At 38.2% G+C, this 55,927-nt stretch carries 66 protein-coding genes (1 of these 66 cut by a window edge); 17 read left to right on the top strand and 49 right to left on the bottom strand.

All coding sequences use genetic code 11. The features are described from left to right. Both pheT and pheS read right to left on the bottom strand, forming a co-directional pair. Positions 1-1,488, bottom strand: the 5' portion of a protein-coding gene (gene pheT / locus RBR61_RS06360; RefSeq protein WP_320342893.1) for a phenylalanine--tRNA ligase subunit beta. 852 nt of this gene lie to the left of the window's left edge; 1,488 of the gene's 2,340 nt are visible here — the first part of the coding sequence; its start codon is at positions 1,486-1,488; its stop codon lies off the left edge, out of view. After that, positions 1,485-2,477 (bottom strand): phenylalanine--tRNA ligase subunit alpha, encoded by a 993-nt coding sequence (gene pheS / locus RBR61_RS06355; protein ID WP_320342891.1) that lies wholly within the window; start codon positions 2,475-2,477, stop codon positions 1,485-1,487. The genes pheT and pheS overlap by 4 nt, the downstream gene beginning before the upstream one ends. Positions 2,478-2,602: 125 nt before the next feature. Between pheS and RBR61_RS06350 the strand changes: the two genes are divergently transcribed. Together RBR61_RS06350 and RBR61_RS06345 are read left to right on the top strand one after the other, a co-directional pair. Next, positions 2,603-2,959: a histidine triad nucleotide-binding protein gene (locus tag RBR61_RS06350; RefSeq protein ID WP_320342889.1), complete on the top strand. Its 357-nt coding sequence runs from the start codon at positions 2,603-2,605 to the stop codon at positions 2,957-2,959. A 6-nt stretch (positions 2,960-2,965) separates the two neighbouring features. After that, positions 2,966-4,150 carry a murein transglycosylase domain-containing protein gene (locus RBR61_RS06345; protein WP_320342887.1) on the top strand — a complete coding sequence of 395 codons (1,185 nt, stop codon included), beginning with the start codon at positions 2,966-2,968 and terminating at the stop codon, positions 4,148-4,150. Here RBR61_RS06345 and RBR61_RS06340 read toward each other — a convergent pair whose 3' ends face one another. The 12 genes from RBR61_RS06340 to RBR61_RS06285 all read right to left on the bottom strand — a co-directional run bounded on the left by RBR61_RS06340 (position 4,151) and on the right by RBR61_RS06285 (position 14,764). Beyond that, positions 4,151-4,615 (bottom strand): OsmC family protein, encoded by a 465-nt coding sequence (locus RBR61_RS06340; protein ID WP_320342885.1) that lies wholly within the window; start codon positions 4,613-4,615, stop codon positions 4,151-4,153. It lies immediately after the preceding gene. After that, entirely contained in the window at positions 4,615-5,997 is a 1,383-nt protein-coding gene (gene argH, locus RBR61_RS06335; protein ID WP_320342883.1) for an argininosuccinate lyase, read from the bottom strand. The genes RBR61_RS06340 and argH overlap by 1 nt, the downstream gene beginning before the upstream one ends. A gap of 156 nt (positions 5,998-6,153) precedes the next feature. Further along, entirely contained in the window at positions 6,154-6,489 is a 336-nt protein-coding gene (locus RBR61_RS06330; RefSeq protein WP_320342881.1) for a cytochrome C, read from the bottom strand. An 84-nt stretch (positions 6,490-6,573) separates the two neighbouring features. Further along, complete coding sequence (locus RBR61_RS06325) at positions 6,574-8,388, bottom strand: menaquinone biosynthesis decarboxylase (RefSeq protein ID WP_320342880.1); 1,815 nt, start codon at positions 8,386-8,388, stop codon at positions 6,574-6,576. Between the two features lies 1 nt (position 8,389). Further along, positions 8,390-9,331: a hydroxymethylbilane synthase gene (gene hemC / locus RBR61_RS06320; RefSeq protein ID WP_320342879.1), complete on the bottom strand. Its 942-nt coding sequence runs from the start codon at positions 9,329-9,331 to the stop codon at positions 8,390-8,392. After that, a complete protein-coding gene (locus tag RBR61_RS06315) occupies positions 9,331-10,152 on the bottom strand; it encodes a thioredoxin domain-containing protein (RefSeq protein WP_320342878.1) in 822 nt (273 codons plus the stop codon). The genes hemC and RBR61_RS06315 overlap by 1 nt, the downstream gene beginning before the upstream one ends. After that, a complete protein-coding gene (locus RBR61_RS06310; RefSeq protein ID WP_320342877.1) occupies positions 10,115-10,543 on the bottom strand; it encodes an FxsA family protein in 429 nt (142 codons plus the stop codon). Before RBR61_RS06310 ends, RBR61_RS06315 begins: the two co-directional genes overlap by 38 nt. After that, complete coding sequence (gene proS / locus RBR61_RS06305) at positions 10,543-11,850, bottom strand: proline--tRNA ligase (protein ID WP_320342875.1); 1,308 nt, start codon at positions 11,848-11,850, stop codon at positions 10,543-10,545. The genes RBR61_RS06310 and proS overlap by 1 nt, the downstream gene beginning before the upstream one ends. Beyond that, positions 11,851-13,149, bottom strand: coding sequence for a glutamyl-tRNA reductase (hemA, locus tag RBR61_RS06300; protein WP_320342874.1), 1,299 nt, complete (start codon positions 13,147-13,149; stop codon positions 11,851-11,853). Beyond that, a complete protein-coding gene (locus RBR61_RS06295) occupies positions 13,149-14,036 on the bottom strand; it encodes a polyprenyl synthetase family protein (protein ID WP_320342925.1) in 888 nt (295 codons plus the stop codon). The genes hemA and RBR61_RS06295 overlap by 1 nt, the downstream gene beginning before the upstream one ends. Then, positions 14,036-14,377, bottom strand: coding sequence for a hypothetical protein (locus RBR61_RS06290; RefSeq protein ID WP_320342873.1), 342 nt, complete (start codon positions 14,375-14,377; stop codon positions 14,036-14,038). Before RBR61_RS06290 ends, RBR61_RS06295 begins: the two co-directional genes overlap by 1 nt. An 84-nt stretch (positions 14,378-14,461) precedes the next feature. After that, positions 14,462-14,764 carry a DUF2018 family protein gene (locus tag RBR61_RS06285; RefSeq protein WP_320342872.1) on the bottom strand — a complete coding sequence of 101 codons (303 nt, stop codon included), beginning with the start codon at positions 14,762-14,764 and terminating at the stop codon, positions 14,462-14,464. Positions 14,765-14,844: 80 nt separating this feature from the next. Here RBR61_RS06285 and RBR61_RS06280 point away from each other — a divergent pair, with 80 nt between their 5' ends. Then, positions 14,845-15,987 carry an FAD-dependent oxidoreductase gene (locus RBR61_RS06280; RefSeq protein WP_320342871.1) on the top strand — a complete coding sequence of 381 codons (1,143 nt, stop codon included), beginning with the start codon at positions 14,845-14,847 and terminating at the stop codon, positions 15,985-15,987. Here the strand turns inward: RBR61_RS06280 and argB are convergent. Genes argB through RBR61_RS06260 form a run of 4 tightly spaced genes read right to left on the bottom strand, consistent with a single transcriptional unit; the run spans position 15,984 to position 19,691 of the window. Continuing rightward, positions 15,984-16,835, bottom strand: a complete 852-nt coding sequence (argB, locus tag RBR61_RS06275; RefSeq protein WP_320342870.1) for an acetylglutamate kinase — start codon at positions 16,833-16,835, stop codon at positions 15,984-15,986. The two genes, RBR61_RS06280 and argB, sit on opposite strands and share 4 nt — an antisense overlap. Continuing rightward, on the bottom strand, positions 16,819-17,742 hold the full coding sequence (locus RBR61_RS06270; protein ID WP_320342868.1) for a tetraacyldisaccharide 4'-kinase: 924 nt from the start codon (positions 17,740-17,742) through the stop codon (positions 16,819-16,821). The genes argB and RBR61_RS06270 overlap by 17 nt, the downstream gene beginning before the upstream one ends. A 9-nt stretch (positions 17,743-17,751) precedes the next feature. Beyond that, positions 17,752-18,873: a DegT/DnrJ/EryC1/StrS family aminotransferase gene (locus RBR61_RS06265; RefSeq protein WP_320342866.1), complete on the bottom strand. Its 1,122-nt coding sequence runs from the start codon at positions 18,871-18,873 to the stop codon at positions 17,752-17,754. 11 nt (positions 18,874-18,884) lie between these two features. Next, entirely contained in the window at positions 18,885-19,691 is an 807-nt protein-coding gene (locus RBR61_RS06260; protein ID WP_320342865.1) for an NAD+ synthase, read from the bottom strand. A 111-nt stretch (positions 19,692-19,802) separates the two neighbouring features. On the opposite strand from RBR61_RS06260, the gene RBR61_RS06255 reads away from it, so the two are divergent. Further along, the gene (locus RBR61_RS06255) at positions 19,803-20,396 is read left to right on the top strand and encodes an MBL fold metallo-hydrolase (protein ID WP_320342863.1); all 594 of its coding nucleotides are present in this window, start codon (positions 19,803-19,805) and stop codon (positions 20,394-20,396) included. A gap of 6 nt (positions 20,397-20,402) precedes the next feature. On the opposite strand, the gene RBR61_RS06250 is transcribed toward RBR61_RS06255, so the two are convergent. After that, on the bottom strand, positions 20,403-20,918 hold the full coding sequence (locus RBR61_RS06250; protein WP_320342862.1) for a PaaI family thioesterase: 516 nt from the start codon (positions 20,916-20,918) through the stop codon (positions 20,403-20,405). Next, positions 20,915-21,811, bottom strand: a complete 897-nt coding sequence (gene cmoB / locus RBR61_RS06245) for a tRNA 5-methoxyuridine(34)/uridine 5-oxyacetic acid(34) synthase CmoB (protein WP_320342861.1) — start codon at positions 21,809-21,811, stop codon at positions 20,915-20,917. Before cmoB ends, RBR61_RS06250 begins: the two co-directional genes overlap by 4 nt. Before the next feature lie 63 nt (positions 21,812-21,874). Here cmoB and RBR61_RS06240 point away from each other — a divergent pair, with 63 nt between their 5' ends. Next, positions 21,875-22,768, top strand: coding sequence for a cation diffusion facilitator family transporter (locus RBR61_RS06240; protein ID WP_320342860.1), 894 nt, complete (start codon positions 21,875-21,877; stop codon positions 22,766-22,768). Here the strand turns inward: RBR61_RS06240 and RBR61_RS06235 are convergent. Genes RBR61_RS06235 through RBR61_RS06220 form a run of 4 tightly spaced genes read right to left on the bottom strand, consistent with a single transcriptional unit; the run spans position 22,765 to position 26,531 of the window. Further along, the gene (locus RBR61_RS06235) at positions 22,765-23,916 is read right to left on the bottom strand and encodes a DcaP family trimeric outer membrane transporter (protein WP_320342858.1); all 1,152 of its coding nucleotides are present in this window, start codon (positions 23,914-23,916) and stop codon (positions 22,765-22,767) included. The genes RBR61_RS06240 and RBR61_RS06235 overlap by 4 nt on opposite strands. Positions 23,917-23,922: 6 nt before the next feature. Beyond that, positions 23,923-24,390 (bottom strand): hypothetical protein, encoded by a 468-nt coding sequence (locus tag RBR61_RS06230; RefSeq protein ID WP_320342857.1) that lies wholly within the window; start codon positions 24,388-24,390, stop codon positions 23,923-23,925. Continuing rightward, a complete protein-coding gene (gene rny, locus RBR61_RS06225) occupies positions 24,380-25,948 on the bottom strand; it encodes a ribonuclease Y (RefSeq protein WP_320342854.1) in 1,569 nt (522 codons plus the stop codon). The genes RBR61_RS06230 and rny overlap by 11 nt, the downstream gene beginning before the upstream one ends. 1 nt (position 25,949) lies before the next feature. Next, a complete protein-coding gene (locus RBR61_RS06220) occupies positions 25,950-26,531 on the bottom strand; it encodes a 5-formyltetrahydrofolate cyclo-ligase (protein WP_320342853.1) in 582 nt (193 codons plus the stop codon). Between the two features lie 54 nt (positions 26,532-26,585). Between RBR61_RS06220 and RBR61_RS06215 the strand changes: the two genes are divergently transcribed. Next, complete coding sequence (locus tag RBR61_RS06215; protein ID WP_320342852.1) at positions 26,586-27,146, top strand: TlpA disulfide reductase family protein; 561 nt, start codon at positions 26,586-26,588, stop codon at positions 27,144-27,146. Then, positions 27,147-28,028 carry a signal recognition particle-docking protein FtsY gene (gene ftsY / locus RBR61_RS06210; RefSeq protein WP_320342851.1) on the top strand — a complete coding sequence of 294 codons (882 nt, stop codon included), beginning with the start codon at positions 27,147-27,149 and terminating at the stop codon, positions 28,026-28,028. 2 nt (positions 28,029-28,030) lie between these two features. Here ftsY and RBR61_RS06205 read toward each other — a convergent pair whose 3' ends face one another. Then, the gene (locus RBR61_RS06205; protein ID WP_320342850.1) at positions 28,031-30,076 is read right to left on the bottom strand and encodes a methyl-accepting chemotaxis protein; all 2,046 of its coding nucleotides are present in this window, start codon (positions 30,074-30,076) and stop codon (positions 28,031-28,033) included. Positions 30,077-30,088: 12 nt separating this feature from the next. Further along, positions 30,089-30,211, bottom strand: a complete 123-nt coding sequence (locus tag RBR61_RS06200; RefSeq protein ID WP_320342849.1) for a hypothetical protein — start codon at positions 30,209-30,211, stop codon at positions 30,089-30,091. Positions 30,212-30,360: 149 nt separating this feature from the next. On the opposite strand from RBR61_RS06200, the gene radA reads away from it, so the two are divergent. From radA to acpS, 4 genes are all read left to right on the top strand, one after another. Beyond that, positions 30,361-31,707, top strand: coding sequence for a DNA repair protein RadA (radA, locus tag RBR61_RS06195; protein WP_320342848.1), 1,347 nt, complete (start codon positions 30,361-30,363; stop codon positions 31,705-31,707). Between the two features lie 77 nt (positions 31,708-31,784). Further along, a complete protein-coding gene (locus RBR61_RS06190) occupies positions 31,785-32,042 on the top strand; it encodes a hypothetical protein (RefSeq protein WP_320342846.1) in 258 nt (85 codons plus the stop codon). Between the two features lie 66 nt (positions 32,043-32,108). Continuing rightward, on the top strand, positions 32,109-32,660 hold the full coding sequence (gene fliL, locus RBR61_RS06185; protein ID WP_320342845.1) for a flagellar basal body-associated protein FliL: 552 nt from the start codon (positions 32,109-32,111) through the stop codon (positions 32,658-32,660). Then, positions 32,661-33,035, top strand: coding sequence for a holo-ACP synthase (gene acpS / locus RBR61_RS06180; protein WP_320342844.1), 375 nt, complete (start codon positions 32,661-32,663; stop codon positions 33,033-33,035). It abuts the gene before it with no gap. Here the strand turns inward: acpS and thiS are convergent. Further along, entirely contained in the window at positions 33,003-33,203 is a 201-nt protein-coding gene (gene thiS / locus RBR61_RS06175) for a sulfur carrier protein ThiS (protein WP_320342842.1), read from the bottom strand. The genes acpS and thiS overlap by 33 nt on opposite strands. Before the next feature lie 97 nt (positions 33,204-33,300). Here thiS and RBR61_RS06170 point away from each other — a divergent pair, with 97 nt between their 5' ends. After that, entirely contained in the window at positions 33,301-34,050 is a 750-nt protein-coding gene (locus tag RBR61_RS06170) for a response regulator transcription factor (RefSeq protein ID WP_320342840.1), read from the top strand. Here the strand turns inward: RBR61_RS06170 and RBR61_RS06165 are convergent. Then, positions 34,047-34,838: an inositol monophosphatase family protein gene (locus tag RBR61_RS06165; RefSeq protein ID WP_320342838.1), complete on the bottom strand. Its 792-nt coding sequence runs from the start codon at positions 34,836-34,838 to the stop codon at positions 34,047-34,049. The genes RBR61_RS06170 and RBR61_RS06165 overlap by 4 nt on opposite strands. A gap of 114 nt (positions 34,839-34,952) precedes the next feature. Here RBR61_RS06165 and RBR61_RS06160 point away from each other — a divergent pair, with 114 nt between their 5' ends. Beyond that, entirely contained in the window at positions 34,953-35,246 is a 294-nt protein-coding gene (locus RBR61_RS06160; protein ID WP_320342837.1) for a hypothetical protein, read from the top strand. A gap of 590 nt (positions 35,247-35,836) precedes the next feature. On the opposite strand, the gene RBR61_RS06155 is transcribed toward RBR61_RS06160, so the two are convergent. The 7 genes from RBR61_RS06155 to RBR61_RS06125 form a co-directional block, all read right to left on the bottom strand. Then, complete coding sequence (locus tag RBR61_RS06155; protein WP_320342836.1) at positions 35,837-37,057, bottom strand: AAA family ATPase; 1,221 nt, start codon at positions 37,055-37,057, stop codon at positions 35,837-35,839. 165 nt (positions 37,058-37,222) lie between these two features. After that, positions 37,223-38,356, bottom strand: a complete 1,134-nt coding sequence (locus RBR61_RS06150) for a Fic family protein (protein ID WP_320342835.1) — start codon at positions 38,354-38,356, stop codon at positions 37,223-37,225. Between the two features lie 69 nt (positions 38,357-38,425). Continuing rightward, positions 38,426-38,947, bottom strand: a complete 522-nt coding sequence (locus RBR61_RS06145) for a hypothetical protein (RefSeq protein ID WP_320342834.1) — start codon at positions 38,945-38,947, stop codon at positions 38,426-38,428. A gap of 15 nt (positions 38,948-38,962) precedes the next feature. Further along, positions 38,963-39,601, bottom strand: coding sequence for a complement resistance protein TraT (gene traT, locus RBR61_RS06140; RefSeq protein ID WP_320342832.1), 639 nt, complete (start codon positions 39,599-39,601; stop codon positions 38,963-38,965). A 28-nt stretch (positions 39,602-39,629) separates the two neighbouring features. Then, positions 39,630-40,133 (bottom strand): outer membrane beta-barrel protein, encoded by a 504-nt coding sequence (locus RBR61_RS06135; RefSeq protein ID WP_320342831.1) that lies wholly within the window; start codon positions 40,131-40,133, stop codon positions 39,630-39,632. 96 nt (positions 40,134-40,229) lie between these two features. Beyond that, positions 40,230-40,898 carry a hypothetical protein gene (locus RBR61_RS06130; RefSeq protein ID WP_320342830.1) on the bottom strand — a complete coding sequence of 223 codons (669 nt, stop codon included), beginning with the start codon at positions 40,896-40,898 and terminating at the stop codon, positions 40,230-40,232. Then, positions 40,895-41,281: a hypothetical protein gene (locus RBR61_RS06125; protein WP_320342828.1), complete on the bottom strand. Its 387-nt coding sequence runs from the start codon at positions 41,279-41,281 to the stop codon at positions 40,895-40,897. The genes RBR61_RS06130 and RBR61_RS06125 overlap by 4 nt, the downstream gene beginning before the upstream one ends. A gap of 617 nt (positions 41,282-41,898) precedes the next feature. Here RBR61_RS06125 and RBR61_RS06120 point away from each other — a divergent pair. After that, positions 41,899-42,519 (top strand): hypothetical protein, encoded by a 621-nt coding sequence (locus RBR61_RS06120; protein WP_320342827.1) that lies wholly within the window; start codon positions 41,899-41,901, stop codon positions 42,517-42,519. 17 nt (positions 42,520-42,536) lie between these two features. Then, the gene (locus tag RBR61_RS06115) at positions 42,537-43,202 is read left to right on the top strand and encodes a hypothetical protein (RefSeq protein WP_320342825.1); all 666 of its coding nucleotides are present in this window, start codon (positions 42,537-42,539) and stop codon (positions 43,200-43,202) included. A 66-nt stretch (positions 43,203-43,268) separates the two neighbouring features. Here the strand turns inward: RBR61_RS06115 and RBR61_RS06110 are convergent, their stop codons facing one another. From RBR61_RS06110 to RBR61_RS06060, 11 genes are all read right to left on the bottom strand, one after another. Further along, on the bottom strand, positions 43,269-44,258 hold the full coding sequence (locus RBR61_RS06110; RefSeq protein ID WP_320342824.1) for an SAVED domain-containing protein: 990 nt from the start codon (positions 44,256-44,258) through the stop codon (positions 43,269-43,271). After that, positions 44,255-44,944 (bottom strand): OmpA family protein, encoded by a 690-nt coding sequence (locus RBR61_RS06105; protein WP_320342822.1) that lies wholly within the window; start codon positions 44,942-44,944, stop codon positions 44,255-44,257. Before RBR61_RS06105 ends, RBR61_RS06110 begins: the two co-directional genes overlap by 4 nt. Beyond that, positions 44,928-45,734, bottom strand: a complete 807-nt coding sequence (locus tag RBR61_RS06100; protein WP_320342821.1) for a MotA/TolQ/ExbB proton channel family protein — start codon at positions 45,732-45,734, stop codon at positions 44,928-44,930. The genes RBR61_RS06105 and RBR61_RS06100 overlap by 17 nt, the downstream gene beginning before the upstream one ends. Before the next feature lie 21 nt (positions 45,735-45,755). Continuing rightward, positions 45,756-46,331, bottom strand: a complete 576-nt coding sequence (locus RBR61_RS06095) for a hypothetical protein (RefSeq protein WP_320342820.1) — start codon at positions 46,329-46,331, stop codon at positions 45,756-45,758. Further along, the gene (locus RBR61_RS06090) at positions 46,324-48,126 is read right to left on the bottom strand and encodes a hypothetical protein (protein WP_320342819.1); all 1,803 of its coding nucleotides are present in this window, start codon (positions 48,124-48,126) and stop codon (positions 46,324-46,326) included. Before RBR61_RS06090 ends, RBR61_RS06095 begins: the two co-directional genes overlap by 8 nt. Positions 48,127-48,194: 68 nt before the next feature. Next, positions 48,195-49,124 (bottom strand): WYL domain-containing protein, encoded by a 930-nt coding sequence (locus RBR61_RS06085; protein WP_320342818.1) that lies wholly within the window; start codon positions 49,122-49,124, stop codon positions 48,195-48,197. Between the two features lie 126 nt (positions 49,125-49,250). Then, positions 49,251-50,588: a DUF1887 family CARF protein gene (locus RBR61_RS06080; RefSeq protein WP_320342817.1), complete on the bottom strand. Its 1,338-nt coding sequence runs from the start codon at positions 50,586-50,588 to the stop codon at positions 49,251-49,253. A 74-nt stretch (positions 50,589-50,662) separates the two neighbouring features. Further along, positions 50,663-50,947 carry a hypothetical protein gene (locus RBR61_RS06075; protein ID WP_320342816.1) on the bottom strand — a complete coding sequence of 95 codons (285 nt, stop codon included), beginning with the start codon at positions 50,945-50,947 and terminating at the stop codon, positions 50,663-50,665. A 59-nt stretch (positions 50,948-51,006) separates the two neighbouring features. Then, the gene (locus RBR61_RS06070; protein ID WP_320342815.1) at positions 51,007-51,207 is read right to left on the bottom strand and encodes a hypothetical protein; all 201 of its coding nucleotides are present in this window, start codon (positions 51,205-51,207) and stop codon (positions 51,007-51,009) included. A 249-nt stretch (positions 51,208-51,456) separates the two neighbouring features. Then, positions 51,457-51,828 (bottom strand): DNA-binding protein, encoded by a 372-nt coding sequence (locus RBR61_RS06065; protein ID WP_320342814.1) that lies wholly within the window; start codon positions 51,826-51,828, stop codon positions 51,457-51,459. A 1-nt stretch (position 51,829) separates the two neighbouring features. Next, positions 51,830-52,123, bottom strand: coding sequence for a type II toxin-antitoxin system HigB family toxin (locus tag RBR61_RS06060; protein ID WP_320342813.1), 294 nt, complete (start codon positions 52,121-52,123; stop codon positions 51,830-51,832). Between the two features lie 357 nt (positions 52,124-52,480). Between RBR61_RS06060 and RBR61_RS06055 the strand changes: the two genes are divergently transcribed. Next, on the top strand, positions 52,481-53,533 hold the full coding sequence (locus tag RBR61_RS06055; protein ID WP_320342812.1) for a tyrosine-type recombinase/integrase: 1,053 nt from the start codon (positions 52,481-52,483) through the stop codon (positions 53,531-53,533). A gap of 224 nt (positions 53,534-53,757) precedes the next feature. On the opposite strand, the gene RBR61_RS06050 is transcribed toward RBR61_RS06055, so the two are convergent. Further along, positions 53,758-54,894, bottom strand: coding sequence for a hypothetical protein (locus RBR61_RS06050; protein ID WP_320342810.1), 1,137 nt, complete (start codon positions 54,892-54,894; stop codon positions 53,758-53,760). 32 nt (positions 54,895-54,926) lie between these two features. Beyond that, positions 54,927-55,223, bottom strand: coding sequence for a hypothetical protein (locus RBR61_RS06045; RefSeq protein WP_320342808.1), 297 nt, complete (start codon positions 55,221-55,223; stop codon positions 54,927-54,929). A gap of 122 nt (positions 55,224-55,345) precedes the next feature. On the opposite strand from RBR61_RS06045, the gene RBR61_RS06040 reads away from it, so the two are divergent. Beyond that, positions 55,346-55,597 (top strand): helix-turn-helix transcriptional regulator, encoded by a 252-nt coding sequence (locus RBR61_RS06040; protein WP_294931755.1) that lies wholly within the window; start codon positions 55,346-55,348, stop codon positions 55,595-55,597. A 27-nt stretch (positions 55,598-55,624) separates the two neighbouring features. On the opposite strand, the gene RBR61_RS06035 is transcribed toward RBR61_RS06040, so the two are convergent. Continuing rightward, on the bottom strand, positions 55,625-55,927 hold a 303-nt coding region (locus tag RBR61_RS06035), incomplete at its 5' end, for a hypothetical protein (protein ID WP_320342806.1).

Raw genomic sequence — 55,927 nt, 5'->3', positions numbered from 1 at the left:
AGCTTTATGTCTATAATCACGCTTCTTTTTATAGGTAAAATAGTCATCTTTGAGCCTATTCTCCTCAGTAAAACTAAAAGGTTTTGAAGGGATGTTGTCGATCCCTACAAGGCGTACGATCTCCTCAACTATATCCTGCTTATTGGATATATCGTGTCTAAATCTGGGAACACTTACTACAAAGTTGTTCGCAGAAGATTTTGTCGTGTCAAAACCGAGGTTTTTGAGTATCTTGGTAATTTTGGCCTTGTCTATATTTGCGCCTATGATCTCGTCGATCTCTTTTTTGCTTACACTGATTATCTTATCTTCATGAGAATCGCCAAGCTCAATAGTACCGCCAAATACCGATGAAGCCGAATTTGACTCCAGTATACCGACACAGTAGCACAGCCCAATGTCCAGATCCGGTTCGCTTCCTCTTGAGGTTCTGTAGTACATCGGACCTGCGATCATCTTTGACTCTTGCATCTTTTTAGAGATTATATCAGGCGGGATGTAGCTTGCCTCTATTAGGACAATGCCCTTCTCATCTTTTGCCTTTGACTCATCCTCTTGAATGATTCCGACAGTAGAGGCCTTTTTGTTCTCTTTTGTCATTATCGAAGCGTAGCCGTTTTCATCTTGAGCAAGCGATAATTTTGCAAGCATCTCATTTTTAGAGCAGAAAAAATTATGATCGTATGCTCTTAGGATTACACCGCTGCTGTGAGTCGCATAGTGCATTAGAGACTCTATATCGCTCTCTCTTGAATTCTCTATCTGTGCCAATCTCAATCTTACGATAAAAGGGAGGTTCAACTCTTTTAGATCAACAGCTTTGTAACGAAGATTTACGTTTAGGTTATTTTCGTGTGAAAGAGCCAATATCCTTCCGATCCCTACCCTTTTATCGTCGTTCTCATCTTTTTTCTCCTCTTTTAGAGACTTGTCATACGCCGCACAGAGATCTCTGGCAATACCTCTTATGCTTAGACAGTCACCGCGGTTTGCTGTCAGCTCGATCTCGATTATATCGTCGCCAAATATAGGATTCTCAGAGACCTCTTCACCAAGGGTATAGCTCCCGATACTGCCATCAAGCTCTATTATTCCGTCATAAATATCTTCAAGCCCGATCTCTTTAGCAGAACAGATCATACCCTCAGACTCTACTCCGCGAAGTTTTACCGGCTTAATCGTAAGGCCGCTTGGCATAACTGCACCGATAGTTGCCACGACAACGTCAAGCCCTGCTCTTACATTTGAAGCCCCGCAGACGATCTGACGCACGCTTGTGCCTATATCTACCTGACACACATTGAGCTTGTCGGCATCGGGATGCTTTTTGCAATCCAAGACCTTTCCAAAAAGTATCTTCTTAGGGACATTGTATGTTGAGACGCTGTCTACTTCAAGACCTATCGAGTTAAATGTTTTTACAAGTTCATCTGTGGAGATATTGTTCAGATCCACCCACTCGTTTAACCAACTTCTAGTAACTATCATTGAAACTGCTCCAACAACTTAATATCTCCTTCAAAGAGCGAACGCAGGTCACCTATGTGGTGGATAAGCATTGCAAATCTCTCCACACCGAGCCCAAAAGCGTATCCGCTTACATTTTCATATTTTACCGCTTCAAAAACATTCGGATCAACTATGCCACACCCAAGGACTTCTAGCCATCCTGTCTTGGAACATACCCTGCACCCTTTGCCCTTGCAGAACACACATGATATATCAACCTCCGCAGAAGGTTCCGTAAAAGGGAAGAAACTAGGGCGAAAGCGGACATCTACATCACCGAACATATACTTCAAGAAATCTTCTAAAATAAATTTCAGGTTTGCAAAAGATACCTTGCCCTCTTCATCCACCAAAAGCCCCTCGACCTGATGGAACATTGGAGTATGCGTGATATCATAATCTCTTCTAAAAACAGCGCCCGGCGCTATCATTCGGATAGGAGGCTTGGAGCTCATCATCGTTCTTATCTGAACAGGAGACGTGTGCGTACGAAGCAGCATCTCGTCTCTGAAATAGAATGTGTCCTGCATATCACGCGCAGGGTGATACTTTGGAAGATTGAGAGCTTCAAAATTGTTAAAATCATCTTCTACCATATTACCTGTTTTAACGGCAAAATTCATGGACGAAAAGTACTCCACTATTCTATCCATAGTCTCCATTACCGGATGCAGAGCACCTGACTCAGGTTTAGTGCCGTACATAGAAACATCAATTGCTTCAGCCTTCATATGCGCTTCTAACTCCAGCGTCTGAAGGATAGTCTTTCTCTGCTGCAGCTCGTTCATCAAAGCACTTTTATGAGTATTTAGCTCCTGTGCTATTTTTGATTTCTCTTCGTCCGGTGCGCTTTTCATTTTTGCAAATTCAGCTGCTAAAACACCCTTTTTTCCAAACACGGCTATACGGATCTCTTCAATCCGCTCAACGCTCTGTGCTTCTTTTATTGCGTCATACCACTCTTTCAATAGACTCACCCATATTTGAGGGAATTCCCCCTCTTAAATTTTGAAGTAGATTATAGTCAAATATAATTTATATATAGCTTCATTTGCGATTTTATATGTTACAATAAATAAAAAAAGGAGCACGTATGTGCATATTTTGCAAGATTGTAAACAGTGAGATTCCTTCAAATATCGTATTGGAAAATGATGAGTTTATGGCGTTTCACGATATTAATCCAAAAGCGCCTATTCATGTTCTTGCAATCCCAAAAACTCATGTGGACAGCTTTAACGAAGTAAGCCCTCAGACCATGAAAGGGATGACAAAATTTATGCAAGATGTCGCAAAAGAGATGGGCATAGACAAAAGCGGCTACAGGGTAATAACAAATGTCGGCGACAACGGCGGACAAGAGGTAAAACACCTCCACTTTCATATAGTAGGCGGCGCAAAGCTTGCATGGTCACACTTAAGCGATGCCGACCCTATGGGGAAATTTTAATAGACCATGTTTGCTAAAACCCTGCTCTTTGTATCTCTCTCTTCGCTGCTCTTGGCACAAAGCTCAAGTGATTTCAAAGATGCTCAGATGGAAGCATTTGAAGCTCAAAAAGATCAGTTTAGCTCCTACAAAAGCGATGTAGAAGATGAGTTTGACTCCTATCAGAATTTGATGCAAAAAGAGTACGACAACTATACAAAAGAGCTAAGCATCTTTTGGGAAGAGCCGCTATTGTCGAGTAAAAAAAAATGGGTGGCTTACAGTGAAGACAAAAAGACAAGAACGGACGTTGATTTTGAAAATGAGACCATAGTAGTAGAGACTATAGCAGCGTCTGAGCAGGAGGCAAAAGAGAGGCTTAAAAAAGCTCTTGCTAACGTTGTCACCGTAGATACAAAAAAAGCGCATGAGAGCGATCCTCTTGAACAGAGGCTCTCGAAGATAAAAAAACCCTCTTTTGTAGCAGATGATGAAGTGATTTCAGAACCCATTTTATCAACCGTTATATTTGACAAGGAACCATCAAAAGAGGCTCTTATATCTTATGTGGATGAAAAAGCAAAAGAAGAGAATATCAGATCAAGCAGTTCAAAAAAAGTAAAAGGCGAGAGGGTCTATACGCTTAATGTCTCAATGCCCTCGAACGCGATGCTAAAGAGATCTAAGATATACTATGAAGAGGTTAAAAGGCAGTCATTAAAACATAATATTCCCGTGCCGCTCATATTTGCCGTTATCCACTCAGAGAGCAGTTTCAACCCAAGGGCAATATCTCATATACCTGCTTACGGATTAATGCAGATAGTCCCTAAAACAGCAGGGATCGACAGTTATCTTTTTTTGTATAATGAGAAAAAACTGGTCTCCGGCACTTATCTCTACAACAGCAAGAACAACATCACCATGGGAAGTGCTTATCTGCACATTCTTTACTATAAATACCTTAGCAAAATCAAAGACCCGCAAAGCCGCCTATACTGTGCCATAGCGGCTTATAATACCGGAGCCGGAAACGTGGCAAGAACCTTTACCGGAACCAATGACACGACCAAAGCCGCGCTCGTTATAAACAGAATGTCGCCTGATGAAGTCTATGAAAAACTTATAAATGATCTGAAGTACAATGAGACCAGAGAGTACCTGAAGAAAGTCTCAAGGAGAATGCTCTCTTATCATAAAGCTTATCAATAATTATGAGGGACAGCTCTCGATCTCACCCATATCTATCTTGCTTCCGCCGCCAGAGATCATCTTCTCGTTTTTTCTGATCTTATTTCCGTTGTGAGTTATGGAGTATGAGATAACGACAGAGTCTCTGATGGTGTTTATCGTAGAGCAGTATGTCTCCAAAGATGCCATTACCCAGCGAGCCGCCATAGTGTCATCGCCGTCAGAATTAAAGCTATAATCCAGATGCAGAGTGTTGAACTTTCTTGGATGGTCATCGTTTCTTATTGCATCACCGTCTATTACAAGGTTCGTAACCGTTTTACCTTGATTTTTAGGCAGTAAAACGATATCCGTTGCGCTGCAGGTGATAATACCGGCTAAAAAATACTCTACAGGCGTTATCTGAGGGCAGTCTATTACAAAACTGCTCTTCTCGGTTTTAGCCTCAAATTTCATACCCTCTTGATGAGAAACTGTAACCTTCATTACTTCTCCTTTAAAAAATCTCTAAAATATTCCAACTGCTCTTTTGTTCTTTGCGTTGATGTTCCGCCTGCGGAGGTTCTTGCATTCATAGAGTTGTCAATTGAGAGAAACTCTAAAACATCCTCGCCGATTCTCTCATCTATCTCTTGAAGATATTTCAGCTCTATATCGCTTAGATCAATTTTCAGCTCTTCGCTTTTTGCAACGGCCTTACCCGTAATGAAGTGTGCCTCTCTAAATGGGATGTCGCACTTTTGAACCAGATAGTCCGCTAGGTCGGTAGCGCTCAAGTGCCCTATTTTACAGGCACTGTTCATATTTTTCTCTTTTACCTGCATCGTCTTGATAGCCTCTTTTAATATCTCTAATGATATTTCAGCTGTCTCAACCGCGTCAAAAACGCCCTCTTTGTCCTCTTGCGTATCTTTGTTATATGCCAGAGGAAGAGCTTTCATAACAGTCAGAAGCCCCATTAAAGAGCCGTAGACACGACCCGTCTTGCCGCGAAGAAGTTCAGGAACGTCAGGGTTTTTCTTCTGCGGCATAATTGAAGAACCGGTAGAGTACTCATCGCTGAGCTCTATAAACTTGAACTCATAGCTGGACCACATGACCAGCTCTTCGCTAAGGCGTGAGATGTGCATCATCATTGTAGATATGTTAAACAATATCTCCAGTGCAAAATCTCTGTCACTTACGGTATCAAGGCAGTTAACGCTCACACTCTCAAAGCCCAGAAGCTGAGCCGTCATATCTCTGTCTATTTTATGCGGTGTTCCTGCAAGTGCAGCACATCCAAGAGGAGAGACGTTGTTTCTTTTATGTGAGCTCTCAAATCTCTCGATATCTCTTTTAAACATTGAGAGGTACGCTCCAAGATGAAAAGCAAAATTGATGGGCTGTGCATGCTGAAGATGTGTCATCCCCGGTATAAGAGTCTCTGTGTGCTTGGATGCAACGACCAATATCTCCTGCATTAACAGCTTAATGGCATCCACAAGTTCCAAATTTTTACGAAGAACATAACGGCGGAAATCTACAGCGACCTGATCGTTTCTGCTTCTTGCGGTATGGAGTTTTTTTCCTGCATCACCGATGATTGCCGTTAGACGCTTCTCTATCCCCATATGAAGATCTTCATCCGATATTTTCCACTCAAATGAGCCGGACTCTATCTCATCTTTGACCTGAGATAGTCCCTGTGTGATCTGCAAGAGTTCATCGGCAGTTAAAATGCCCTGCTTTGCAAGCATCTGGGCATGTGCCAAAGAACCTTCTATGTCCTCACGGTATAGTTTTCTATCAAACATGATGGATGCGTTAAACTGATCTAAAAGATTTGATGTGCCCGTAGAGAAACGACCTGACCACATTTTTTCCATAATTATTCCTTGATATACCAAATGTAGTTAACTATAGCTACATTTGGTATTAAATTAAAAAGTTCGGTATTTTAGCTAAATTAAGTGATTTTTACAAAGTGAAGAGACTTTGCAAAGAGGCGAAGTGGCACTCCTTCTCTCTGCTGAAGTTATATTTTAATTACAAGCCGGTACGTTGCCGCTGTCTTTTGCGTATTCGAGTAAAAAATCCTCTAAATGTCTTACATTTTTTGAAAACTTTTTGCTCTCGAAGTATTTATGAGACTTTTTGGCTTCTTCACTATTTAAGTGAATATCCTGCAGTCTCTTTCCTTTAGCCCTGGTATAGCTCTTCCACTCTATCTTTCTTTTTGTTGCAATGTAGCTTTGCCCTGCTTTGTGGCACTTGACACAATTTCTTACAAACTCTCTTTGCCCCTTGTATATTGCAGCACTCGCAGTTATTGAAGTAAAAATTGATACAGACAGGACAAACATTAAAAACTTATTCATGCGTCAAACCCCTATAATGATTGACTATGTTACATCACTATTTATTATATTAACCTTATAACAAATAAAAAAGAGATTAAATAATCACAATTGAAACTTTTCATACATTTTATCGCTCAAATCCCACACGCCTTTTTGCTTTAGAGCATCTACAACACTCTGCGTACACTCAACATCATCAGGCCACTCTCTGCTAAATCCGTCGAGAAGATTTTTGTTTGTTCCATCTATCCCGACCATCAAAGCAGATATGTAAACATCTCTCATGGCGTCCATATTGTTTGTAACTCTCCAGATGAGCATATATGGATTGAAAATATCATTTTTTGCTTCATCGACAAATACAACAATTCTCATGTGCATGCTCAATTCTACCAAAGCGTCAAAATAGTTTTTTGCATTTTTTGTTTTTTTAACGGAGATAACGGTTATAGGATTCTTTGTTCTTCTCATAAACTGATGAAGGTTAACAGCATCCGGAACAAGCTCTTTTACCCTTCTTAACAACTCGTCATCGCCAAGAAGCTGAGGCGCTTCAATCTTATTTGCGGATGTAGCATCGATCCCTAGTTTTCCTCCGACTAACGCTTCAGGCGAGGAGTGGTCAAGAGCGTCTAAAATACCCTCTGTTATAAAGAGAGATTTAGGCGCGAACCTATCGAGTATATATGTGGCAACTGCCTCGTAGTTCTCAAGTGTAGGAGCCTTTTCATCCAAAAATATAGCATGTTTTACAAAACTCATCTGCCCAGCGCCCCAAAAAGCGTGCATAAACTGCTTTGCGTGGCCTTTATAGAGCGGTTTCATCTTAGCTAATATAAGATTGTGAAAACCTGCGTTCTCAGGCATGTGATAATCAATAAGATCTGGAGCGGTCGTTTTTAGAAGAGGAAAAAATATTTTCCCTGTTGCCCAGCCCATATATTTATCTTCAAGCGGCGGCTTACCCACAACTGTAGCCAAAAAGACTGGCTCTTTCTTAGTGGTAATCGCGCTTACTTCCATAACTGGATACGGCTCTTTTAGCGTATAGTAACCGGTATGGTCCCCAAAAGGACCCTCAACTTTCAGATCATGAGTATCAACCCACCCCTCAATGACATAATCAACATCTTGCGGAATATATAGAGGCGTTGTAAGAGATTTCACAAGTCTTGCAGGCTCTTTTTTTATAAGTCCGTACATCAACAGCTCGTTTACGCCGTAAGGAAGCGGAGCCGTTGCGCACCAGGTATATAGCGGGTCTCCACCGATAGCAATTGAGACAGGCATCTTTTTGCCGGCTTTTTGGTATTGATCGAAGAAGTGCGAAGAGTCTTTATGTATCTGCCAGTGCATCCCGAGATGATTTTTGTCATAGACCTGAAGTCTGTACATTCCAAGATTTACCATCTCGCCGTCAAGACTCTGAGTATAGACCTGACCCATTGTTATAAAAGGACCGCCGTCTTGCTCCCATGTGGTAAGTACCGGAAGCTTGTAGAGGTCTATATTTTCATTTAAATATTTCACCTGCTGACAAGCACCGCTGCCCTTTAGCTTTTTTGGAAATATATTTTTAAGAGCGAAGAGTTCGCCCGCCATTGAGAGCTTGTTAAAAAAACCTTCGGGGGGCTTCATATGAAGTAGTTTTGTGATCTCATCCGCGACAGATTCTATTGTTCTTCCAAAGAGCAGTTCACAACGTCTGTATGAACCAAAAACGTTCATAAAAACGCTCTCTTGAAATTTTTTGCCACTTTTCTTATCGACTACGTTTGTAAAGAGAAGTGCCTTGCCGCCATCTTTTTTCTTTACCTCTGCATAAGCCAGGTGAGGTATCTCAAGATATATATCAAGCTCTTCTTCTATTACTCTTAACTCATCATTTTTTCTAAGAAGCTCGATAGTTCTCTTCATTCTATTTGTTTTCCATCATGGCTTCAGCACGTGCAAGCAGCTCTTTAGCACCTTTTGCTATAAACTCCGATGCCATCTCTCTGCCTACGCTTTGGTAATCTTTTTTAGATGTTATTTTTGAATCACTCAGCATCTCAGTTCCATCAGGAAGACCAAGAACTGCTTTAATGCTTACGTTTCCATCCTCTAAAACAGATGCATTTACACCGATAGGCACCTGACATCCGCCTTCAAGCTCATCAACAAAACTTCTCTCGATAGTAGTCTCTATTCTGCTGTACTCATCTTCAAGTCCCGCAACTATCTTTAAGACCTCTGCATCGTTTACAGCTTCAATTCCGAGTGCTCCCTGCCCCATAGACGGAACCATCTCCTCTAAAGAGATCGGGTATACATATTTTACGGCATCAAGCAAAGAGAGTCTGTTTATACCAGCAGCCGCCAGAATAATAGCGTCAAACTCCCCCTCTTTTAGCTTTCTTATTCTTGTATCTACATTGCCTCTTAGATCTTTTATGACCAGATCCGGACGAAGTTTCTCTATCTGCATACGGCGGCGGAGAGAAGATGTTCCCACTACTGCACCCTGCGGAAGAGAATCAATATTTGCATACTTTTGGGAAAGAAGTGCATCTCTGCAATCCTCTCTCTCCGTAATAGCAGCCAACAAAAGCCCGTCAGGCATAACCGTAGGAACATCCTTAAGAGAGTGAACCGCGATCTGAGCCTCGCCTCTTAACATCGCTTCCTCAAGCTCTTTTAAAAATAGTCCCTTGCCTCCTATTTTTGAAAGCGCTTTATCTTGAATCCTGTCCCCCGTAGTCACGATCACGTTAAGCTCTACCTCTAAACCGGGATTTTGCTCCTCCAATACAGCCTTTATATGGTTTGACTGCCAAAGTGCAAGCTGTGAACCCCTTGTTGCTATTACTAATTTTTTCATTATTTTGCCTCTTTATATTTCATTTTTGTTTTATCTAACTTCCCGTCAAAAAAGACCATCGGCGTACCGTTGACCATCATCTTCTCAGCTATCTCAAGATCACTCTTAAAATGAGCTGTCACCTCTTTTGAGAGTAGTTCAAACGGCTTGATGTTTGACTTCATGGTCTTGTTGAACTCAGCTAGTATCTTCTCATGAGATCTCTCTTTTGGATCTACCTTGACCTTGTAAAGGTCAAGCACTACATTTTTTCTCCCCTTGAGCTCAAGGGCTATTGCGGCTTTTACGAGCTCGACAGCGGCAGGGTGAAGCGTCTCTAGTGGAAAATGATAATAATACACTGCATATTTGTTCGGCTCTTTTTTCATATAGTTGATCGCTTCAGGAACGTAAGATTTACAAAACGGACATAGCGGGTCGGAAAATATCGCAACTCTATATTTTGCATTTGGATTCCCTGAGATCAGGTTCTCTCTTTTGTAGTACTCGTCTTTAAAAGGGATAGTGACAAAATCACCCATCTCTTTGGCACTTTCTATGTCAAAAAGCTCTTTGGTCAGAACTTTTCCATCAGAGAACCAGAGCATCTTTTGAGTCACCTGTCGCCCGTCTTTTTTTAAGATCGCATCCAGCTCGACAATATATGCACTCCAGTTTTCATGCCCTTCAACGCTGTTTTTGCCTAAAACTTTGACATTCATAGATTTTATGTTTGGATTATTATCAAAACTGTTCTCTATAAAGGTCTCTATTTTCTGTTCTAGATCTTGCGCATTTGCAAAACTACTTATTAGAACTATTGTCGCTAATAATTTCAACATCAATGACATCACTATCCTTTTTTAAACTGTTGTATTCATCTTCTTTTTTACACTTGTCTGATTTTACATTATAACGATTAACAAGCATAGTAGTAAATATGCTAAACTGCAGCAGAGCCCCTATTATGTCCGTTAAAAAGCCAGGAACTATTAAAAGTATCGCACCTATGATGGTAAAAAGATTGAGGCTTTGAAACTGCTGCAGATCGATACAGTTGTATGATACGGCCATAAAATTTTCTCTAAGGGTAGATCTGAAATTCGCAAGTATCATAAGACCGATAAATGCGCTCAGAAGTATCTCAAAAAATGTTGCCAAACCGCCGATGGCAGATGATATGTTTACCGAGATAATCACTTCTAAAAAGAGGTAGAGTATAAAATATATCATTATTTTAGAAGTTCCATGATTTTTTCATAAACAACATCAGTTTTTACGGAGATGTTCTCTTTTGTTCTTCTCTCAAATATCTGAACAAGACCGTTTTCAAGCTCTTTACCTATGACGACCGTGTACGGAAAACCTATAAGCTCCGCATCTTTCATCTTAAAGCCGAATCTCTCTTTGGAATCATCAAGCATAACATCCACATTTGATTCTTGAAGTTTTTTATAAAGCTCTTCGCCAAGGCTTACCTGAGCGCTGTCTTTAATATTTGAGATCATAATATTGACCACATATGGAGCGGTCGCTTTTGTCCAGATACATCCGCTCTCATCATGGTTCTGCTCAATAATAGCCGCCACAAGTCTGCTCACGCCTATGCCGAACGTAGCCATCTCAAAAGGTTTCGATCTGCCGTTTTCGTCGTTAAAATGCGCTTCAAGCGCTGCAGAGTATTTGGTGCCGAGCTGAAAAATATGCCCGACTTCGATCCCTTTTTTGAAATGAAGCTCAGATCCGCAAGAGCAGCGCTTCTCAATGGTTAGCTCTTGAAGCTCCTCATAAGATTTCGCTTTTAGTGCGTCGATCTCCTCTTCACTCTCATAGATGGTCTCTATATTTGCGCCGTAATCACAAGCTTCACAAACTACAAGAGTATCTTCGCCGCTGTTTGCCAAAACGTGAAACTCTTTGCTTCCCTCTCCGCCGATAGCACCGCTGTCGGCAGCAACTACTCTAAAATCAAGCCCTAGTCTGGTAAATATCTTTTTATAGGTCTCTTCCATAAGATCGAACTCTCTTACCATATCCTCTACAGAGGAGTGAAAAGAGTATCCGTCTTTCATCAAAAACTCACGACCGCGCATAAGCCCGTATCTAGGTCTTGCTTCATCGCGAAACTTCGTGTTTATCTGGTAGAGGTTAAGAGGCAGGTCTTTATAGCTGGTAATTCTGTTCTTTACGAGCTCTACCATTGCTTCCTCGTTTGTAGGACTAAGCACAAACTCGTTTTCGTGTCTGTCCTTTATGCGAAGCATCTCTTTTCCCATAGCCTCGGATCTGCCGCTTCTCTCCCACAAACCGATCGGTGTCACAAAACTAAGCTGTACCTCTTGGCACCCCGAGCGATCAAGCTCCTCTTTTACAATAGCTCTTATTTTTTCTAACACAATCTTGCCCAGAGGCATAAAGTTATAAAGACCTGCACCCTGTTGATTTATAAAACCACCTCTGATTAAAAATTTATGGCTAGGTAGTGTTGCATCGGATGGCGCCTCTTTTGTTGTCGGAACAAACGCTCTGCTTCTTCTCAATTATCTTCCTTCTATAATGTTTAAGGCATGCTCGCACTTGTATTTATCAGGCATGTCGTTTTTATCTTTTTGTATCAAAAACTGCAGAGCACTTGTCACCATATCCGCTTTTGACTCTTCTGATACGCTTCGCATTTTAGAGGTCATCTCATGAAGGAATCTCTTCATTACCTGCTCGCTCATCTTAGCGATCTGTTCTTCATACTCTTTTGGAATAAAACCTTTGTTGATGACTCTTTGTGTCTCTACTCTTGCAGCTTCAAAAGCCTTTTGATATATCTCTTTGATCATTGGCTCTATGTTTAGAGTGTTCAGCCACTCAAAGAACTCCACCGTGCTTCTTCCCACTATACCGTGAGCTTTTCTAGCACTATCTTCGCGAAGAGAGATATTTTCATCTACGATATTTTTCAGATCATCTATTACATAGAGGTTGATTCGCTCACCTTTATGGTAGTTTATATCACGCGGAAGCGCCATATCAAACCAGTATCTCTCAAAGTCGCACGGCTGTATGATCTCATCTGTTATTATAGGCTCAGAAGCCGAAGTCGCCGTAAAAAGGATCTCAAAATCATTTACCGCTTTTGGCAGTTGGCACATATCCAGAGTTTTAGCTCCGCAATCCTCTGCCAATTTTTTAGCTTTGCTTGATGTTCTGTTCATAATATATACGTCAGCCCCGCTGGAGACCAGATGTTTGGCGGTGATCTCAGACATCTCTCCGACACCTATGACCAACGCTTTTTTACCCTCGACACTATCTAGAACAGATTTTAGTTTTGCAACTGCCACGCTTGCTATGGAGACAGGTTTTGAAGAGATGTCGGTCGCATTTCTGACTTTTGCAGCACACTTAAAGGCATGGTGCATCGCACGGGCAAGTTTTTGACCGCAAAAGCCCTTGTCGTATGAGAATCTAAATGCATCTTTTAGCTGACCTGCGATCTGTGTCTCTCCTACGACCATGGAATCAAGCGAAGAGGCTACCGAAAATATATGATGAATTGCACTGCTGTCATCAAATATGCTCGCTCTTCCCTCAAGCTCATCGATCGAGATGCCCGACCTTGCCGTTAACATATCAAATATATGCTGTGTCGCTTCTGCCACGTCGCTGCAGCTGCAGAACACTTCCATGCGATTACAGGTAGAGATCAATATAGATTCGTTTATCGCAGGGCTTGAGTTTAACTTAGCCAAACATCCCATCTTGGCTTGTTCATCTTTGTAAGAGAGCTTCTCTCTTACTTCCATAGTCGAATTTTTATGTGAAAAACTTATATTTAAATAGTGCATCAGTAACTTCTTTTTATCATGGTCTGTAAAATATTTATGAGCTCTTCGTCATCTCTCATCGCATTCATCGCCTCATCCGATAATTTTTGTGCCAACTCAAAAGATCTCTCTATAGTTTTGTGCTCTTGCATCTTAGTTCTGATCCATGCGCTCTCATCTTCGCTCAAGACCTTTGCATGCAGACTCTTTAGCCTCTCTTTTTCATCACCGCTCAAGAGTTTGTAAAGATAAATATACGGCAGTGTACATTTACCTTCAACAAAATCGTTCATTGCTGGCTTTCCAAGAGTTGCCTCATCACTTGTGATGTCGAGTATATCGTCTATTATCTGAAAAGAGAGACCGAGATTTCTTCCGTAGAGGGCGTGAGAGAGAGGGTCTTTGCCTGCTAGAAGAGCGGCTGAGCGAGCTGCGGCTTCAATAAGAGTAGCAGTTTTTAGATATAGCATCTCAAGATACTTCTCTTCATCGTCGTTAAAACTCTGCGCCATTTTTACATCCATCATCTCACCCTTGCTTAGAGCGGTAACGCTTGATGATATTGTCTTGGCGATATCCCTCTCAAAAGAAACAAGTTCACTAAAAGCTTTTGAGTATAAAATATCTCCCAGCATAACGGCATTTTTGCTCCCCTCGGTAGCATTTACGGAAGCTACGCCGCGTCTTAGGGTTGCTTCGTCTATTACATCATCATGAAGCAGGCTCGCAGCGTGGATAAGTTCTACGATCGCTGCTAAAAGAGGGGCTTTCTGGCTTGATGGCGCGATCTTTAAAATCAGCTTTGCTCTAAGTCTCTTGCCACCTGATAGCGTGTTGAAAAGTTGTGTTACTTCATCATACTCTATCTCTTTAATTAATCTTGCTATTTCACTCTCAACTCTGTGCATCATCCCTCTTTAGCCGTTATTGGATCTTCAAGCACTATCTGTCCCTTATCATCCGATAAAAAGATCTCAAACAGTGCCTCTTTTGACTTTTGGTCAAACTCTTTAAATTTAACAAACATATAGGGCGTATTGTAAAAATCCGCGCCCCTCGTCTTTAGCTCAACCCTGAAACTTTGGTTTTTGTGTCTTAAATAGAGTATATTTTGAGCGACAATTCTGTCGTATTCTCTAAAAACTACCAATCCGCCGTTTTTATAGAGCGTCCATCTAAATTTAAAGATTTTCTCTTTGTTGTCATATTTTACAAGAATTTTCTTTTGCTCATCTTTTTTTAGTGACATTTCTCTGCTTTGTGCAAAATTATTTGCAAAAATGAAACTAAAACTAAAGAGCAGAAGAGCAAATAGTCGTAAAACCGTTTTCAACTATTCGCTCTTTGATAAAATTGAACCCATCATTTCGATATATAAGTTTTTTGCAAAATCATCGACTTCGTCTCTTCTTGAGAGAATGAAAGAGCGTATCTCTTTTTCTATCTCATCGCCGTCATCGCTGAATTTATCGCCGCACTTCTCTCTTATCATCATCTCCATAGCAGCTGCTCTGTCGATAAAATTCTCTAACTCGTATCTTACAACATCATTGTTCGCATTAAAAACAATATCCATCAACTTGCTCTTTGGCGAGCCTGTTAATAGATCATCTTCATCATCAAAAAGTCCATACATTATTTTACATCCTAATTTTATTTCCGCGATTATAACATCACAAAAACAATATAAACTTGAATGTTAAGTATAATACCGAAATGAAAATATATGACTTCTTAATAATCGGGGCCGGAAGTGCGGGATGCAGCATGGCTTATTTTTTACAAAAAGAGAACAAAAGCGTCGCACTCATAGACAGGGAGGGCATCGCAGGAGGAGCAAGCGGTGCTGCAGGAGCATTTTTATCACCCCTGCCCGGCAAAAAAAATCCCTACAACTCTTTGGTAAACGCGGCACTTGAGTACTCCTTGGATTTTTATGAAAAACTGCTGAGCAAAGCAGTAGATAAAAAAGGGGTTCTTAGAGTAGCGGATAGTAATTTTGATGAAAAAAAGCTCTCTCAAAACAGCATTAAACATAAGTATCTTGATTCAAAAAAACTGCACGAAATATCAAAAAATTTTATGAATATAGATGGCTTCTTCTATGAGAATGCGGCAGTCATAGACCCTCTGCAGATATGCCTAGAACTTACAAAGAAGTGTGATTTTTACAAAAGAGATGTAAAGGAGCTCTGTTTTAAGGATGGCTTCTACACCATAGATGATATAAAAGCCAGAAGCATCATCTTGGCTCAAGGAGTTGGCAGCTCTTTAGTAGAGATACCATATATGAAGATATCGCCTATTTTCGGGCTTAGAGTAGATGTAAAGACAACGACGAAAGTTCCTTTTAACATCCATAAATCCATATCCGTCTCAACTAACAAACAAGACGGCACCATATCCATCGGAGCAACACAGCAGAGGCATGACGATGAGAAGATGGAGTGTCTAACGACCTGTGACAAATGTGCTTATTATATAAACAGCGACGAAGTGCAGATAGCGACTCTTCTAAAGCAGGCGGAAGAACTTATAAAACTTGAAGACCTTGAAGTTGTAAAAACATACAAGGGAGCAAGAGCTACTATTAAAAGCTATTTCCCTGTAATCGGAAAAGTAGTTGATTATGAGAGAAGCCTTAAAAAACATCCCTCTATTAAAAACGGGACAAAGATCCCGCCCGAGATGCTGGAGTATTATCCAAATATGTACCTAATTAATGCACTTGGTTCAAGAGGATTTGTTTACGGTCCATATCTGGCAAAGATACTGACCAAGAGTATTCTGCATAACGAGACTATGCCAAAAGAGGTCTCTACCGAGAAACTCTTCTATAAAGCGGCCAGAAAAAACTAAAGAACTATCTGCGTTCCGACACCTGCGGATGTAAACAGTTCTAAGAGCAGAGAGTGCTCTATTCTTCCGTCAATTATATGTGCTTTATGAACACCGCCCTCTACTGCTTCAAGACAGGCATCTACTTTTGGTACCATGCCGCCGTGAATCGTCCCGTCAGTCTTTAGAGCCTCTACTTCATCTCTTGTAAGCGTGCTGAAGAGCTCTTTGTCATTGTTTAAAACACCTGCAGTATCTGTTAAAAATATGATCTTATTTGCGCCGATCGACTTAGCGACATAAGATGCGCAGAGATCTGCGTTGATATTAAAGCCCGGATGCCCCATCTCTCCTCCGTCGGCTATCGGAGCGATCACAGGTATGAACTTCTCGGCTATCAGATTTGAGATCACTTCAGATTTAACTTCTGTAATATTTCCCGTAAGTCCCCACTTTGCAAAATCTTTTGCCTTTGCAGTGATAAACTTCGCATCTTTTCCGCTGATACCTATAGCTTTTGCGCCGTGGGAGTTAAGAAGCGAGACTATCTCTTTGTTTATCTCTCCGCTTAGAACCATCTCAACGATGCGCATAACCTCTTTTGAAGTCACGCGCTGACCGTCTATAAACTTCGGAGCAATGCTTAGCGCATCAAGCATCTCGTTTATCTGTCTGCCGCCGCCATGAACTATAACAGGCTTGATCCCCACCAGATACATAAGCAAAATGTCCTGTGCGAACCTCTCTTTTAATTGTGGGGACTCCTGCGCCGAACCGCCGTATTTAATGACCACTATCTCTTTATTGAACTCTTTTATAAACGGCAGGGCTTCAAGAAGCGTCTGAACTGTTTCAATCTTTTTTTGCATTACCAAATCCCCTATAATCATCTATTTTTTTAAAAATATTTTCATCTACTTCCAGATGCATATCCAGCAGTGAAAGCTCTAAACCGAACTGCTCCAGTTTTACAAAATCTTTATATGTCACTAAAGCCGACTCTGCTTTGTCTCTTTGAAGAATATCAAAAACCTCACTTTTTGTAAATGAGTGATGATCTTCAAAGTAGTTTTTGCTGAGTACCTCAGGCAGATAACCATCAAGACGCTCTGGTCTTGCTATGGCAGTTATAAGCGACATTTTATCACTTTTATTTTTAAGTTCAACCACTCTTTTAAAATCTCTTCCCTCTTTTACGACAAGAACCTCTTTGTTATTCCAAAGCCTCTCTCTGAAAGGACCTGAAGGCAGGCAAGATGAGTTTTTGCTCTCTACTTCTATTACGATATCAAGCTTTTTTATCTCATGCTTTGAGTAGGCGTCATCCAAAAAGACGATTTTAGCGCCCATCTCTTTGGCTTTTAGTACCCCTTTTTTTCTCTCTTCGCTTACTATGACGATCGCCTTTGGGATCTTGTGCGCATATATCATGGCCTCATCGCCGCTCATCTCTACATCGCATAAGATATTACCGCCGCTGCTTACTACTACAAGACCGCAGCTCTTACGTCCGTATCCTCTTAAAACAACCGCCGCATCTTCGTATCTTGATGCAAGAGCAGTCACAAGCGGGGTCTTGCCGCTTCCGCCGACACTCAGGTTTCCGATCCCGATAACATCTATGCCAAGATCTTCGCTATTTTTGCTTTTAAAGCGCAAGAACATCACAAAACAGTAGACCCAACTAAGCGGAAGAAGTAAAAGAGAGAGAACTCTTTGAAAGGGGTTTGGGTTGTAGAAATACTCCTCAACCCAAAAGATTATCTTTTTTTTCAATTTTTTGCTTTAAACTCTTGTCGATGCTACCGCTTTTATCTTCTCGATCACGTACTGCACCTCTTTATCTTCCATGCTTGCATAGATAGGCAACGACATAACCTGCTGATACGTTGTAAGTGCTACCGGAAAATTATTCACTTTCAGTGAGTATTTGTTCTTATAGTATGTCAAAAAGTGAAGCGGGATATAGTGAAGTCCTACCTCAACGCCCTGCTTTTTAAGTTCAAGTGCGAATGAATCCCTATTTTTATCTACTTTGATAATATATAAAGAGTAAGGGTGGTCATCGCTTTTAGGCTTTGGTATTGTCACGTGCTCCACTCCGTCAAGAGCCTTATTGTACATCTGTGCTATGGCTTGAATCCTTTGAAGGTTCTTATCCTGCTCTTTTATCTGCGCTCTTATGTATGCCGCACTCAGCTGGCTCATAGAGTAGTCAAACCCGATGTCTACAACGTCGTAGATATACTCCAAAGAGTCTTCGTCTCTCTTCATAGCGTGTGAGCGAAGCAGTTTCGCACGCTCAATGATCTCAGAGGAGTTTGAAACAAGCATACCGCCGTTACAGATATCTCTTTTGAGATGCGAGGAGAAGTTAAAGCAGGTAATATCGGCTCCGGTTGAGCCTATTTTCTCGCCTTTGTAAGTTGCCCCTAAAGCCTCGCAGGCATCCTCGACAACCTTTACGTCAAACCTCTTTGCCATTGCGTAAAGTCTCTCCAGATCGACACACTGACCCGCAACATGCGTGACAATAACGGCTTTTAGTTTTTTTGCGCTGTTATCTTCGAGATATTTCTCCAGTTTGTCAAGATTGATATTATAGCTCTCAGAATCAATATCTATAAAGATGGGTTCGGCATCAAAATGACGTACTACTTCCGGAACGTTGGGGTGCGCATTTACAGAGCAGACTATCTTGTCGCCTCTTTTTAAATCGAGTGCCAGCATAGCCAGATGCAGGGCCGATGTGCCGTGCGATGTCGCCAGTGCATGATCGACGCCTATATATGAAGCAAACTCCGCTTCAAGCTCCTCTACCTGACTTATATCCTCTTGATCCAAAACATCACTCACGTTCGAGTGTGCTTCTCTGCTGCTCTCATATCTGCAAAATGCGACTTTCATTCTCTCATCCTTCATAGTGTAATATCTCTTGGGTAATTAAAATCATGGTTTATTGTTCTAGATGTCAACTTGGCAATAAGAGGCATTTTTCTCTTAAACTGGTTTCTAAATATCCTCTCGACGATCATATCGAACATACTCTCGTCACACCCTTTTTTGACAATCTCTTCTCTGCTTAATCTATCTTCAACGTAATATTTGAGCGCTTCATCAAGCTTAGCGTAACTGTAACCAAGATCGGCTTCATCGCTCTGCCCGTCCCACAGATCAGCTGAGGGAGCTTTTTGCATGATGCTTCTGGTTACGCCAAGATGCTCTGCAAGCTCATATATCTCGCTCTTGTATAGATCGCCTATAGGGTTTAGCGCACTGGCAAGATCTCCGTAAAGCGTTCCATATCCAAGCATAAGCTCGCTTTTATTGCTAGTTCCTAAGACCAATGCATTATGCTTTGCAGAGATATCAAAAAGAGTGCTCATTCTAAGCCTTGCGGAGAGATTTCCGCGTCTTAGATTGTCCATATCGGGATTTAACTCTTCATAAGCCTTTAACATCGGCTCAATGGAAACCGTTATGGAGTTTAGTTTAAAATCCCGACAGAGTTCATCTGCATCATCCAAAGAACTTTGTGAAGAGTAGTGAGAAGGCATCTTTACGCATAAAAGATTATCTCCGAACACTCTTTGGGCAAGTACGGCAACGACTGCTGAGTCTATACCGCCGCTAAGTCCTAAAACAACGTTTTGCATCCCCGTCTTACGAACTTCATCGTCCAAAAAATATTGCAGATACTCCGATATGAGCTCATACTTTCCCATCACCAACCTTTAAAGAAGTTTAACAAAAAATATTATATCAAACTTTAGTAACTATATGCGCAAAAATATTTATATTAGTAGGTTACAATTGTCCTAAAAAAGAGTTGTGTAATGAAGATAAAAGCAAAAGCGATGGGAGATTATCAAACTAACTGCTACATAGTTACAGTAGATGGAATGGATTTTATCATTGACCCCGGCATGGGTGCAGTAGAGTGGGTCATGCAGAATGTTACCCATCCCGTAGCAATATTAAATACTCACGGACATTTCGACCACGTCTGGAGTAATGCCGAGCTTCAAAAGAGACTGGGAGTTCCGCTATACACTCCAAAAGAGGATACAATGCTTCTTCAAGGCTCCAGCTGGAGCCCAGATCTGCCGCCTTCAAAACCTGACGTGGAGGTAGAGCCTAATCAGGAGTTTGATTTTAACGGGGTCAAAGTAAAGTTTCGTCATTTTCCTGGGCACACTCCAGGATGCTCAACAATAGAGATAGGAGATGCTATGTTTAGCGGGGACTTTATATTTGAACGTTCTATCGGGCGCACGGATTTTCCCTACTCCTCACCCCAGCAGATGAGAGAGTCTCTTGGAGAATTTAAAAAGATCCCGTATGACAAAACAATATATCCGGGGCACGGGAGCACGACCACGATAAAGCAGGAGCAGCAGTACAGCGACTACTGGATAGCCAATCTTTAAACGCTCCTAGTCGTGTTCGTGGTGCTGGTGATACTCCTCTTCGCCCTCATCCTCTGTAAGTTTTAGCTTTAACACATGCCTGTCGGTCACTACGGTCTTAAACTCACCGTCAAAAACTTTAATGTCCAAAACATTGCCCGTGACACGCACATTTCTCTTTCTGCCCTCTTTGTGACGTACCTTAGCGGTAAAATTCACTATATCGCCAAATTTAACGGGGGAGAGAAACTGGCAGTTGCTTGCCACTAAAACAACGTTTCTCTCATTGACGGCAGCCATAGCGGCATAATCAGCTGCACCGAAAATAAACCCGCCGTGTATCAGGCCCTTAGAGTCGGCGATCATGTCATGAGTAGTTACAAGCTTTAACTTTACATACCCTACATCCATCTTCTCGATCTCTCCGCATAGATCACGGTTGATCTCCTCGTGAGTTTTCAGCATCACGTCATCTTTGGCTCTGTAATCTTCTACTTCAAGCTCTTCATTATCTTCAAAATCTTTATCTTCTCTATCGCTCATTTGCTGTCCTTAGTTAATTTTACATATACTCTTGCAGGGGCCGGATAACCCTCTACGGTCTTTGTGTTGTCATCTTTATCCAAAAAATCTTCCAGCGACTGTCCCTCTATCCAAGAGGTCTTTCTCTGTTCGTCACTGTTTGTCACGGTTTTCTCCAAAACTTCAAAACCGCTAAATCCTGCTCTTATACACCAGTTTTTCAACGCTTTTACAGTAGGCACGAAATAGATATTCGGTATCTTGGAGTATGAGGACTCTGGACACAGGCACATATCATCATCCCCCTCTATATAAAAGGTGTCAAGTATCACCTCACCCTGCTTATCAAGCCCCCTGTAGAGAGACTTTAGCATAGCAACGGGATCGCTTCTGTGATAAAGAACCCCCAAACAAAAAATAGTATCAAACTTCTCTTCGTAAAACTCTAAGTGTTCTACGCCCAAAAGTTCGTAGACGATCTCGCTTTTGGCAAAGTGATTTATAAAATCGAACTGCGTCTTGTAAAGCGGTGAAGGGTCAAAACCTACAAGAGATTTCGGAGAGTCCTCCTGCATTCTAAAAAGATAATATCCATTGTTACACCCTATATCGGCAACTCTCTTATCTTTTAAATTAAAATGTTTGCGCAACAGGTTGTATTTTAGGTTGCTTCTCCACTCTGAGTCTATATATGTGTCAAAGAGTTCAAAAGGCCCCTTTCTCCAAGGCATCATCATACGCGCGACTCTCTCTATCTCTGATGGGTCCGGGTAACTGCCGCTTATTTTCACAACATCTCCGAGCTCTACGCTCCATGAGCCATCCTCTAAACCATCAAGAGCTTCACGAAGCGGAGCTATATTTTTCCAGAGCATCCACTTCTGTCGCTCTTCTCTTAATGCATCTATGTTCATCTTATACTTTATCTTAAAAAAATTTAATTATAATTGTATCAAAAGATAGCTATAAGGAATTTTATGAGACTCGAAAAGAAAGCTACGGTCGTCTCGACAAGTGTTGCGGCTCTGCTTGTGCTAATGAAGATGACTGTTGGAATATTTAGCGGCTCCATTGCTGTTTTAGCCTCTGCAATTGATTCGCTTCTTGACCTGACGGTATCTCTTTTTAACTACTTCGCACTAAACAGTGCTGAGAAGGACCCCGACGACAAGTTTCATTTCGGGCGCAGCAAGATCGAGCCTTTAGCCGCCGTCATAGAGGGGTTTGTCATCTCGTTTTCGGCACTATTTATATTTTACGAAGCAATTTCAAAAATTGTAAACTACAAACCGATGGAGTATCTCGGTACTAGCGTTGCCGTTATGATCGCCTCGTTTGTCATAACCGCTTTTCTGGTAGCTTTTTTAAATCACGTTGCAAAAAAAACAAAAAATATGGTCATCAAAGCAGATGCGCTTCACTACAAAACAGACCTTTTCTCAAACGGCGCCATCCTGCTCGCACTTCTGCTTATATCTTACACAGGCGAGCATCTTATAGACCCTATACTGGGAATGGGCATCGCCATTTATATGATCTACTCGGCTGCACCGATCATAAAAGAGGGGATGTTAATGCTGCTGGATGCCGCTCCCGCACCCGAAGATGTTGCAAAAATAGAGATGCTTCTAGATAACCAAAAAGATATTAACGGCTATCATGACCTCAAAACAAGAGAGTCTGGTTCTCATATATTCATCTCCGTTCATATAGTCTTTAACGTAAGTATATCGCTCTACGACGCACATCTTATCTCAGACAGGCTCGAAGCAAAGCTTCGTGCACTTTTTGACGATAAACATGTACATATTCTTATCCACATGGACCCCTATGACGATTCGGAGATGAATGTTATCGAGGATAGTTACTAAAAATCATAACGCAAGATTAGGTTTAAAAAGTTCGTACTGCCGCTCTCTTTGCTCTCTACCTCTCTCTTTGCCCAAGCGTACTCTAAGCCCGTTAAAAGATTTTTAACAGGCACCCAAAGCAGATTTGCCTGAGTGCCGTAGCTCTCTTTTGTAACTTTATCAAGCCCCGTTTGCAAAACATCCAGATTGTTATCGGCGCCTACGTAAGAAAAAGCGATCGTAGAGCGAAGCTTTGGGCTCCACCAGTGGCGATATCCAAGATGACCCCCGTATAACGGAGTAAGCGAGATATCTCCATCTGAGTCAATCACTCCCTCGCTAAAAGCGCCGTAGGCGATATAGCGCCCGCTCCCCTCGCCGTAGTGAATGTTAAAGCGGATATCATCCATAGCGAATGTCTTAAGTCGCCCTGATAGATTAACCCCATAGCCGTATTTGGAATCTTTGGTATCATATATTGATGAGTTATGGGTAATCTTGCGCGATAGAAATGCAATGCCTACTTCTCCCCACAGAGGATAATATCTTGAGCGCAGAACCAGATCAAAAAGCAGATCGTCTTTTGTTATGATCTTTGAACTGCTACTGTCTAAAAGCGTAGTTTTAGGGTCCTCAAAAGAGATGTCAAATGCAAACATATCCTTATCGTAGGTGTATCGAAGAAGAGATTGACGCACGAAAGTGTCATCCATCGGGTAGGAGATAGTATCGAGTGCCGAAACGGAGTTGAAAGTAGAGTTTGTCTGACCAAATCCAAAACTCCCGAGCTCTACAAAGGCGTGTCTTAGACGGGGGTAATAGTCGTTTTTATCGGCTTTGCCGTCTTTCGTGCCCAGAAAATCTATCTCCAGCGTGGTGCGCAATATGCCCTGCTCTGTCGGAGTTCTAGTTTTTGTCCAGAGTCTGCTCTCACGTGCATTTGCATAGATATCTTCGTCCTTTTCTTTGCTATCAAGGGCTATTTTTCCTGCAAAATATGATGACTGATCGGAGGTGAAGATGGTACTTATATGTACTCTTCCGCCAACGCTAAATATTGTATTATCCAAGAAGTTGGGGGATGTGGCATTGCTATCGTTTTGAGCCTCATCTGCAGCAAGCAGCAACACAGATAAGACAAGTGGGTAAAAAAGACGTAAAATAGTCATAACCGATTAAGGATCTTTCCTAAACTGTTTGTGACAAGAGTTGCAAGAGACCTTTATATCCTCCATCTTCTTGCTCAAAAGCTCAAACTCATAGTTCTGAGCCAAGATATACAACTCATTCGCATCCTGATTCAGACTCTTTGCATATCCTTTGTACTCATAAAAATCATCAGAAGTAAGCCCGCTGCCAAGTTCTCCCATCGGCATATTTTCAACTTCTGCCGAGAGTTTTTTGAGCGTGTCTGCAAGAGTCAATACATACCTCTTGCGCATTTTGTCTCTCTCAAGTTCGCTTTTTTGACGCTCATAAACCACCAGATCAAGTTCGCGCATCAGGATGCGAAGTTTTTCGCTCTGTATCATATGTTTTACGGCAGGTTTGTTACTCTGCTCTTTTGCTGCACATCCTAAAAAGATAAAAACTACAACAGCAAAGAGTAAAGCCCAAAAGCCATAAAAAAGACTATTTTGCAAACTCTACAGCCCTGCTCTCTCTAATTACGTTGACTTTTATCTCACCTGGGTACTGCACTTTTTCCTCTATCTCTTTGGCGATCTCTTTTGCCATCAAAACAGATTCGTCGTCATTTACCAAAGAGGCGTTGACTATGACTCTCACCTCACGCCCTGCATTGATCGCGTAAGCCTGCTTTACACCTGTATGCTCGGATGCTATCTCCTCTATCTCGGTCACTCTTTTTAAGAAGCTCTCCAAAACTTCCCGTCTGGCTCCTGGTCTTGCCGCCGAGAGAGCATCCGCCGCACATACCGCACCACACTCTATGGAGTTTATCTCTTCATATCCGTGATGCGCGTAAATAGCATTTATAACTACACTGTGCTCATTGTAACGGTTACAGATAGCCGCACCGAGATCGACGTGGTTTCCGTTATTGTCGTGCGTAAGTGCCTTGCCTATGTCATGTAAGAGTCCCGCTCTTTTTGCAAGTTTTACGTCTCCGCCCATCTCGGCAGTCATAACCCCCGCCAGGTGTGCCACCTCAAGAGTGTGTGCCAGTGCATTTTGTCCGTAACTTGCACGATAGCGAAGCTTACCTATAAGTTTCACAAGCTCAGGATGCATTACACCGATGTCAAGATCTGCGACTATCTCTTCACCCTCGTTTAAAATCCCTGACTCAAAATCATCGCACACTTTAGTGTAAATCTCCTCAATGCGGGCAGGCTGTATACGGCCATCCTCTATAAGAAGCTCCAACGTTTTTGTAGCAATTGCGCGTCTGTAGAGATTAAAACTGCTTACCATGATCGCATTTGGCGTGTCATCTATGATAATATCAACGCCCAAAAGAGTCTCAAGGGTTTTAATATTTCTGCCCTCTTTACCTATGATGCGCCCTTTTAGCTCATCATCCGACAAATTGATCGTATTTGTAAGCCTCTCCGCGGCAAACTCGCCTGCATACCTGCTTGTAGCCTGAGCCAATATATAGTTCGCTTTTTTTCTGGCTTCTGCTTTGGCCTCGTTTTCATAACGCCTTACTATGTGGGCTATCTCCGCTCTGGACTTCTCTTCGACCTTTTCGAGCAAAACTGCTTTTGCCTCATCTTTAGTCATTCCGGCACAGTGCTCTATGGCATTAAGTGCTTCATCTATCTTCTCTTCGTATCTTTTTTTCAGTGAGTTTAGAGATTTTTCATTTCTTTTTAAATCGACTTGTTTAGATTTTAAAACAGCCACTTCATCCTGAAGTCTTCTCTCTTCATTCTGTTTGTAGCGTTTAAAATTTTGCTCTTTTTTTACAATTTCCTCTTCTCTTTGATAGAGGTCGGCTTTTGCCTTCTCTTTGGCGCTCTCGTAAAGCTTTGTGGCTTCAAGCTCTATCTCTTGAGATTTTATATTGGCCTTGTATAAAAGCATCTGCGCTTCATTTTCGATCGCACCTGCTTGAGCTTTTGCTTTTTCGACATATATGTCGAAATTAGCACTAGTAATTTTTTTAGAGATGAAAAATCCAATAAGCCCACTAACGGAGGCTATCGAGCCCCCGATTAGTATCTCATTTAACATTCTATTTCCTCTTTAGAGCCATATTTTTATTTTGCACGGTAATATTTGGCGTAATGATCAAATCACATGTGATGTCGTACTCATCACAAATTAACTCTTTTGTGTAACAAAACTCTGATTGTATAAAAATTGTGTATGGTCTCTTTTTTAACTTTTCAAAGAAACGATCATACATCCCTTTTCCAAAACCAACTCTTTGTAAATTTCCATCTACACCAACTACTGGCACTATGGCTATATCAACTTTTTTAATATCTCTTAAACTTTTTCCCGCTTCATAAATACCAAACTTTTTTTTCTTCAGCGGTAATCTAAATGGTACCATCTTAAAACTTTCGCCTTCCATAAATGGAACAAAAATATCACATTTTTTTCTCAATTTTTCAATTGATTTTGCAGTGTTCGCCTCAAAAGGGAGAGAGGTATAAAAAAGTATTTTTAGATTTTTTAGATTTTTAAATCTGCCAAGCTCTTCAAGCAGCTTTGCATCTATTTTTGCATTTTTATAAAATCTGTTGTGAATGGGAGAGCTTTTAATTTTTTCTAGACAATTTCGTCTAAAAATTGCTTTTGTAAGAGGCATATAAAATCTTTATGGCTATAATTTCGCTCATTTTACTAAAAACAAGGTAAGCAAATGTTTAAAAAATATATTTTAGTTATTTCAGTTATATCGGCAATACTTTTTCAAGGATGTTCAAGCAACGAAGATAAAAAAAGCAGTGCGAACGAGATGATAGCGGCAAAAGAGTATGTTCTAAGCGGTCTGGATAAAAAGCAGTATATCGTTAAAAAAGAGGGCAATGGATTTAAGCTTGAAGGCGCTGATGGCAAAATAGTTATATTTGACATATTCGCAACCTGGTGTCCTCCTTGCCGCGCGGCGGCTTCCCATCTAAGCTCTCTTCAGGAAAAATATAAAGATGATCTGGTTATCGTCGGCATAACTATCGAAGATAAGATCGCAGATGCAAAACTTCAAGAGTTTGCGAATACTTACGGAGCTAAATATATTTTGGTAAATTCAGATCAAAACCGCCGTCTTGTAAACGAACTGGTACAAGAACTTGAGCTTGGCGAGAGATTTCCGATCCCTACGATGGCGATGTACAGAGATGCAAAGCTTATCAACTACTATGTCGGTGCTACCGAAGAGGAATTTATTGACAGCGACATCAGAAATGCTTTAGGCAAGTAGATGTTCGGTTTTATAAAAAAATCCCTCTCTAAAACTGCTGAGGCGATCAAGTCCGTAGTTCCAAAGAAGAAAGTATCTTTTAGCAAAGATGAGATCGAGGATATTTTACTCGAAGCGGATGTAGAGTACGATCTTGTAGAGATTATACTTCGCGAGATATATCAAGACAAAGTCACGCGAGAAATTCTTCGCTCAAAGCTGCTTGCCACCCTAGCCTACACATCCTACGAAGAGCCAAAGTTCACTCCTCCCTTTGTCGAACTGATAGTCGGTGTGAACGGTGCGGGAAAAACGACCACCATATCCAAACTTGCGGCTCGCTATAAGAGTGAGGGCAAAAAAGTGATGCTTGGAGCGGGAGACACATTTAGAGCCGCAGCTATAGAGCAGCTTACTCTCTGGGCAAAAAAACTAGATATCCCCATAATCGCTTCCAAACAGGGGCACGACAGCTCTGCTGTTGCTTACGACACCATAGACTCCGCAAAATCAAGAGAGTTTGACAACGTCATCATTGATACGGCAGGAAGACTTCATACGCAGACAAATCTAGCAAACGAGCTTAAAAAAATAGCTAGAATCTGCGATAAAGCGCATAGCGGAGCACCTCACAGAACCATCCTCGTCATCGACGGCACACAGGGCAACTCAGCGATTGCGCAGGCAAAAGCCTTTAATGAGATGATAGGGATTGACGGCATTATAATTACCAAACTTGACGGAACTGCAAAAGGAGGAAGCGTCTTTAGCATCGCTTACGCGCTTGAACTCCCTATCCTCTACGTTGGAACAGGCGAGCAGCCCGAAAATCTAACACCATTTGACAAGTATGAGTTTGTGGACGGTCTCTTAGACGCTATTTTTGTCGAAGAAGAGAGCTAGTCTTAAGTCCTAAACGTCTCCAATTTCGCATGAAGCTCATCTGTCATAGAGTTTAGATGCTCAGCCGCAGCTGCTATCTCCTCTACGTTTCTTGCGTTTTTGGAAGATATCTCATTTATCTCTGAAACTTGAGAGACAATGAACTCTACATCTCTTCCCGTCTTCTCAAAGTCGTTTACTGTCTTATCACTTGCTCTTACTGCATCTTTTACAATTCCTACACTCTCATTGATCTTAACCTCAACATCGGTCGCATTCTCAGATAGCTTTTGAATATCTTCAGAGTTAGCATTCATCTGCGTGCTTACATCCACAATAGATTGAGCAATGACGTTAATGGTCGCATTTATCTCTGTAAGACTTCTCTGAGTACGTTCTGCAAGCTTTCTTACTTCATCGGCAACAACGGCGAATCCGCGTCCATGCTCTCCCGCACGGGCAGCTTCTATGGCAGCGTTAAGTGCAAGAAGGTTTGTCTGGTCTGCGATATCGGAGATGATCTCTAAGATGCTCTTTACCTCGTTTGCTTCGTGAGAGAGAGTCTGCATTCTTTGTGAGAGCTCCACTTCAAGCTCGGCAGAGCTTTGGACTTTGTTTGTAAGAGCAACTATCTCAGTACGTGCCAGGTTAAGATTGTCATTTGCCTTGATGATCTCTTTTTTGCTCTCCTGTGCATCGCTTATAGCTTGGGCTATCTCATCTTTGATGCTGTTTGCTTTTTTGGTAGCTTCATCAATAACCAAAACACTTTTCTCAACATTCTCCCCGACACCCATTGCAGTGGTCGAGAGCTCATGAGAGATGGAAGCGTTTTCGCTTGATGACTGTTTGGAGACGTCTATGAGATCTTTTAACTCTTCCATAAGATCATTAAAACTTCTTGCCATCTGTGAGAGTTCAAGAGGGGCATTTTCATCTACAACAAGGGTCAGGTTTTTATTTTGACCTATTTTCGTAAGTGTCTCTTTAAACTTATCTATTGGCTTTACAACGCTTCTGTTTACCAAAAAAAGAGCTATTGCAATTATAACTGCAAGTAGTATAATGGAGTCGATGATAAGTATGTTTCTAATATTGTTTGGAACTTCAAGAACCTCCGCTTCATCTATCTCGGATAGTATTGCCCATTTAAAATCTTCGCCGACGCTGACTTCGCTAAAGGATGACAAAACGGGGTTACCGTTATAATCTACCACTATTTTGGTGTCTGTTTTGCCAAGTAGCGCCTCAACTGATGCTTTGGTATCAACGCTGCCGGTTTTAGGATTTGCAAAAGATGCTTCAAGAGAGTGGTTTTTCGGGTCTAAAAAACTGTCGCTTCTCATAAGCCTATCAGCGCCCACCAGATAATCCTCCTGAGATTTACCGTAATCTTTTCTGTACTGCATTATATTTTTAATCGCATCATTATCGATCTTAAAGACCAAGACAGCCTTGACCTCGGCATTGACAACTACGGGTGTGCCTATGAACATGGCAGGCATATCCCCACCCACCGAGTAAGGCTTCATATCTACAAAGGTCGGGCGATTGTTCTGAAGGCTCTTTTTATACACTTCGCTAAGAGCGCTCTCTTTTAACGGGCCGTATGTAAGATTTGTACCGTAGTCGGACTCTTTTTTAGCGGAATAAAGTACATGTCCATGTTTTGCCCCGATAACGTAAATATCGCTGTATCCATACTCTTTTAGATATTTTTGAAAATATACCTCGTGCGGAAGCCTCTCCTCCTTCGCGGATGGATCATTAACAGGAAACGGCTCATTCTCTTTTACTTCCAAATCATCGTAAACGCTTAGCAGGTCCCAGGTGATATTTTGCAGGTCATTGCTGTTTGCCAAAACATATATATCTCTAATGCACTCTCTAAAAAAAGCCTCTATCTGAGACTTTTTAACATCCCTGAGGGTAGTTAGGTTTGCATAGCTGTTCTTTAAAAGAGCTTCCTTGCTTTTAGAACTCGATATATATGTAGCTATAGCCGCAAGCAGCGTTAGCGAGATAACGATAAGAAGTAATACCTGAAGTTTAACAGAGAGTTTTTTCATATAACAATTAGCCTAATAAAGAGAATTTGTGATCAACATTAGAGATATTCCTACATAGGTTGCGACCACTCCAACCCAGACAAAAGAGAGTGTATAAAAAACAGGTGCCTCGAACTTAGTTAGCAAATTACTCATTTTAATCTCCTGATATCTTTTTTACAACTGAATTGTATAAATCAATTATTACGAATAGATTACGCACAATATGACAATTTGTCATATATTTCATATCTTCAAAACTATAAGTGTATAATTCTCTAAAAACCTCAATAAGGCTAAAAAATATGTCCAAAAAAAAGATTCTCTTTGAGTGCCAGCACTGCGGACTTACAACTCCCAGATGGATGGGCAAATGCACGAATTGCGGAGCTTGGGACTCATTTATAGAGCTTAACGAACATCAGCAAGAGGTAGCAAAACAGACAAAATCAGCTTCCGGCTCATCTGCGAAAGCACAAAGTATAAACGAGATAAAAGAGGAGGCGATATACAGGTTCAGCTCAAAAAATGCAGAACTTGACATGGTTCTTGGCGGCGGTGTCGTTCCCGGTTCGCTCACACTCATCGGAGGAAGTCCGGGTGTCGGTAAATCAACTCTGCTTCTTAAAGTAGGAGGAGATATCGCTTCAGGCGGACAGAATGTGCTTTACGTAACGGGAGAGGAGTCTGCAGGACAGATAAAACTTCGTGCCAACAGGCTCAGCGCGAATCACGACTCGCTCTATCTTCTTAGCGAGATAAGGCTTGAACAGGTATTAGTCGAGCTTGAGCATAGAGATTACGACTTTTTGATAATCGACTCCATTCAGACGCTCTACTCTGAAAACATATCATCTGCTCCCGGTTCGGTCACGCAGGTAAGACAGATAACTTTTGAGCTGATGCGAATAGCAAAAGATAAGAATATAGCTATCTTCATCATAGGACATATAACCAAAGAGGGTTCTATAGCAGGGCCGAGAGTTTTGGAGCATATGGTCGATACGGTTCTCTATTTTGAGGGTGACTCCTCTCAGGAGCTAAGAATCCTCAGAGGGTTCAAAAACCGTTTTGGCCCCACAAGCGAGATAGGCGTCTTTGAGATGAGAAGCGACGGACTTGTTTCCGCCACCGATGTCGCATCACGCTTTTTCAATCGCAACTCAGAGCAGGCAGGCTCCGCTTTGACGGTCATCATGGAGGGCTCTCGCCCTATTATACTTGAAGTTCAGGCACTTGTCTCAGAGTCTCACACTCCAAACTCAAAAAGACAAGCTACCGGTTTTGATACAAATAGATTAAATATGCTCCTAGCACTCTTAGAGAGAAAGCTGGAGATCCCTCTCTCGGGCTATGATGTATTTATAAACATCACGGGTGGCATCAAAATAAGCGAGACTTCTGCGGATTTGGCAATTTTGGCGGCAATCATCAGCAGCTTTAGAAACCGCGCCATCTCAAAACAGACAGTTTTCATAGGCGAAGTATCTCTTGTCGGAGACGTAAGAGACGTATACGGAATGGATGTAAGACTAAGGGAAGCGAGCATGCAAAACATCTCAAAAGCGCTGGTCTCCAAAAAGCCTCTTGAGAAGTCAAACATTAAAACATTTGTTGTCGATGAAGTTACAAAACTGCTGGAGTGGTACTGATTGTTCATCTATTAAAATCTGTTTTAACCTATTCATTGTATAATCTAAAAAAATTAAAATAAGGAAACCACTACAACATGGATGCTAAAGTAAGAAGCGAAGAGAAATTTGCAAAGTTGTCAATCGCATATGAGGGAAAAGAGGAAGGAAAACTTGTCTGTTCAACGATTGATGAGATAACTTCAAAATATAGAACAAAGCCCGAAACATATACTTGTAACATATCAAACAAGAAAGAAGTTGTAGTCATAGAGTACCAAGACGACATAGATCGCGAAGCAGGCGCAATTTTTGAAGAGATCATAAAAGCTCTGAATATAACTATTTGTGATTAATAGCAGTTGCTTATAAAATAATATTTTTTTTGATATACTAGCAAAATAAAAAATCAAGGAAGAATCATGGCTGACGAAGAGAGCAGAGAAGATAGCAAAGAGGAAAAGAAGAAGTCCAATAAACTGTTAATGATCGTTATCATTACTGTTTTGGTACTTATTGTCATCGGCGGTGCGATAGTAACTGTACTTTTATTAAGCGAGGATGACAGTTCTCAAAATGTACAACAAGCAGCTCCTCAAATGCAGCAGCAAAACACTTCATACAGAGCTGCCAGAGAATCTGATGAAGGGGTTTCCAGAAAACTAAGCGAGATAGGCATCTTGTACCCGCTTGATACTTTTACCGTAAACCTAAAGAGCGATGCAGGCCGCCGCTACCTAAAAGCTACTCTCTCCCTTGAGCTTGACGGGAAAGAGTTGAGTATTGAGCTTGATAACAAATCTCCCGTTATTAGAGACAGAATTATCAGGATCTTGACATCCAAGACTCTAGAAGAGATCTCTTCTAAAAAAGGGAAGCAGAAAGTCTCTGAGCAGATCGTAGACACTCTAAACTCTATGATAACTGACGGAAGCGTAAGAAGCGTATACTTTACAGAGTTTGTCATACAGTAGATGATAGGCATAGACCTCATAAAAACATCTCGTATGAGAGATTTGATGGAGCGTTTTGACAAAAAGGCTCTTAAGAGGTTTCTTAGTGAAGAAGAGATCGGACTTGTAAAAAACTACAAGACCGCATCTGGTTTTTGGGCTGCAAAAGAGGCTTGTTCAAAAGCCCTTGGAGTAGGAATAGGTTCCGAGTGCGGTTTTCATGATATCTTCATATACAAAACAAAAAGCGGGGCTCCAAACCTGAAGCTCTCGGAAAAACTTTTAAATAAATTCAACATAAAAGATGTCAGTCTCTCAATAACTCATGACGGAGAGTACGCCATCGCGGTAGTGGCTATAGAATCAGCCTCCGCCGACAAAATCAAGCAGCTCTAATTTATCCATATCTTTTAATACGCAGCTATCCCACTTGTTTTGTTTTACTATTTCCATATTTACGGCCGCTGCCATAACTTTCCCATCTAAATTAAGTTCTTCAATAACCCTCTTTAAGGTTGCGTTTTGGGGGAACTCTTTCGTGTCACCGTTAATTATAAGTTTCATTTATTCTCTTTTCTTAAAATAATATCTTATTTTCTTGAACATTCTGTAAAATAAAAGATATAATTATTTTATCAAAAAAACGCAAAAAGTGGTTAACATGCTAAATTCTAAAGAGTTATTAACGCATACAAAGGGTTTGTCTATCCTCTTCGCTGAGGATCATGATGATTTGAGGGACAATACAAGAGAGATTCTAAAAACCTTTTTCGATCAGGTTCACAGTGCTACTAACGGTGAAGAGGCCATAAGAAAGTATAAAGAGTTCTATCTAAAAGAGTCCAAATACTACGATATCATTCTCTCGGATATTCAGATGCCGCGCGTTAACGGCGTTGAGCTTGTTGAGAGCATTTACAACATCAACCCTGACCAGATAGTTATCATCGTTTCTGCATATGATGATACCAAATACCTGCTTCCGTTAATCAACCTCGGCATTGAGCAGTTCATAAAGAAGCCCATTGACTATCAGGATCTATTGAAGGTTCTTTTAAACGCGTCTAAAAAACTCACAGCAGCAAACACAAAAGAGGTTGTAAGCAAAAACACGTCGATAGTAAAACTCAACGGTTCTTCTACATTTAACAAGGACACTAACATACTTCTTGTGAATGGAAGCATGGTTACATTGACAAAGTATGAGATCATATTTTTGCAGCTTCTTAGCGACAAGATAGGTATGATACACTCAAACGAGGATATAACAAATCACTACAGCGAACTTAATGAAAATCTAGATATTGTAAATATAAGAAAGCTGGTATCAAAGCTCAGAAAAAAGCTTCCTGAAAACTCTATTGAGAGTATCTATGCTGTAGGCTACAGGATGGTACCAAATCAATATTAGTCCAAAAGTCTCTGCTCTGTTCTGATGTTTTTTAGCAGTTCATTATGAACAAATGCGTTAGAGCTTAAAATAATATGCTCACCAAGAGCATACTCTTCACCTTTTTCATTTGAGACCTTTCCTTGCGCTTCTTCTACTATCAATATACCTGCCGCGACATCCCACGGTTTTAGGTTGCACTCGTAATAGGCCTCGAACTTTCCGCATGCAACGTAGCACAAGTCGATCGAAGCAGAGCCTGTTCTGCGGATATCTCTGGTTACGGGAAGAAGATTTGCCATTGTGCGAAGCACCCACTCATAATCTTCTCCCTTTGTAACTTTGGTGTAAGGAAATCCGGTAACTATGAGCGACTGCTGAAAATCATGCTGCTTTGATACATAGATGTGCTTATCGTTCAAGTATGCGCCGCCGCCACGCTCTGCACTGAAACACTCATCCAAAACCGGATTGTAAACCACACCTGCGATGGCTCTACCCTCTTCCCAGATGCCGACAGAAATAGCGCAAAACGGCAAGGAGTGAATGAAGTTTGTAGTGCCGTCAATAGGGTCGATATATATCGCTTTTTTAGGATACGTGATCTCCTTTGCGCTCTCCTCCCCGATTATCTCAAAGTCTGGAAATGCCTCTTGCAGACTTTTGCCCAAACGCTTCTCAATAGCCACGTCATACTCGGTCACAAGATCAACCGTGCCTTTATACTGCACGCGCTTATCTGTGTGATAACCTTGTAAAAAGAGTTCACGACACTCCATAACGATGTTTATAAGTTTTTTTCTAATCATGATGCAATTGTATCATCTTGTATAAAAAAACTTAAAACAAATAGCAATAACAAAAATATTTTTTTAAGAGAGTTGCTATATAATTAAGATAACTCAATAAAAAGGTATAGTGCTATGAAAAAAGAAGAGATACTAGAAGAGGCTAAAAAACAGCTCGTTAAGTTCCAAGAAGAGATAGATAAGATAAAAGAGGCAAGCTCGCATCTAAGCCAAGAAGCTAAAAAACAGTTTGACATAGGTGCAAAAGAGCTTGAGACTCTTTATAATGATGCGCACACAAAATTTGAAACTCTTTCAAATAAGACCGAAGAGAACTTTAAAGAGGTAAAAGAGTTTGTAGAGCTGACAAGCAAAGCCTTAAAACACTCATTTAACTACTTTATGTCGCATTATAGAAAGAAACAATAAAGAGTTTGGTTTTTTGGAAGTTCGTTGGTAAGGGAGTTTAACAGTGGTGGGTTCTGAGTGACTCGAACACTCGACCACTCAGTTATGAGAGCCAAAAATATCTCTCAAAAGCCCTAAAAATAGGGATTTTAAATTTTAATGTAACCGCAGATAACCGCTTTTTGTAGCAATATGGTGACAGCATCTTCACCCTAAGTTTTGTTTTTTAGGCAGCTTTAATATTGACAATATATTTAATAAATTTGATAAATCAAACTTATATTTTAAGTTCATAATAAACACCACGACCTTTTCCAAAACTCTCAAAGATTCCTTTTTAAACTAAATCTGCTATATCCCTACTAGCTGTGAGTCTTTGGGATTTGGTTAAGCTCATATATTTATTTACCCTCATACCGCCTTCAAATTTTTCTGGGAGATATGAGAGCATTTTTAGTATCACTTTTTTTTGTCTATCATTGAGTTGTGTATATCTATGTTTATCCCAAAATTTTGCTTTTGTTTGTATCTGTGCCACCTTAAAGATGGATAATTCTAAACACTCCAACTACTACCAAAATCGTTATAGTCTTGTGTGTAACTTAAAATTTTTAATACAAAAAGCCAAAAAGCCAAAGCGGAATCTTCGCACCATATCCCACTTCTATATCATCCAAAGCAAGATAGCTGTTTTTTATATCTTTGATTTGAGAAAAATCTTTATTTTTGCCACCCACTTCAAAAGTGTATTTGTTATCCACCAAAAAGTCGCCTTTTTTTGCACTAAAAATCCTATCATCTAAAAGCCTTGCTTGTGAGGATAGAGCATTTTTTATCTGGTTTACAAAAAAAGCCTCCCTCGCACTCCCAGTATCTAAACTGGCAGTAATGGCATAAGAGATATTAGTATTTTGCATAAAAAGTTTTTCGGGTTTTGCCATAATGTTGTAGCCTTTTTCTTTGCTTTTTATACTGTTGATTACTTTGGCTCGTTCTAGATATTCTAAGTAATCATACACTTTTGGCCGTGAGATATTTGTAGCTTTTGCGATATCTGTGATATTTGGAATAAACGGCACATTTGTAGCAAGCAGGTAGAGCAGTTTTTTTAGTTTTGCTATTTGTGAAATATCTATGTGGTTTATATGTGGTAAATCTGTTTCAAGTATGAGGTTAATCATCTGGATGATTTTTTGATGATACACCTCTTTGTCTTCCAATATAAACGGATAAGCTCCATACTCAAGATACTCTTTAAAGTGCATAAGCGGCTTAATATGCTCGGTTATAGTTTGTGCTATAGCTATATGATTTTCTAAAATATTTTCAAGTGTAAAGCTGTCAAACTTATAAATATCAAGAAGCTCAAGGTATTCTCTAAAAGAGAGATTTTCTAAAGTGTAAATAATGCTTCTTCTTGAGAGATCACTGTTTTGCTGTGAGATTTGAAGTATGGAAGAGCCTGAAAAAACGACTTTCAGTTCTAGCGTATCGTAGATATTTTTTATGTGTGTTGACCAATCTTCATATTTATGCACTTCATCCACAAAAAGCACTTCGCCGCCATGCTGCTCAAAATATTTGGCAAATTCAAAAAGGGAGACTGACTGCATATATGGATTGTCCAAACTTACATAAAGTGCCGTATTTTTATTGGTAAAATTTTCTTTGATATATTGCAACATCATAGTTGTTTTTCCAAGTCCTCTTTGCCCTAAAATACCTATCGATTTTAAACTCCAGTTTATTTTGCCATAGAGATATCTTTTTTTATCTAAACTGATTTTATGAAGAAGTTTTGTTTGCTCTTCAAAGAGTATTTGTAAATTCATATGAATGCCTTAGCCTATTAAATGTAAATGTATATTAACATATTTTAAATAATTTGTAAACATATTGTATTAGTCTATAACATTTGGCACTTAGGATTAGTATTAATGAGATATTGTGCTGGAATGTCCCCGCTTATATAGACAGAAACTTATTCAGTTAACACCTTATATTTTAAGTTCATAATATACACCCCGACCTTTTCCAAAACTCTCAAAGATTCCTTTTTGAACTAAATCTGCTATATCCCTACTAGCTGTGAGTCTTTGGGATTTTGTTAAGCTCATATATTTATTTACCCTCATACCGCCTTCAAATTTCTCCGGAAGATATGAGAGCATTTTTAGTATCACTTTTTTTTGTCTATCATTGAGTTGTGTATCTCTATGTTTATCCCAAAATTTTGCTTTTGTTTGTACTACTTCAACTTTTTGAAGGGTTTCATCGATAGAGATTTCAAGCAGCTTTACAAACCACTGCATCCATATCGTTATATCTTGATCAGTCTGTTTACATACATTATCAAGCACTTCATAGTACTCTTTTCTATTTTTGTAAATTATCGTTGATATAGAGTAGAAATTTGCATTGGCAAGATTTGTTTGGGCTAGTACATAGTCTGTGATAGCTCTGGCAATCCTTCCATTTCCATCATCAAATGGGTGTATGAGTACAAAATAAAGATGAGCTACTATAGCTTTATATATACTGTTTTGTTCATCTCTTTTGTTTAACCATTCTAGAAAATCATCCATTAATTTTTCCACTATTTTTGAGGGTGGTGCTACGAAATGGATTTTTTCTCTCTCCCATGGCCCTGAAACAATTTGCATATCGTCACTATTTGTTCTGTATGTTCCTATCGCAATATCTCTAAGACCTGAGCTTCCGGTTGGAAAAAGTGCTTTGTGCCATGCAGATAATCTTTTTTTCGTTAGCGGCTCTTTATTTGTTTTTGCATCTATAAGTATCTCTATAAGATTGTCAGACTGAGCGGTATAGCTATAGTCATCTTCAAGGCCTAGTTTCAAAAGTTTGTTTATAGATGAGCGAACAGAAGATCTTTGAAGTATCTCTCCTTCAATTGCTGAAGTGGCTATTGCTTCATCAAGAAGCACCTCAAGTAGTAATTCATTTGAATCACTCTGATTCATAAAATTCTCTACCATCTTAAGCTGACCAAACTTATAGGTCAGACTCTCAAGATTGACATTATCATAAATAAAATTTGGAAAGTTATCACTTTGCCATATCCATTTTAATTTATTTTCTAAAGAAGCTGCGCTTTGATCTGTTTTCATGACCTTATTGTATCATTTTTTGATATATTTATAGCTTTAAATTGTATCATCTTCCCATATAAAGCAAATTTAATTCAACACTTCAACGTCCACTTCAAGACCTTCATACAAACCTTTTTCTTTCATGTAGTCAATAACTTCCTGTGCATTAAACACCGTAAAATTCAACTGTTCTTCATTAAACATCTGAATGCCAAGTTTTGCTTTTGTGTTGTATGTACCGCACTTGTGCAATCCTCCAGTACCTGGAACATGAAGCGCCAGCAAAGCACTAGGTGAACATTTTTCAAGTATCTCCTCTGGAGTATTTGATAAAGAACCATCCAAGTTTGATATCTCTTTTGGGCTAAAGAATGCAAAATATTTGTAGTTTTGCTGCAGTGTTGTTACAGCAGCAACCTCTAGCGCGCTTTTAAAAGCATCAGTCTCATTTGCCGCCCATGATGGAACGCCTATTCCGTTACTGATAAATATATTGGCACGAAGTGAATTATCGTTATGGTTTTTTAGTAATGCTTTTGGTTTTGCACCGCACCCGCTAAATAGTAAAACTCCAGCTATGGAGGCAATTACAGTGATCTTTTTTAACATTTTATTTCTCCTATTTTAAAATATATTAGAGATTTGAGTAGCAACTTTATCGGAGAGAACCGGAAGTGCTTCTTCAAGTTTTAAGTGAGTTTGTACAGCTTCTGCCAACACTCTTGTCTGGTGCGTTTTATACCCCTGCCCCATTACTTCGCTTAAAGCTTCGGCATCCTCTCTTTTCTCTTCAACCGTCACATCCACAACAGCTCTATATGTTTTATCTTCAAGAGCTTTTGTTACAAGCCCAGTTGCCAATGCCGCTGTAGCGCCTATGAGTAGAGAATCTCTTGTATTGGAACTTGATGCTGCTGCAATAATACCCGTAGTTATACCGACACCGGCAGCATTTTTAATGGCATAAGCCTCTTTGAGATTATTTGCAAACAAGATATTTATCATCAGTATATAATCTGCACCATTTGAGTTCTCAACCAAGACATAATTTTTTTCCTCAAGTCTGCTCTTTAGCATAGGTAAAATCTCAAGATTCTCTTGGCTTATGTTTTTAAGCGAAACATAGATGCTTTGCTTCTCTTTTTCAGCAGGTTTCAGCCAGACGCTTTTTGTCATTTTTACATTTGTTTCTAATAGTAAAGTGCCGCACCCGCTAAATAAAATAGCTATAGCTGCAGCATTAAAGAGCTTTTTTAACTTCATTTTATTGCCTTTTTTGTTTATGGAGATTTTACCACACATAACGGATAAGCGCATCCATCGTGCTGTAGTCATAGTTGATGTTCAAGCTTGAAAGTTCCATATCGTATGTTCTGTACTCCATGGCAAGTGCGATATGTTCAAACACCTTGTAAGAGACCCCTGCCCCATAGCCAAACCCGCCTGCCGATGTGCTTGAGCTGATTGCTTGCACCTGATAACCTGCGATACCGTAAATTTCAAGCGGCTTTGTCGGGCTGTACCCTAAATGAAAATCAACCCCGATACCGTTAAACCAAGAGCTGTCAGAGCCACTGTAGTTCTTAAAATCGCCCTGATGGTACGATGTGCTAAACCCAACCATAACATTGTTGCGAAACACTTTGCTAAAACCGTAACCGACACTAAAGATAGTCGGAGACTGATCCTCCATCATATCTGCTTTTGATGCACCTACATAAACATAATTGTCCGCTGCAAGGCTTGACGCCAACGACAGAGCCAAAAGGCTTGATGTGACTAATTTTTTTAACATTTAAATCCTTTGTTTGGGTTTTAAACCCTTTTTTTTTATTTTACGTCTAAAAGTATATAGATACAAAACGAAGCGTATATTTCGTTCATAAATATTTTAAAACTCAAAATTGAGTCCGAGAGTAGCCTGGTAATTATCCTGCACTACACCTGAAAGTTGAACAGCTCCGCCGTTTGCAAGAGTGTAAGAGAAGCTGTACGTGTCCATAATGTAACCGACTCCAAGATGAACACTTATGTTCTTGCTCAAAGCGTAAGCCAAATCCAAAAGCAGAGCTATCTCGACAACATCCGTATCTTTTGTAAAGAGGGCTTCTGTGGCTTGAGAAGTGCCGCTAAATATATATGAGACGTTGGATGTTCCGCTTTGCGTCATAAAGCTCTTGCCCTCAGTCTTTTGCGCTCCAACGCCAATTTTGCCGCCCAGTGAATATGTAAAGTCACCGCTTGTAAAACCGCCGCTAAGACCTATGCCATAGCCACGTTCATCGTTTTTGGCATCATCATGCTTCCATGTGTAAGCAAACGCTTTTGAGTAAAGAGGCGTAGAGGCTCTGTAAACTCTCCAAACACCGCCAATCTCCAGCTCTGTCCTTCTTCCACCCGAGCCTACCGTATTGCTCATGCTCTCTTTACCCTCAAAATAAGTCGCCTTATCCGTCGATACAAAACCCTCTTTTATGGCGATATGCCAGTTGCCATCTTTGGCAGAAACAACCAGAGGGATAGCAGCTAGAAATACTGCGCTCAATATGTATCTCTTCATGACTTAAACTCCTCAATAACACCTTTAATTCCTGCACCCATCAATGTTACATAAGCATGGTACAAAATAATGGCAACGCTAACAAATGTCATATCTGATTTTGCAATCGAGTGTTGATATGAACCTGCGATATAGATAAAAACAGTGAACAAAAAAACAAGCCAGTTAAAATTACCAAAAAACTCCCAGTATGACTGATATCTAAATATTGTCACCTTGAGTATCAGCCAGAACATAGATGAGCTGATCAACGCTGCGAGGTAAAATGCCAAAAAGGGGTCTTCTATGAAAGTCACACCTTCACGCACGGCCGCTCTTGTCTTATCGCCGAGAGATCCAACTGATTGAAAAACTATACCTATAAACTCAAAAACTGCTTCCATAACAGATCCTTTTTTCTAGTTTTTTACAGAAAAAAGTTTATAGGAACTAAACGAAGCGTACATTTCGTTTTGTTTTATATATAATCATCCTTTGAGCCGGGTCCAAAGACCCAGTACTCAAAACAACAAGGGTCCAAATAAGCATCAAGTCCATCGCAATCATCATCTGAACCATCATCAATGACACTGCCTACTATAGCCAGGAAGATAAAAATATAAAAAATAGTCTCCATTTCATACCGCCCTATTTAAAACTTTTTAAACACTCCCCTTTTATACATAAATGCAACGAACCTGCTATTTCGTTTACTGCCTATAAGTATAAAATATAGAAGCAAAGCTATTAATTAATTTAAATATCTGATATTCTTACTTTGATCGTTAAAGAAACATAAATATATTTTATAATTTAGAATATACTAAAATTAATTTTTGTTTAACGACACAGTATATAAAATTAATCTAGATTTATTTAAAAAAAAGGTTTTTAAAAAATGATTTTATTAAATCGCGGCTACATACGGAGATTCAAAGCTAACAATGGCGTCTTTTTTTTGTTTCTGATGCATAATTCATACTCACAACTAGCTTTAATATTACTTCCATTAGGAATTATAATGATTTTAATACGAAATATTAATATAAATCAAGAGTTATTTATTTTATTTTTCTCAATAATTTTTTTATTTTGTATCGCCTTTTTCCAAACCGCGCTGTTATTAAAAAATAAAGAGTTAATTATTTATAAAGGCTTAGCTAGATTGCTTCTTCTCACGAAGCAAATGGAAGAGATATTAGAAAGTTTAGGTGCATCTGGAAAAGGACTGTATGAAAAGGGGTATAGTTTAAGGAGTATCATTTCAGAAGATTTATTAAAAGATATTTTCTTTCTTGCTGATCTAAGAAATAAGGCAGTTCACGGATACCCAGAAATAAAAAATGAAGAAATTGTAATAGCAAAAGCAAAGAAAATTAAAAAAAATTTAAAAAATTTAGTTTTAACTAGAATAAAAATATTTGTTTGGCTAAGCAGAATGATAACTTTATTATATATTGTTGTTGGTGCTATATTTTTTTATAACCTATTCATGTTAGGTGGTGCCTTGCTAATGGTTACCGCAATATATTTGATATATGATCAAATTAAAAATCGCGTCGGATATAAGACTTACTTTACTATAAGTTTTACAATAATTATTGGATTTTTAATTCTCTATAGTTACGCAAAATACAATTAGTTATAAAGAGGAAAATCATGCTTTTCAGAGATGAATTAAAAGAAACTATGGAAGTATTAAAACTTACAAAGGAATTAGAAGATGAGTTAAAAAGAGTGGGAGCAAGAGGAGCAAGCTTAAGTGATAAAATCAAAAGCTTTGAAGTCTATTCACAAGAAGATTTTGATGAAGATTATGAGTATAGAGAGTATAAAAGAGGATTGTTAGGTGGACGATATAATAGACTTCGCTGGGTGGCACACGAAAGAAATCAAGCTATGCATCAAAATAAATACTTAATAAATCAATATCTAAAATTTAAATATACAATAAAAGATGCTATTAAATATCTTAATGGAAAAAATATCACTCTAGAATCATTAGTATTGGATTATTTCCCTGTTTTACCATTTTTAATCATTTCATCTTATCTTTTATTTAATGTATTTAATAATTTTGCTTCAGGAAAAACAAATGTTATTCTATCTGGTTTATTAATAATTTTTGGTTTGGCTCTTACATTTCAACTTGCAGCATTAGTAACTGTTGTGATGCAATTACTCTATTCAATTTACGACTTTATTCAAAACTTTATAACGACTTATAAGATTGGATTTGTATTATTTTGTTTAGCTTTTGCATTTATGGGGCGAGACTTGTCATATTTAACTATTCTCCTAGATAGAGCTAAGTGTTTATTTTAAACAAATAGATAAAAATGATTTAAGAACTCTATGTAAAGTTTTTACAACTAAAGATTTGTGAGTAAATTAAAAATAACACTTTACTTCATTGAGTTTGATAAAATGAACATATTCTCCCTTTTCATATTGAGTCATTTGAATTGGTAAATAATTACTTATAGCCATACCAACTAAAATAGCTATAGACTCAGGCATTGCATGAGCTATCGTTATATTTTTATACTTTTTTTGTAATTTATTTAAAACAGTAAAAATTTCGCGCGCATATAGTATCCAATCCTCATCAAGAGTGATGGTCCCACTATGATTTGCATGTAAAGTTATAATATTTTTGTAAGGTTTTAGACTACTGGCATGTAATGCTATGTCGTGACTTGAAGCTTTTATTGTGACTAAAACAGTGTTATCAAAAGTATCTAGTATTTGTTCACTAACTTTAAATTTAGTAAAGGTGCTAACTATAGTTTTATAATTTCTATCTTTTACTGTAGCCACCTCATCAAAATGATCACTATCTGGATTTTTTTGGTATATGACAAGACCATCTAATTCAAATATTTGTCCTATAAGAAAACCAACAGAAGGCCTTTGATAATAAGCAAGATGAAACTTAATTCGACCTTTAGCGTTTTGTTGCAATTTATTAAGTTGATAACTAATTATCTGGATAAAACTAATCAAACTACTCTTATTATAAATATCTCCAGTATATTCAAAGATTAATTCTTCTCTAACAATATTAAGATATTTTTTTAAATTTTGTTCTAAATCACTTAAAGAGTATTTTTTTTCAATATCTTGGACAAGATTATCAAAAATATGTTCTGGAGATTTATTAGAATCAACACGGATAACTAGAGGTATAGGAATATTTTCTTGGATATAAAATTTTCGCTCTTTTCGAATATTAAGCCATGCAAGCCCTATAGCTATAAATGCAACTACAATAGCTATAGCATATATTAGATTATACTCTATGTAATCCCCTAGTAATCCCATGATCGCAATGATAATCAAACCTGTTTGTATATATATGTGATTTAAAAACTCTTTCACTTGTGTCCCTTCATACTTTCTAAATCGCTAAACTTTGCTTCTCTTATAATAATGCTTACTCTCCTATTTGCTTCTCTTGCTTTAGCTAATTCTTCACTTTGTTTATTGCGATAATCTACTAAAGGTTGATTTTCAGCATTTGCAAGCAGTCGTATATTTTTGTTATTAAGTCCTTTTTCTTCCAAGTATTTTTGAATACTTAATGCCCTTAAAGCAGAGAGTTCCCAATTCGTGACTTTGTCTCCTGGGACATCATCTGTATAACCAGAAATATCGATGTATCTATATTTGCTTTCTTTAATAATTTCATCAAATATTGGTTGCATAAGTCCAATTTTATCTTTTAGTAATTTTGATGAACCGCTTTTGAATTGTGCAGCTGACGCAAAACTTACAATTAAACCATTTTTATCGAGTGTGACAGAAATTTTATCTTCAAGATTATTTTCTTTGGCTACTTTTGTTATACGTTGCTTGATTTGTTCTAGTGTTGAAAATTGAGAAAATTCTTTTTTAGTTTTCTCCATCATTACTCTTTGTACCATATCAAATTTTTCCAAATCTAATTTGGAAAATGAGACAAACAAAACCATAACGGCAAAGATAGCACTGATTAAATCAGCATAGCTTGTAAGCCATAAATCCTGATTTTTACAATTTTGTCTAGTTTTATTTTTCAGTTTCATCATTAGACTCTTGATTATTTTGATGATTTTGTAAATCTGTAAGCTCTAAAAGGTTCACTTTGTGATAAAACTTTCGTACAGAAATCGCAAGATTTTCAAAATCTTCATCAAGATCTGTTTGCCATTGTTCAACACTTCTTGCATTAGGTTTAAACAATAAAATAGTAAATAATGAAGCATAGAGGGTAGTAGACAGAGCTATACTTAGTCCTGCAAATTTTTTTTCAAAATCTTCAGCTTGAGTTGGTTCAGCAAACATCATCAAAAGTCCAGCAACGGTACCTACCATTCCTATAATCGGCATTACTGTAGAAAGGTATTCATAGTCATTTTTCAATTTGCTATAAGAGCTTGCAATATTTAAGTAAATTTTCTGTGTACCTAAAACAAGATCGTCTTCTATTGCACCGTGACCTAAAAGGTGTAAAATTTTATCGACAACATGGTTTTGTTTACTTTTTTCAACAAGGTCATTTAAAGTAATTGTGTTTTCGAAAAAAGATTCGAAACTATTTTCCGCTTCAATAAAACCATTTCTTTTGTTTAAATGAAGTTTTTTTGCTTTTTTAATATCTTTTTCTATAGAAAGCCATAAAACAAAAGCAGTAATACCGACAAAAAATAATGAATTCCAGTGAATGATTCCATACTGCATTTTTTCATTCCATTCATAAATATATGGAATTGTAAAACCAAGTTCTTCAGGGCTGATTGATGGAATTACAATAAAAACTCCAAAACAAAGTAAAATGAAAAGTCCCTGTATGTACTTATTTGAAAAACCTAGCATGCTTTGTGCTCCTTGTAATAGTTAAAAATTTTGCAGTATTGCTAGTCTATTTTGCTTTACTACATTTGTATCAATCTCTGGAATAAAATACTTGACAACCCCGTAGTTTATTTCCCGAAACTTCACTTTATCATCTACTTTAATAGTGTGGTTCTCAAGCACAGCTAAAGGGGTTAAAAGATAGAGATAGCCTAAGAATTTTGAATAAAAAATCGCTTGTGTTTTTTTGATGCCTTTAAAAATAAAATAGTGATGGCTAGCAAACTTTTGCATTTCACCTTGAGAAATAGCCATTATCTTTGGCAAAGCACCATCACTATAAATCTCTGAAAAAATAATTGCAGTACTATCCGGAAAAGGTATGTGGCTCGAATAATAAGCACTTAAAGGGTAATATCTATACTCTCCATTAACTAAAATCTCTAAAGCTTGACTCTCCTCGTGAAAATGTACAAACTTACCTTTAATATATAGTTTTGGATCTAGTACATCTAAAGTGTTTGCGGTAATTCTTTTTTTATGTTTTTCGAGTTCATTTTCGATAGCATCGATTCTGGAGACGATATTTTTGATTGTCTGCTGTAATACACTATCCATTTAATTCCTTTTTTAAATCATGTATTTTTCCTAAAGTATCATAGTCCATTTTATTCTCTTTTTCAAGCATTGCAAGCTTAAAAAGCCACCCGTGAATTTTATCTCGTTGAGAATTTTGTTGTACTGAAGTGGTGTTATCTACTAAACTATTAAAGGAGTCATATGAAAAATATTTTTTTGCAAAAGCATTTAAGAAAAAACTGTTATTAAAAGTTGTAAATATTTCCAGTTTATCTTTTTTACTGTTATAAAAATTAATAAATCTATGTGAATCAAGTTCTAAAATTTTTTCTACAGAAATGTTTTTTTCATTTAAAATATTGAAAAGCTCTTTAAGTCTACAATGTTTTTCACTCCATGGTGATTTTAAAAGTTTCTTATCTATACTATTGAGAATAAAAGCACCAACATCAAATTTTTCGAGAATTGATGTTTTTAATTCTTCTTTATTAAGTGGTCTGTGCACTTTCTCTAAATCAAACTTTGCAAGATCAATTTGAAGCTCTTTTGCAATAAGTGGGATACCTTGTTCATAGGTTTTAATATGGTTTTCAAAGTCCTCAGGGCTCCAAAGTTTTCCGTTGTGTGCTACGTCGTTACGAAAATTCACTGCATTGCGTAAAAAAGAAAAAGTATCTGCTTTATCCGGATACTCTTTAGCATAAAGTCCTAAGGACGTTCCTAATGTACTGTTGTACTTTCTTTTCATTAAGCTTTCTGCTACCCAGTGAAGCATATAAAGCCGTTGCATCGTAAAACCCAAGGATTCGCTGTGCTCTAAAATATTACTGGCAACAGGGTTTTTCTTAATTTCGTTCTGCATATTTTGTAAATTTTTAGCTAAGGGTAAGTAAGATTTTCCGCCGCTAAAAGCAGCTATTTGATCTTTATAATATTCATCAAGTGCAGGTAAAAATTGTTGCAACTGTTTTTTTTCTTCTTTATTGAGCAGTTCCGGCATCTCTTCAAGACGCATAGCCAATTTTGATTGTAGTGTTTTGACATCATTTAGAAGTGGTGTGATATCTGGAAAAGAGCTTTCATTATCAGAAGAAAAATTTTTATAATACATCTCTCGTTGTTGTAGTGCTTTTGAATTTGCAAAAACTGAACTTTTCATAAAATTTATAAGCAAGTCTAATTCAGCTCTTGAAAGTCTATCGTCATTCATTACAAGTTTATAAAAACCCATTTTTTGTTGTTTTGTCAAAACATAATTTTTTATATCTATGCTACCAAGAGTATTAAGTTCATTGTAAAGTATTTTAGTGTCCGCATATGTCTCACTTATTGTTTCTAAATTTTTTGTAAAGTTTTCTAGTTTTTGAGACAATACAGACAAAGGCTTATAAATAAAAGCTGTCGGTTGAATAGACTCGAGAGTTGCATAACCAATCGGGAATTGCTTTTCACTTAAACCAACTTTCAAATTATCTTTTAATAATTTTAGCCTAGCTTTTTCTGTTTCATTTAATATAGAAGTTAATTCGTGAGCTTCAACTCCTATGGATTCCAAAGATCCACTTAAATCAATTAAAGAATTTATCAAATCTGTATTGTCTTCACGAACTGGTGATTGCACATATTTTACTAATTTTTCAATAGGAGACAAAACTTTTTCTGTAGTTCTGTCATTATTCTCACTATTATTAACAATTATATTTGTTTCTTTTAAAGATTCTGTAAAATCACTACCCTCTTCTTCTATATGACAAATATCAGCTACTGCATTTGGCATTTTTAACATGTTCAATTGATAAGTGTCACATTCTGTACTAAATTTCCAATTATTCAATTTCTACCCCATTTAGTTTTTTATTAATTTTTCAATACTCATAACTCTACACCCACCGCACGAACATATCATTTCGCCTCAAGTCTCTTTACATAACTTTTTAGCTCGTCGCAAATCTTTTGACGAAATCTAAGAGGCTCAAGCACTTCGACATGCGGTAGCCATGATTTTATGAGGTTGTCCACATCTTCGTCGTGGCTTATCTCAAAACTTACGATCAGTGAGCCGTCTTTGGCTTCACGCTCTATGGTCTGCGTCTGTAAAAAATTACGCGCCTTAAAGTATTTTGCGACTGGTTCATCTACTTTTATGCGTACAGTAAACGAGTTGCCGTCTTCAAAAAATGCAGAGTGAACTTTGTCAAGGATCTGCTCTATTTTGGAATGTGGGGTTTTATGATATTTTCCTGTCGGAATGAGTTTGCGGATAGCTGAGAGCTTGAATACTTTTGTTTTGTTATCGCTCAAATCCTTTGCAAAGAGATACCAAAATCCCTCAAAAGCAGCTATTTTATAAAGCTCCAGAGTAGTTGTACGTTCGCTAAACTCAATGGTAGTGATTTCACTAAGCTCTATGAGTTTTTCAAGCTCCGAGATAAGGGGCGAATCTATGTCGATGTCTTCTAACTGTTCGTACTTTATAAAGTATGGATTGACAACCTGCTGTTGAAAAAGTTTGCAATAGATGCGCTCTTGGATCTTGTCAATGTCATCCACATCATTGAACTGCTCTAGCGCAAGGCTTAAAAAGATCATCTCATCTTTGCTGAGCACTGTCTTGTTTAGCGAGAAACCCTTCTCGAACATATGTCTTCCCTCTTTGTCTTTTGTAATGGGAAAGTGCATCATGCCAAGACGTTTGAGGTCGTTTTGAATAGTGCGGGCAGTGACAAAGTATTCTTCGGCAAGTTCCTGAGTGGTAGGTCTTGTGTCATCTGAGAGCTTTGTAAGAATACCTACAAAGCGAAAGAGGGCTCTGTCATAATCCTTTTTTACCATAAAACACCTACATAATAATTTTGTTTAATAATTCTCAAAGATTTTAACTGTGCAAATATTAAACAATCTTTAAAATGAAATATAATTATCACATTTTATTATTTCATGCAAATAGGTGTACAAACGCTACATCTCTGCCTTATATTTTAAAAAATAGTTATAAATAAAATGAATATCCGACTCACTTTTCATCTTGTTTAGAAATCGTATGACTGTCTTTAGATGCTCATTTTCCATCGACTCTTTTACTTTGGCATTGTTACGATAATTTATTTTATAATTGAGCAGACGAAGCAGCTCTTTTTTGTTGAAAAAGTCTATCTCTATCAAGAGATGCGTGCGTAAAAACTGATTTAACTCTTCTTTTAACTCATCTGCTTTGGTAGGTTTTATTGAACTTTGCGGCGAGAGCGAATCTATGTCCGGAGTGTTTAGCGAGAAGATGGAGTCAACATCTCTTATAAAGCGTCCTGTGCGTCCTATTGGCGAGCCCCTAAGAAAGATTCTTCTTGCGTTGGCTCTTTTGTATGGGGCATTTCTATCCTCTTTTATGGCATCAGCTTCAGGGTCATAGACCTCATCGTCTGTCAAAAAAAGCATAAGCGCATCATCATCGAGCGTATTTCTGATAGAGTCGAGCTTGTAGATGAAGTTTGCTGTTTTACGCTGGTCAAAATCATCTCTGAATTTGCACTCTATCATATGCAGATGGTTGTTTTTCATAATGAGTATATCAAACTCATTTGTAAAATAGTCATCATCCACATAATAGTCTTTTACCTTGACACCAAGAGCGATGTCATCAAAACTGAGTCCGCTAAGAAGATTGTAGATATAAAGCTCAAACAAAAATCCTTTTGGAGTCGTCCTCACAAACGCAGGAACACTCTGCTCTTTGATATAACGTGCGTGCATACCGTTATACTCATCAAAAAGAGATGATATCTCATCTTTGTACTCCAGAGCATTTTTAGTATCTTGCATGCTCTCTATGAGTATGTTTTTCATAGTTAAATGGTCTGTGATATTCATACTGCTTACGGCAATTGGTTTGCTCATACTTGTATCATTCAAAAGTGTATATGTGTTGTCAAACCTGTCATACGAAAGAAACGATACATCTTTGTCCTTTAGCTCTTTTGCAAGTCCGTATGCCACGCCTGCAAGCCCGTCCGTTATGTTTATGAGTATCTTTTTGTTCTCTTTGGCAAAAGTTAAAATATACTCCGCCAAGCCCTTTATGGCATCGTAACTATCCTCATCTATCTGCTTGGTGTATGTTGTGATGGGAAGGTTTTTTTCCTCTATGAAGTGCTTTGTACCGCGCATTATCTTTTTAGCCTGCAAAACATCATGTCTGAAGTCATCATAGACTACGACATGGTTTTCAAGTTCATCTTTGAAATGATGAAAGATAGGGAGTATTGAGGAGTGAAAATCTCCGATGATCGAGACAAGTGTCATGTTAAGCTCTTAGTTGTGAAATAGTCGCTGATTGTAGCATATTGAAAATTATTTTACTCAATTTTTGCCTTTCATCAATGTTGCGACCAAAAATCATCCCTCATGTCGTCTTCTAAAAAGTATCTTACAAATTTCATACGCAACAGAAAAAGCAAAAGCACTGAGACAATAGAGACAGTTGCTAGCTGCCAGATGCCGTCGTTAAACGTAAAATGATGGCTAAGTATGCCGACCGTAAAAAATCCCACTCCAAACCAGATAAGCACAAAGCTCATAACGAAAGTCTCAAATGCTATAAGCACTAAGCCTATAGCCATGAGTATTATTGGTGAAATAGCCTCAATAATTGTTATTTCCATTGTTTTCCCCTTTAAAAAAGCCTCTTTAAGTATGCTCGTAGAGCCTACAAATTTTCGTTTTATCTAAGTGCGCTATAAAATATGCCCAACATATCTTTTACCTGCACAGCAGGCTCTAAGAGAGTGGTCACAAAATAATCCAGCAGTATTACCTCTACGGCCGTAGAAAAGAGTCCAAGCGCCATGTTGAACACTACCGCTGCTATGATCCATGTCTCAGTCGTTTTTGAATATGTACCGTTTGTGGCAAATAAACTCATCTGAATATCCTTTGCTACCTTATTGGTAAATTTTTAAGATAAATGGATTATAAAATGGAGGAACGAAGATAGTATTTCGTTTTGGAATTAAATTTCAATATGTATATAAGTTTGATGAATGTGAATGTATAATCAGAACAATGTTGAATAGAGGAGATAATCGAATTTGTTTAAAAGTAGCTGTTGCAATACCGTGACAGTTAAAAAGAGGAAAGGCAGCCGCAGGCTGCGCGGATCTTAGGTTAAGAACTAAGCTCTCTTTGGCGGTTGAATTAATGTTTCAAGCGGAAGATGCAGCCCACTAGCAAGTTTTATAATCATTGAAAGTGAAAGTGAAATTTTTCTATTTAGAAGTTCAGAGACTTTACTTCTATTTCCAATATAAGGTACTAAATCTTTTTGCTTGAGATTCATTTGCTGCATTCTTATTTTTATCGCTTCGATAGGGTCGGGTTCAGATATAGCCCAATTTTCTTCTTCATATTTTTCAATCAACAATACTAAAACTTCAAGCTTATCACTCTCTTTACTTTTAAGTGGTGGATTTAGTTCCATCAATCTATCAACTTCTTGTAAAGCCATATCATACTCTTGTTCATTTCTTATAGGTTTTAATAACATCTTATATCTCCTCTGCATTTATTTTATCATACTGGCTATGAGTTCCTATGAACTTAACTCTAATGATTTTACGAGGGTAGTCAATATGGACTACCAGCCTATAATCATTGCCCTTGATATTAAAAACTACACGGTTATCTTTTAAAAAAGATGCGCTTGCATATATTTTTTTAATATCATCTGGCGTGTTCCATGTGGACTTTTTTGCGTCCGAATACCAAACCTCTAATGCAGTCTTAGCATCAGAATGTTTCTCATAAAACATTACTAAAGTTCTTTTACTGATAATATTCATGTTGTTATTATATTAAAATTCCCTTTAAAGGAACTTTAATATAATAATTAAAATATATGGGCAATTATTAAAAGTGGGGCAAAAAGTGGGGCATGGTGTTTTTTGATTGTTTGATTTTTCTTTTAAAAAGTCTTTGAAAGTTCGTTGGTAAGGGAGTTTAACAATGGTGGGTTCTGAGTGACTCGAACACTCGACCACTCCGTTATGAGCGAAGAGGGCTTATGTTCCTTAAGATTCATATCGATGCCAAAAGCCCGTATATTACGAATGTATATTTTTTTTTAAATCTTATTAATATATAATAATTCCGAAAAAAGTGCCACCCAAAGTGCCACCCATAATTTATAGGAAGCAACCATGGCGATTAATACAAAAGAATTTCCAAACAAAATTAAACCTGGTCTTTATGCCAATAAAAGCTATGAGCGTTTTTACTACTCATTCAAATATGATAATGAAAGATATCGAGGTATTATAGACTACTCAGACAAAACTTGGGACAAACGCACAAAGACTGATAATGCAGAAAAAGCAATATTTAAGCTCAAAGAACAAAAAAAAGATAACATCTCCGATAATGCAACTATTGATGATATAGTTCAACTTTACTTTGAATCTATGAAAGAAGGCACTTATAAACAAAATCGTAAATCTTATTACGACCGTAAAGTAAAGCCAAAAATAGGGAAAAAACTTGCAAAGAGTGTATTTCAACGACATCTTCAAAAACTTGTCAATGAAAATATTGCTAATGGAGACAGTCCTCGAACAGCAAAACAAATCATAGAAGTATTAAGTCCAGCTTTTAATCTTGCCGAGGCTAACCAAATTACAACACATAATCCTTGTCGTAAAGTTAAAATTGCTATATCGCCATCCAAAAAAATCGTTGTCAATGCATCCGATCGATTAAGAGTCATATATAACGCCATAATGAAGCTATATAAAGATGATCCATATTACCGAGCGTTCTTTCTTCTCGCTCTTCAAGGCCGTCGTAAAAGTGAAGTCATGAACTTAAAATGGGAACATATCTCATTCGATCATGACTACTATGTACTACCGACTACAAAAAATGGCGAAGAACAAAAAATATATTTGCCACCTAATGTCAAAGAGTGTTTAGAAGATTTTAAACAAAACATTGGATGGGTATTTGAATCCCCAGTTAATCCAGGTCATCGACTTTGTGATGCAAAAAAACAAACAGCAAAATTAAAAAAAGCTATAGGAGAATGGTTTACAATGCACTATACAAGGAATGTTATGGTCTCAGCAATGGCAGAGCAAGGCATAGATGCGATCTATATGAGTGGTGCACTTGGACATTCAGATCCTAATACAGTAACAAAATACTTAACAATGAACTATTTAAAAGGCTCAAAAATGGCTTCAGATATGATTCAATAATTAATATTAAAAATATGGAGACCGTTTTAACATAGGCTCACACAAAATGAACAATCTCACGAAACCGCATTTTTATTTTCTAGTTTTTTGGTAACAATATTATTATATTTTTTATCTATTAACAAATTATTGAATTAATACTAAATATTGAAAAGCTATTTTTAAAAAGTTATTGTTCCAATGTTTTATTGGTAGTTTATTATTAATGATTTAATATTTTTCCATTAATCACGGTAAACACCCTGCTTGTTGACTTTAAATATCCAAGCACGTTCTGTGACTGGGAACAAACCAAATTCATTTTCTTTATACTCAGTAGTATTAATTTCTCCAGACATAATATATCCGTCTGATACTTCTAAGATCGCAGTAGCAGTATCTTTTCCAAGACCAAGTCCGTAGCTATTCTGCCATAGGAGTTCGCCATTATTAGTTAACTCAAATATCATTAAATAAGATTTGACATCCGAAACATATTCTTTTCCAACAACTACAAGATTACCAGACTGATTCAATATAAAATCACGACCAAAAGTATTTGTATCATCTATGCGTGTATAATTCCAGATAATATTTCCTTCTTTATCCATTTTAGTTATTGTTACTTGTAACGGTGTATTTCCCATAAGAACAAACTCATTTTCTTTTACTATAATTTTTTGAAATTCTTTTATGCTTGGATACTCTTTATTCCATGTAACATTGCCCTTACTATCAGTTCTCATCATATATGCGCTTCTTTCTTCGTATTTATTCTTTATCCATTTTTTGCCAATAAAAAGATATTCATCATTATCTAATTCTATAAAATCATTAAAATCTAAATTTTCATGGAAATCTATACTTTTGTACTTTTGATGCCACACTTCAAAACCATTGGCATTTATTTTAATTATATTGTAGCCACTAACTAAGATAAATCCTTTATCTTTTGTTTGCTTGATTTTAGAATCTTGTTGCAAAATAATAGGAAAGAAAGATTCACCCTTAAGATTGCCATATGTATCAATAAGTAATACTTGAGTTCCAATTTTGTCACCCTGTATGCTTGTCATAAGAATATATGTATTTTTAGAGGCTTTTTCAATGTATTCTGCTGAACTAAATCTATCCCCATATCGTTTTTCCCATAATTGATTACCATGTTCATCAATTTTTAGCACAATGGAGTTGCGATTTACACCGGCAATTATAATATTATTACTATTATCATATACCATTGAATTAAATGCCCCATACTTGTCCTCATAAAATATTTTTGAAAAGCCTATCTGTTGTGCTTTTTTATCAATTTCATACTGCTGCTTATTTCCAAAAGCAAAAACTAATGCTGGGATAATTAATATAAGTTTACGAATCATTTTTAAACCTTTTCTTTTTAAATCAATAATGGCTAATTGCCGTGCCCCCAAGAGCAACCTGAAGTATCAAACTCACCGATCATTGGCAATCCCGTAGCAGGGTTAAATCTAGTAGTTGTAGTAAGCCCTCTTTTAAATGCTCCCGCTTTCTTAATAGCCTCAGCATTAAGTTCAGCTTGTTCACGCATTTCTGCTCTTTTAGCATTAATCTCTTCAAGCTCATCTTCTGTATAAGGGATAATGCCTCTTCTCTTTAGCTCACGCTCTTCTCTCTCAATCTTTCTTCTCTTCTCTTCAATCCAAAGTCTATCTTCTTCTGAAAGTGCCATTTTAGATTCCTATTTATTTTTTTACTGCAAGTCTACAAAAAAAATACCTTTAATGTTCTATAGAACATTTCAAAACAATTCTAACAACTATAAACTTATACATACTTTACCTATAGGACATTATGCATATTTTGAATGATTTGACTCCAGCAGAACTAGAAAATTTCTATCGAAATATTGGGAAAAATGTCAAAAATGCAAGAAAAGAAAAAAAGATTTCTCAAATGCAGTTAGCACTAGCTATAGGTCATAACTCTGTTGGACACATTGCAAAAGCCGAGCTTTATAAATACGACAAACATTTTAGTCTAGAGCAGCTTTTAAAAATTTCCCGTGTTTTAGATGTCTCTTTACATGATTTGATACCGAAGTAAAAAATATTACGACAACTATATTAACCTCTACTCGCTCTCATCCTCTACTCTGCAAAGTCTAATCTCTAAGAGCATATCATCTATTTTAAAGTACTCCTTTTTATAGATCTCCCAGTTGCTGTTTTTACTCACAAGCATCTTTTGGTTATTGGCAATGCCTGTTGAGCAAAGGAGCGTCTTTTGATTTGCAAACGCCTCTATTTTTTCATCCATATCGAATGAGTTTATATAGTTAATGCCTAGTTTTAACATGTACATAGAACCCATAAACAATACTGAAACCAAAGCGATAACCACTACGCTCTCTAAAATACTCTTCATCTCTTTTGT

It is taken from the genome of Sulfurimonas sp., from assembly GCF_034005705.1.
GTDB lineage: Bacteria > Campylobacterota > Campylobacteria > Campylobacterales > Sulfurimonadaceae > Sulfurimonas.
This window is presented reverse-complemented; position numbering and strand designations above follow the sequence as displayed.

Bases quoted from the DNA above. Each gene is read 5' to 3' on its own strand.
- RBR61_RS06095 (WP_320342820.1), bottom strand. From the start codon at position 46,331: ATGGATAGTGTATTACAGCAGACAATCAAAAATATCGTCTCCAGAATC.
- RBR61_RS06075 (WP_320342816.1), bottom strand. From the start codon at position 50,947: ATGGAAATAACAATTATTGAGGCTATTTCACCAATAATACTCATGGCT.
- RBR61_RS06285 (WP_320342872.1), bottom strand. From the start codon at position 14,764: ATGTATGGACTTTTTGATGATGAAGATGATCTATTAACAGGCTCGCCA.
- hemA (WP_320342874.1), bottom strand. From the start codon at position 13,149: ATGCACTATTTAAATATAAGTTTTTCACATAAAAATTCGACTATGGAA.
- RBR61_RS06255 (WP_320342863.1), top strand. From the start codon at position 19,803: ATGAAGATAAAAGCAAAAGCGATGGGAGATTATCAAACTAACTGCTAC.
- RBR61_RS06215 (WP_320342852.1), top strand. From the start codon at position 26,586: ATGTTTAAAAAATATATTTTAGTTATTTCAGTTATATCGGCAATACTT.
- RBR61_RS06060 (WP_320342813.1), bottom strand. From the start codon at position 52,123: ATGAATATTATCAGTAAAAGAACTTTAGTAATGTTTTATGAGAAACAT.
- RBR61_RS06260 (WP_320342865.1), bottom strand. From the start codon at position 19,691: ATGGGAAAGTATGAGCTCATATCGGAGTATCTGCAATATTTTTTGGAC.
- cmoB (WP_320342861.1), bottom strand. From the start codon at position 21,811: ATGAACATAGATGCATTAAGAGAAGAGCGACAGAAGTGGATGCTCTGG.
- ftsY (WP_320342851.1), top strand. From the start codon at position 27,147: ATGTTCGGTTTTATAAAAAAATCCCTCTCTAAAACTGCTGAGGCGATC.
- RBR61_RS06295 (WP_320342925.1), bottom strand. From the start codon at position 14,036: ATGCACAGAGTTGAGAGTGAAATAGCAAGATTAATTAAAGAGATAGAG.
- RBR61_RS06135 (WP_320342831.1), bottom strand. From the start codon at position 40,133: ATGTTAAAAAAATTAGTCACATCAAGCCTTTTGGCTCTGTCGTTGGCG.
- RBR61_RS06045 (WP_320342808.1), bottom strand. From the start codon at position 55,223: ATGGCACTTTCAGAAGAAGATAGACTTTGGATTGAAGAGAAGAGAAGA.
- RBR61_RS06130 (WP_320342830.1), bottom strand. From the start codon at position 40,898: ATGAAGAGATACATATTGAGCGCAGTATTTCTAGCTGCTATCCCTCTG.
- RBR61_RS06115 (WP_320342825.1), top strand. From the start codon at position 42,537: ATGCTTTTCAGAGATGAATTAAAAGAAACTATGGAAGTATTAAAACTT.
- RBR61_RS06240 (WP_320342860.1), top strand. From the start codon at position 21,875: ATGAGACTCGAAAAGAAAGCTACGGTCGTCTCGACAAGTGTTGCGGCT.
- RBR61_RS06080 (WP_320342817.1), bottom strand. From the start codon at position 50,588: ATGACACTTGTCTCGATCATCGGAGATTTTCACTCCTCAATACTCCCT.
- RBR61_RS06205 (WP_320342850.1), bottom strand. From the start codon at position 30,076: ATGAAAAAACTCTCTGTTAAACTTCAGGTATTACTTCTTATCGTTATC.
- RBR61_RS06070 (WP_320342815.1), bottom strand. From the start codon at position 51,207: ATGAGTTTATTTGCCACAAACGGTACATATTCAAAAACGACTGAGACA.
- RBR61_RS06350 (WP_320342889.1), top strand. From the start codon at position 2,603: ATGTGCATATTTTGCAAGATTGTAAACAGTGAGATTCCTTCAAATATC.
- RBR61_RS06310 (WP_320342877.1), bottom strand. From the start codon at position 10,543: ATGATATATTTTATACTCTACCTCTTTTTAGAAGTGATTATCTCGGTA.
- RBR61_RS06065 (WP_320342814.1), bottom strand. From the start codon at position 51,828: ATGTTATTAAAACCTATAAGAAATGAACAAGAGTATGATATGGCTTTA.
- RBR61_RS06340 (WP_320342885.1), bottom strand. From the start codon at position 4,615: ATGAAGGTTACAGTTTCTCATCAAGAGGGTATGAAATTTGAGGCTAAA.
- RBR61_RS06055 (WP_320342812.1), top strand. From the start codon at position 52,481: ATGGCGATTAATACAAAAGAATTTCCAAACAAAATTAAACCTGGTCTT.
- RBR61_RS06040 (WP_294931755.1), top strand. From the start codon at position 55,346: ATGCATATTTTGAATGATTTGACTCCAGCAGAACTAGAAAATTTCTAT.
- RBR61_RS06325 (WP_320342880.1), bottom strand. From the start codon at position 8,388: ATGAAGAGAACTATCGAGCTTCTTAGAAAAAATGATGAGTTAAGAGTA.
- RBR61_RS06330 (WP_320342881.1), bottom strand. From the start codon at position 6,489: ATGAATAAGTTTTTAATGTTTGTCCTGTCTGTATCAATTTTTACTTCA.
- rny (WP_320342854.1), bottom strand. From the start codon at position 25,948: ATGTTAAATGAGATACTAATCGGGGGCTCGATAGCCTCCGTTAGTGGG.
- RBR61_RS06235 (WP_320342858.1), bottom strand. From the start codon at position 23,916: ATGACTATTTTACGTCTTTTTTACCCACTTGTCTTATCTGTGTTGCTG.
- acpS (WP_320342844.1), top strand. From the start codon at position 32,661: ATGATAGGCATAGACCTCATAAAAACATCTCGTATGAGAGATTTGATG.
- RBR61_RS06250 (WP_320342862.1), bottom strand. From the start codon at position 20,918: ATGAGCGATAGAGAAGATAAAGATTTTGAAGATAATGAAGAGCTTGAA.
- RBR61_RS06125 (WP_320342828.1), bottom strand. From the start codon at position 41,281: ATGGAAGCAGTTTTTGAGTTTATAGGTATAGTTTTTCAATCAGTTGGA.
- RBR61_RS06315 (WP_320342878.1), bottom strand. From the start codon at position 10,152: ATGTTGAAATTATTAGCGACAATAGTTCTAATAAGTAGTTTTGCAAAT.
- RBR61_RS06290 (WP_320342873.1), bottom strand. From the start codon at position 14,377: ATGTCACTAAAAAAAGATGAGCAAAAGAAAATTCTTGTAAAATATGAC.
- RBR61_RS06155 (WP_320342836.1), bottom strand. From the start codon at position 37,057: ATGAATTTACAAATACTCTTTGAAGAGCAAACAAAACTTCTTCATAAA.
- radA (WP_320342848.1), top strand. From the start codon at position 30,361: ATGTCCAAAAAAAAGATTCTCTTTGAGTGCCAGCACTGCGGACTTACA.
- argH (WP_320342883.1), bottom strand. From the start codon at position 5,997: ATGGAAAAAATGTGGTCAGGTCGTTTCTCTACGGGCACATCAAATCTT.
- RBR61_RS06105 (WP_320342822.1), bottom strand. From the start codon at position 44,944: ATGAAACTGAAAAATAAAACTAGACAAAATTGTAAAAATCAGGATTTA.
- RBR61_RS06265 (WP_320342866.1), bottom strand. From the start codon at position 18,873: ATGAAAGTCGCATTTTGCAGATATGAGAGCAGCAGAGAAGCACACTCG.
- argB (WP_320342870.1), bottom strand. From the start codon at position 16,835: ATGCAAAAAAAGATTGAAACAGTTCAGACGCTTCTTGAAGCCCTGCCG.
- RBR61_RS06085 (WP_320342818.1), bottom strand. From the start codon at position 49,124: ATGGTAAAAAAGGATTATGACAGAGCCCTCTTTCGCTTTGTAGGTATT.
- RBR61_RS06345 (WP_320342887.1), top strand. From the start codon at position 2,966: ATGTTTGCTAAAACCCTGCTCTTTGTATCTCTCTCTTCGCTGCTCTTG.
- RBR61_RS06120 (WP_320342827.1), top strand. From the start codon at position 41,899: ATGATTTTAATACGAAATATTAATATAAATCAAGAGTTATTTATTTTA.
- RBR61_RS06050 (WP_320342810.1), bottom strand. From the start codon at position 54,894: ATGATTCGTAAACTTATATTAATTATCCCAGCATTAGTTTTTGCTTTT.
- RBR61_RS06165 (WP_320342838.1), bottom strand. From the start codon at position 34,838: ATGATTAGAAAAAAACTTATAAACATCGTTATGGAGTGTCGTGAACTC.
- RBR61_RS06220 (WP_320342853.1), bottom strand. From the start codon at position 26,531: ATGCCTCTTACAAAAGCAATTTTTAGACGAAATTGTCTAGAAAAAATT.
- RBR61_RS06170 (WP_320342840.1), top strand. From the start codon at position 33,301: ATGCTAAATTCTAAAGAGTTATTAACGCATACAAAGGGTTTGTCTATC.
- hemC (WP_320342879.1), bottom strand. From the start codon at position 9,331: ATGAAAAAATTAGTAATAGCAACAAGGGGTTCACAGCTTGCACTTTGG.
- RBR61_RS06280 (WP_320342871.1), top strand. From the start codon at position 14,845: ATGAAAATATATGACTTCTTAATAATCGGGGCCGGAAGTGCGGGATGC.
- traT (WP_320342832.1), bottom strand. From the start codon at position 39,601: ATGAAGTTAAAAAAGCTCTTTAATGCTGCAGCTATAGCTATTTTATTT.
- thiS (WP_320342842.1), bottom strand. From the start codon at position 33,203: ATGAAACTTATAATTAACGGTGACACGAAAGAGTTCCCCCAAAACGCA.
- RBR61_RS06145 (WP_320342834.1), bottom strand. From the start codon at position 38,947: ATGTTAAAAAAGATCACTGTAATTGCCTCCATAGCTGGAGTTTTACTA.
- fliL (WP_320342845.1), top strand. From the start codon at position 32,109: ATGGCTGACGAAGAGAGCAGAGAAGATAGCAAAGAGGAAAAGAAGAAG.
- RBR61_RS06160 (WP_320342837.1), top strand. From the start codon at position 34,953: ATGAAAAAAGAAGAGATACTAGAAGAGGCTAAAAAACAGCTCGTTAAG.
- RBR61_RS06200 (WP_320342849.1), bottom strand. From the start codon at position 30,211: ATGAGTAATTTGCTAACTAAGTTCGAGGCACCTGTTTTTTATACACTC.
- RBR61_RS06190 (WP_320342846.1), top strand. From the start codon at position 31,785: ATGGATGCTAAAGTAAGAAGCGAAGAGAAATTTGCAAAGTTGTCAATC.
- RBR61_RS06100 (WP_320342821.1), bottom strand. From the start codon at position 45,734: ATGCTAGGTTTTTCAAATAAGTACATACAGGGACTTTTCATTTTACTT.
- RBR61_RS06150 (WP_320342835.1), bottom strand. From the start codon at position 38,356: ATGAAAACAGATCAAAGCGCAGCTTCTTTAGAAAATAAATTAAAATGG.